The organism is Galbibacter kalidii (assembly GCF_026241135.1).
Taxonomy (GTDB): Bacteria; Bacteroidota; Bacteroidia; order Flavobacteriales; family Flavobacteriaceae; genus Galbibacter.
Map to the genome: position 1 here is coordinate 1 of NZ_JAPFGA010000004.1, position 57,671 is coordinate 57,671.

57 protein-coding genes, 1 tRNA gene and 3 pseudogenes are annotated in these 57,671 nt (G+C 39.5%); 30 read left to right on the plus strand and 31 right to left on the minus strand.

What is annotated here, in order from left to right; genetic code table 11:
• Window positions 1-94, plus strand: a pseudogene (locus OOZ15_RS05415) (IS1595 family transposase); the annotation flags it as partial.
• Here the strand turns inward: OOZ15_RS05415 and OOZ15_RS05420 are convergent.
• The 13 genes and pseudogenes from OOZ15_RS05420 to OOZ15_RS05475 form a co-directional block, all read right to left on the minus strand.
• Window positions 95-364 carry a hypothetical protein gene (locus OOZ15_RS05420; protein WP_265954933.1) on the minus strand — a complete coding sequence of 90 codons (270 nt, stop codon included), beginning with the start codon at window positions 362-364 and terminating at the stop codon, window positions 95-97.
• A 200-nt stretch (window positions 365-564) separates the two neighbouring features.
• Complete coding sequence (locus tag OOZ15_RS05425; protein WP_265954934.1) at window positions 565-1,140, minus strand: competence protein CoiA family protein; 576 nt, start codon at window positions 1,138-1,140, stop codon at window positions 565-567.
• An 87-nt stretch (window positions 1,141-1,227) separates the two neighbouring features.
• Window positions 1,228-1,362 (minus strand): annotated as a pseudogene (locus OOZ15_RS20425) (competence protein CoiA family protein); the annotation flags it as partial.
• A gap of 3 nt (window positions 1,363-1,365) precedes the next feature.
• On the minus strand, window positions 1,366-1,947 hold the full coding sequence (locus OOZ15_RS05430) for a hypothetical protein (RefSeq protein ID WP_265954935.1): 582 nt from the start codon (window positions 1,945-1,947) through the stop codon (window positions 1,366-1,368).
• Between the two features lie 237 nt (window positions 1,948-2,184).
• Window positions 2,185-3,054 carry a DUF5694 domain-containing protein gene (locus tag OOZ15_RS05435; protein ID WP_265954936.1) on the minus strand — a complete coding sequence of 290 codons (870 nt, stop codon included), beginning with the start codon at window positions 3,052-3,054 and terminating at the stop codon, window positions 2,185-2,187.
• A gap of 245 nt (window positions 3,055-3,299) precedes the next feature.
• On the minus strand, window positions 3,300-3,503 hold the full coding sequence (locus tag OOZ15_RS05440; protein WP_265954937.1) for a hypothetical protein: 204 nt from the start codon (window positions 3,501-3,503) through the stop codon (window positions 3,300-3,302).
• A gap of 221 nt (window positions 3,504-3,724) precedes the next feature.
• Window positions 3,725-4,087: a VOC family protein gene (locus OOZ15_RS05445; RefSeq protein ID WP_265954938.1), complete on the minus strand. Its 363-nt coding sequence runs from the start codon at window positions 4,085-4,087 to the stop codon at window positions 3,725-3,727.
• Between the two features lie 462 nt (window positions 4,088-4,549).
• Entirely contained in the window at window positions 4,550-5,104 is a 555-nt protein-coding gene (locus OOZ15_RS05450) for a type 1 periplasmic binding fold superfamily protein (protein WP_265954939.1), read from the minus strand.
• Between the two features lie 18 nt (window positions 5,105-5,122).
• Window positions 5,123-7,522, minus strand: a complete 2,400-nt coding sequence (locus tag OOZ15_RS05455) for a TonB-dependent receptor (protein ID WP_265954940.1) — start codon at window positions 7,520-7,522, stop codon at window positions 5,123-5,125.
• A 37-nt stretch (window positions 7,523-7,559) separates the two neighbouring features.
• Window positions 7,560-7,889: a hypothetical protein gene (locus OOZ15_RS05460; RefSeq protein WP_265954941.1), complete on the minus strand. Its 330-nt coding sequence runs from the start codon at window positions 7,887-7,889 to the stop codon at window positions 7,560-7,562.
• A gap of 433 nt (window positions 7,890-8,322) precedes the next feature.
• On the minus strand, window positions 8,323-8,895 hold the full coding sequence (locus OOZ15_RS05465; RefSeq protein ID WP_265955222.1) for an IS3 family transposase: 573 nt from the start codon (window positions 8,893-8,895) through the stop codon (window positions 8,323-8,325).
• 213 nt (window positions 8,896-9,108) lie between these two features.
• The gene (locus OOZ15_RS05470) at window positions 9,109-9,285 is read right to left on the minus strand and encodes a hypothetical protein (RefSeq protein ID WP_265954942.1); all 177 of its coding nucleotides are present in this window, start codon (window positions 9,283-9,285) and stop codon (window positions 9,109-9,111) included.
• A gap of 14 nt (window positions 9,286-9,299) precedes the next feature.
• On the minus strand, window positions 9,300-9,668 hold the full coding sequence (locus tag OOZ15_RS05475) for a hypothetical protein (RefSeq protein ID WP_265954943.1): 369 nt from the start codon (window positions 9,666-9,668) through the stop codon (window positions 9,300-9,302).
• 342 nt (window positions 9,669-10,010) lie between these two features.
• On the opposite strand from OOZ15_RS05475, the gene OOZ15_RS05480 reads away from it, so the two are divergent.
• From OOZ15_RS05480 to OOZ15_RS05555, 17 genes and pseudogenes are all read left to right on the plus strand, one after another.
• Window positions 10,011-11,432 (plus strand): serine hydrolase, encoded by a 1,422-nt coding sequence (locus OOZ15_RS05480; RefSeq protein WP_265954944.1) that lies wholly within the window; start codon window positions 10,011-10,013, stop codon window positions 11,430-11,432.
• Between the two features lie 62 nt (window positions 11,433-11,494).
• Complete coding sequence (locus OOZ15_RS05485; protein WP_265954945.1) at window positions 11,495-12,901, plus strand: serine hydrolase domain-containing protein; 1,407 nt, start codon at window positions 11,495-11,497, stop codon at window positions 12,899-12,901.
• Between the two features lie 83 nt (window positions 12,902-12,984).
• Window positions 12,985-13,095, plus strand: a pseudogene (locus tag OOZ15_RS20520) (DUF4138 domain-containing protein); the annotation flags it as partial.
• A 71-nt stretch (window positions 13,096-13,166) separates the two neighbouring features.
• Window positions 13,167-13,547, plus strand: coding sequence for a GNAT family N-acetyltransferase (locus tag OOZ15_RS05490; protein WP_265954946.1), 381 nt, complete (start codon window positions 13,167-13,169; stop codon window positions 13,545-13,547).
• Window positions 13,534-13,764, plus strand: coding sequence for a hypothetical protein (locus OOZ15_RS05495; protein WP_265954947.1), 231 nt, complete (start codon window positions 13,534-13,536; stop codon window positions 13,762-13,764). Before OOZ15_RS05490 ends, OOZ15_RS05495 begins: the two co-directional genes overlap by 14 nt.
• Before the next feature lie 870 nt (window positions 13,765-14,634).
• Window positions 14,635-15,318, plus strand: a complete 684-nt coding sequence (locus tag OOZ15_RS05500) for a response regulator transcription factor (protein ID WP_265954948.1) — start codon at window positions 14,635-14,637, stop codon at window positions 15,316-15,318.
• Complete coding sequence (locus tag OOZ15_RS05505) at window positions 15,315-16,613, plus strand: sensor histidine kinase (RefSeq protein ID WP_265954949.1); 1,299 nt, start codon at window positions 15,315-15,317, stop codon at window positions 16,611-16,613. The genes OOZ15_RS05500 and OOZ15_RS05505 overlap by 4 nt, the downstream gene beginning before the upstream one ends.
• A gap of 100 nt (window positions 16,614-16,713) precedes the next feature.
• Window positions 16,714-17,439, plus strand: a complete 726-nt coding sequence (locus OOZ15_RS05510; RefSeq protein WP_265954950.1) for a superoxide dismutase — start codon at window positions 16,714-16,716, stop codon at window positions 17,437-17,439.
• 61 nt (window positions 17,440-17,500) lie between these two features.
• Window positions 17,501-18,853 carry a chromate efflux transporter gene (gene chrA, locus OOZ15_RS05515; RefSeq protein ID WP_265954951.1) on the plus strand — a complete coding sequence of 451 codons (1,353 nt, stop codon included), beginning with the start codon at window positions 17,501-17,503 and terminating at the stop codon, window positions 18,851-18,853.
• A 75-nt stretch (window positions 18,854-18,928) separates the two neighbouring features.
• Entirely contained in the window at window positions 18,929-21,079 is a 2,151-nt protein-coding gene (locus OOZ15_RS05520) for a DUF5916 domain-containing protein (RefSeq protein ID WP_265954952.1), read from the plus strand.
• A 13-nt stretch (window positions 21,080-21,092) separates the two neighbouring features.
• Complete coding sequence (locus tag OOZ15_RS05525; protein ID WP_265954953.1) at window positions 21,093-22,088, plus strand: extracellular solute-binding protein; 996 nt, start codon at window positions 21,093-21,095, stop codon at window positions 22,086-22,088.
• Window positions 22,073-23,629, plus strand: coding sequence for an ABC transporter permease (locus OOZ15_RS05530; RefSeq protein ID WP_265954954.1), 1,557 nt, complete (start codon window positions 22,073-22,075; stop codon window positions 23,627-23,629). The genes OOZ15_RS05525 and OOZ15_RS05530 overlap by 16 nt, the downstream gene beginning before the upstream one ends.
• Window positions 23,622-24,353: an ABC transporter ATP-binding protein gene (locus tag OOZ15_RS05535; protein ID WP_265954955.1), complete on the plus strand. Its 732-nt coding sequence runs from the start codon at window positions 23,622-23,624 to the stop codon at window positions 24,351-24,353. The genes OOZ15_RS05530 and OOZ15_RS05535 overlap by 8 nt, the downstream gene beginning before the upstream one ends.
• Window positions 24,343-25,080, plus strand: coding sequence for a hypothetical protein (locus OOZ15_RS05540; RefSeq protein WP_265954956.1), 738 nt, complete (start codon window positions 24,343-24,345; stop codon window positions 25,078-25,080). The genes OOZ15_RS05535 and OOZ15_RS05540 overlap by 11 nt, the downstream gene beginning before the upstream one ends.
• Window positions 25,081-25,424: 344 nt before the next feature.
• A complete protein-coding gene (locus tag OOZ15_RS05545) occupies window positions 25,425-25,973 on the plus strand; it encodes a recombinase family protein (protein ID WP_265954957.1) in 549 nt (182 codons plus the stop codon).
• Between the two features lie 38 nt (window positions 25,974-26,011).
• Window positions 26,012-26,899 (plus strand): recombinase family protein, encoded by an 888-nt coding sequence (locus OOZ15_RS05550; RefSeq protein ID WP_265955224.1) that lies wholly within the window; start codon window positions 26,012-26,014, stop codon window positions 26,897-26,899.
• Window positions 26,896-27,060 (plus strand): PTS sugar transporter subunit IIBC, encoded by a 165-nt coding sequence (locus OOZ15_RS05555; RefSeq protein ID WP_265954958.1) that lies wholly within the window; start codon window positions 26,896-26,898, stop codon window positions 27,058-27,060. Before OOZ15_RS05550 ends, OOZ15_RS05555 begins: the two co-directional genes overlap by 4 nt.
• Before the next feature lie 190 nt (window positions 27,061-27,250).
• Here OOZ15_RS05555 and OOZ15_RS05560 read toward each other — a convergent pair.
• Window positions 27,251-27,323: transfer RNA gene (locus OOZ15_RS05560), tRNA-Met, on the minus strand.
• A 393-nt stretch (window positions 27,324-27,716) separates the two neighbouring features.
• On the opposite strand from OOZ15_RS05560, the gene OOZ15_RS05565 reads away from it, so the two are divergent.
• From OOZ15_RS05565 to OOZ15_RS05580, 4 genes are all read left to right on the plus strand, one after another.
• A complete protein-coding gene (locus tag OOZ15_RS05565) occupies window positions 27,717-29,126 on the plus strand; it encodes a Na+/H+ antiporter NhaC family protein (protein WP_265954959.1) in 1,410 nt (469 codons plus the stop codon).
• Window positions 29,127-29,194: 68 nt separating this feature from the next.
• Entirely contained in the window at window positions 29,195-30,082 is an 888-nt protein-coding gene (gene era, locus OOZ15_RS05570; RefSeq protein WP_265954960.1) for a GTPase Era, read from the plus strand.
• Window positions 30,083-30,261: 179 nt separating this feature from the next.
• The gene (gene der, locus OOZ15_RS05575; protein ID WP_265954961.1) at window positions 30,262-31,566 is read left to right on the plus strand and encodes a ribosome biogenesis GTPase Der; all 1,305 of its coding nucleotides are present in this window, start codon (window positions 30,262-30,264) and stop codon (window positions 31,564-31,566) included.
• Window positions 31,567-31,653: 87 nt separating this feature from the next.
• Window positions 31,654-34,434 carry an outer membrane beta-barrel protein gene (locus OOZ15_RS05580; protein WP_265954962.1) on the plus strand — a complete coding sequence of 927 codons (2,781 nt, stop codon included), beginning with the start codon at window positions 31,654-31,656 and terminating at the stop codon, window positions 34,432-34,434.
• Window positions 34,435-34,539: 105 nt separating this feature from the next.
• On the opposite strand, the gene OOZ15_RS05585 is transcribed toward OOZ15_RS05580, so the two are convergent.
• From OOZ15_RS05585 to OOZ15_RS05605, 5 genes are all read right to left on the minus strand, one after another.
• Window positions 34,540-35,343, minus strand: a complete 804-nt coding sequence (locus OOZ15_RS05585; RefSeq protein ID WP_265954963.1) for a TPM domain-containing protein — start codon at window positions 35,341-35,343, stop codon at window positions 34,540-34,542.
• Window position 35,344: 1 nt separating this feature from the next.
• On the minus strand, window positions 35,345-35,788 hold the full coding sequence (locus OOZ15_RS05590) for a TPM domain-containing protein (RefSeq protein ID WP_265954964.1): 444 nt from the start codon (window positions 35,786-35,788) through the stop codon (window positions 35,345-35,347).
• A 78-nt stretch (window positions 35,789-35,866) separates the two neighbouring features.
• Complete coding sequence (locus OOZ15_RS05595) at window positions 35,867-36,463, minus strand: LemA family protein (protein ID WP_265954965.1); 597 nt, start codon at window positions 36,461-36,463, stop codon at window positions 35,867-35,869.
• A gap of 82 nt (window positions 36,464-36,545) precedes the next feature.
• Window positions 36,546-36,875 carry a MerR family transcriptional regulator gene (locus OOZ15_RS05600; RefSeq protein ID WP_265954966.1) on the minus strand — a complete coding sequence of 110 codons (330 nt, stop codon included), beginning with the start codon at window positions 36,873-36,875 and terminating at the stop codon, window positions 36,546-36,548.
• Window positions 36,876-36,877: 2 nt separating this feature from the next.
• Window positions 36,878-37,855 (minus strand): M23 family metallopeptidase, encoded by a 978-nt coding sequence (locus OOZ15_RS05605; protein ID WP_265954967.1) that lies wholly within the window; start codon window positions 37,853-37,855, stop codon window positions 36,878-36,880.
• Window positions 37,856-37,974: 119 nt separating this feature from the next.
• Here OOZ15_RS05605 and alaS point away from each other — a divergent pair, with 119 nt between their 5' ends.
• The 4 genes from alaS to OOZ15_RS05625 all read left to right on the plus strand — a co-directional run bounded on the left by alaS (window position 37,975) and on the right by OOZ15_RS05625 (window position 42,764).
• Window positions 37,975-40,590, plus strand: a complete 2,616-nt coding sequence (alaS, locus tag OOZ15_RS05610) for an alanine--tRNA ligase (protein ID WP_265955226.1) — start codon at window positions 37,975-37,977, stop codon at window positions 40,588-40,590.
• Window positions 40,591-40,661: 71 nt separating this feature from the next.
• Complete coding sequence (locus OOZ15_RS05615) at window positions 40,662-41,039, plus strand: GxxExxY protein (protein ID WP_265954968.1); 378 nt, start codon at window positions 40,662-40,664, stop codon at window positions 41,037-41,039.
• Window positions 41,040-41,133: 94 nt separating this feature from the next.
• Entirely contained in the window at window positions 41,134-42,138 is a 1,005-nt protein-coding gene (locus tag OOZ15_RS05620; RefSeq protein WP_265954969.1) for a GSCFA domain-containing protein, read from the plus strand.
• A 5-nt stretch (window positions 42,139-42,143) separates the two neighbouring features.
• A complete protein-coding gene (locus OOZ15_RS05625) occupies window positions 42,144-42,764 on the plus strand; it encodes a DUF4230 domain-containing protein (protein WP_265954970.1) in 621 nt (206 codons plus the stop codon).
• A 14-nt stretch (window positions 42,765-42,778) separates the two neighbouring features.
• Here OOZ15_RS05625 and OOZ15_RS05630 read toward each other — a convergent pair whose 3' ends face one another.
• From OOZ15_RS05630 to OOZ15_RS05660, 7 genes are all read right to left on the minus strand, one after another.
• Window positions 42,779-43,063 (minus strand): type II toxin-antitoxin system RelE/ParE family toxin, encoded by a 285-nt coding sequence (locus OOZ15_RS05630; RefSeq protein ID WP_265954971.1) that lies wholly within the window; start codon window positions 43,061-43,063, stop codon window positions 42,779-42,781.
• A complete protein-coding gene (locus tag OOZ15_RS05635) occupies window positions 43,060-43,293 on the minus strand; it encodes a hypothetical protein (protein ID WP_265954972.1) in 234 nt (77 codons plus the stop codon). Before OOZ15_RS05635 ends, OOZ15_RS05630 begins: the two co-directional genes overlap by 4 nt.
• A 38-nt stretch (window positions 43,294-43,331) precedes the next feature.
• Entirely contained in the window at window positions 43,332-45,008 is a 1,677-nt protein-coding gene (locus tag OOZ15_RS05640; protein WP_265954973.1) for an XAC2610-related protein, read from the minus strand.
• 103 nt (window positions 45,009-45,111) lie between these two features.
• The gene (locus tag OOZ15_RS05645) at window positions 45,112-46,872 is read right to left on the minus strand and encodes an aromatic amino acid hydroxylase (RefSeq protein ID WP_265954974.1); all 1,761 of its coding nucleotides are present in this window, start codon (window positions 46,870-46,872) and stop codon (window positions 45,112-45,114) included.
• A gap of 235 nt (window positions 46,873-47,107) precedes the next feature.
• Window positions 47,108-47,662: a DUF4136 domain-containing protein gene (locus OOZ15_RS05650; protein WP_265954975.1), complete on the minus strand. Its 555-nt coding sequence runs from the start codon at window positions 47,660-47,662 to the stop codon at window positions 47,108-47,110.
• Between the two features lie 24 nt (window positions 47,663-47,686).
• Complete coding sequence (hutU, locus tag OOZ15_RS05655; RefSeq protein WP_265954976.1) at window positions 47,687-49,753, minus strand: urocanate hydratase; 2,067 nt, start codon at window positions 49,751-49,753, stop codon at window positions 47,687-47,689.
• Window positions 49,754-49,782: 29 nt separating this feature from the next.
• Complete coding sequence (locus OOZ15_RS05660; RefSeq protein ID WP_265955227.1) at window positions 49,783-49,935, minus strand: C1orf53 family protein; 153 nt, start codon at window positions 49,933-49,935, stop codon at window positions 49,783-49,785.
• 166 nt (window positions 49,936-50,101) lie between these two features.
• Here OOZ15_RS05660 and OOZ15_RS05665 point away from each other — a divergent pair, with 166 nt between their 5' ends.
• From OOZ15_RS05665 to hemL, 4 genes are all read left to right on the plus strand, one after another.
• Window positions 50,102-50,428 carry a hypothetical protein gene (locus tag OOZ15_RS05665; RefSeq protein WP_265954977.1) on the plus strand — a complete coding sequence of 109 codons (327 nt, stop codon included), beginning with the start codon at window positions 50,102-50,104 and terminating at the stop codon, window positions 50,426-50,428.
• A 66-nt stretch (window positions 50,429-50,494) separates the two neighbouring features.
• Window positions 50,495-51,391 carry a 1-aminocyclopropane-1-carboxylate deaminase/D-cysteine desulfhydrase gene (locus tag OOZ15_RS05670; RefSeq protein WP_265954978.1) on the plus strand — a complete coding sequence of 299 codons (897 nt, stop codon included), beginning with the start codon at window positions 50,495-50,497 and terminating at the stop codon, window positions 51,389-51,391.
• Window positions 51,391-52,197, plus strand: coding sequence for a glucosaminidase domain-containing protein (locus OOZ15_RS05675; RefSeq protein ID WP_416337311.1), 807 nt, complete (start codon window positions 51,391-51,393; stop codon window positions 52,195-52,197). Before OOZ15_RS05670 ends, OOZ15_RS05675 begins: the two co-directional genes overlap by 1 nt.
• 15 nt (window positions 52,198-52,212) lie before the next feature.
• On the plus strand, window positions 52,213-53,496 hold the full coding sequence (gene hemL, locus OOZ15_RS05680) for a glutamate-1-semialdehyde 2,1-aminomutase (RefSeq protein WP_265955229.1): 1,284 nt from the start codon (window positions 52,213-52,215) through the stop codon (window positions 53,494-53,496).
• A gap of 146 nt (window positions 53,497-53,642) precedes the next feature.
• Here hemL and OOZ15_RS05685 read toward each other — a convergent pair whose 3' ends face one another.
• The 5 genes from OOZ15_RS05685 to OOZ15_RS05705 all read right to left on the minus strand — a co-directional run bounded on the left by OOZ15_RS05685 (window position 53,643) and on the right by OOZ15_RS05705 (window position 57,380).
• A complete protein-coding gene (locus OOZ15_RS05685; protein ID WP_265954980.1) occupies window positions 53,643-54,308 on the minus strand; it encodes a PQLLE family protein in 666 nt (221 codons plus the stop codon).
• Between the two features lie 613 nt (window positions 54,309-54,921).
• Complete coding sequence (locus OOZ15_RS05690; RefSeq protein WP_265954981.1) at window positions 54,922-55,488, minus strand: hypothetical protein; 567 nt, start codon at window positions 55,486-55,488, stop codon at window positions 54,922-54,924.
• Between the two features lie 17 nt (window positions 55,489-55,505).
• Window positions 55,506-56,474 carry a hypothetical protein gene (locus OOZ15_RS05695; RefSeq protein WP_265954982.1) on the minus strand — a complete coding sequence of 323 codons (969 nt, stop codon included), beginning with the start codon at window positions 56,472-56,474 and terminating at the stop codon, window positions 55,506-55,508.
• Between the two features lie 365 nt (window positions 56,475-56,839).
• The gene (locus OOZ15_RS05700; protein ID WP_265954983.1) at window positions 56,840-57,139 is read right to left on the minus strand and encodes a type II toxin-antitoxin system RelE/ParE family toxin; all 300 of its coding nucleotides are present in this window, start codon (window positions 57,137-57,139) and stop codon (window positions 56,840-56,842) included.
• The gene (locus OOZ15_RS05705) at window positions 57,132-57,380 is read right to left on the minus strand and encodes a type II toxin-antitoxin system ParD family antitoxin (RefSeq protein ID WP_265954984.1); all 249 of its coding nucleotides are present in this window, start codon (window positions 57,378-57,380) and stop codon (window positions 57,132-57,134) included. Before OOZ15_RS05705 ends, OOZ15_RS05700 begins: the two co-directional genes overlap by 8 nt.
• Window positions 57,381-57,671: the final 291 nt, after the last annotated feature.

Sequence of the window (57,671 nt, forward strand, 5' to 3'; positions counted from 1 at the left end):
TAGGTCACAAAGCAAGGAAACAATATTTAATAACCTTATTACCAAAATGGTCAATAGTGATGTTGTATATCAATCGAAATTGATAAGTAACTAACTACTGACCTCTATAAACCAAAATTGTTCCGATGCCAGCCGAATTTTTAAAGATTTTGTAGCTGTCTGAAATTCCTGTAATTCCTGCGGAACTAAGTTTGCTTTCGTTGTTTTCTTTTACAGTTGAAAGCTGTCCTTTGTATTGAAAACCGATGACCAATCCTGAAGACGGAAAAACTTTGTACTCGCTTTCCAATTCATTCTCCGATACTACAAAATATTTTATGTAGGGTTTTAGTGTGTCAGTCGGAAAATGTTTGTCAAATTTCATTCCTGCCTGTCGTTGGTGAAGGTTCTGTAAAATTGCATACAACGGGTTGCGGCTATGAAAAGTAGCGTGCAAGTACACGCAAACCTTTCCGAGTAGCCTTATTGGTTTAAAAATACAAAAAACTTCGGGTTAAGCCTTTAGTAGCTATTTTTTATAGCCGCTGTTGGGCGTTCGGCTTTTTAGTACGATGTTTCTATTTTTCAAAAACGTCTTCTTTTCACCATTCGTTCTTTTTTAGGGTCATAATAATAAGTCGGCTCTCTTCTTCTCATTACTATTTGAGGTTGTCGTGATGGTGTTTTTTGTTTTTGTTGTGTTTTTTCTTTCTCTGGGAATAATTGTCCTCTAATATGTGTTGTCTGAACAAAATCTTTTTTTCTAAATCCAACAACAATTGCTTGTGTTGCGACCCTTTGAGGTAATAGACACCATAAAGTATTTTTGATATTGTCTGTCGTGTCTGCCGATAAGCCAAGAAAGTCAAAAATTACAGGAACAGAACTGTCAATCCAATTTTTCGGGAAGACTTCATCAGGAAAATCCACGAAAAAAAAGCCTTGTTGGTTTGTTCGTTTAAAATTCTGTATTCCTTTCCGAAAGCGGGGATAATCTCTTTTCAAGCGAGTCCCGTCAACAACCCAAAGCATATTTTTGTAAAACCTTTCACGGGATATTTGTTCTTCAGGTTTTATGGCTGAATGTTGAAACTCTATGACAAGATTATGAGTTGTCCGAACGTCTGCTATATGTTTTTCTCCTGTTCGTTCATCAAACAATGTTATTTCCTGCCATTCCGAGGGATAGTTGTTTTTCCAATTACGATGCCATTCAGTTTCCGGCTCCCACCAACTGTCACAGGATTTAGTGCTACGGTGTGCCCAATGCCAAACTTTTTTATCGCCACATTTGGCAATAACAGGTTGAGAGCAATTAGGGCAAAGTCCTTGTTGCTTTGGTTGTGCTTCTACTCGCTTATTGTCAATTAGTGCAAAACGCATATTTTATAGATCGTCTATTGCTTTCGCTTTAATTATTTTGCCGTTGATTTTGTCAAAATACCCTAATCGTACAAAACATCTAACGACACTTTCGTGGTCGATTGACAATTGAATTTCGCCTTTGTCTGTTTGCCAAACAGAGTAGTATTTACAGTTGTCAAATTTAACTCTGTACATTTTGGTTTCATCGTCTCTTGGTTCTGGATAACTGTCAAATTTTTCCACAACATTTTTCGGTTCTCCATATTTTTCTGTCAACAATTCTTTTAGCTCAAAATAATTGCCTGAAAGAGTTGACCAAGTCTCACGTTCTGGGAAAATTACAGCTATCTTATGAACTAAATCCTTTTGGGTTAATGTTGAAACGCCTACATAACAATCTTTATAGCCCGCGAAATCACCGTTCAAAATCGCAGTTTTGTCTTCTGTTCCTAAATGTTTAAAACCGCTCTGTTTTATTTTAGAAACATATTCGTTAAGTGTTCCATCAATCGGAACTCCTTTGAAGGTAAGATGCTCTGATGTTTGAGCAAAAGTTAACGTTGTCGATAACGCAAGAATCAATGTCAAAAATAATGTCTTCATATCGTTGGTTTTATTAGATTCATTGTCTGTGAGTGTTCGCATATGCTGACGCCCAACTCGTTATATCAGCACTAAAATAGTGATTTACCCTTAAAATTACAGGATGACCACACTTTTCCGTTTTGTTATCTATTAATATAAATATACCTATAAAACAAATAACGGTCATAAAAGGCAGCTATAGGAGCCAATATTTTACAAATTATAGACTTGTGCAACTACCGTTGTTAGCCATAGTTATTTTTCAGTAATAATTTCTTTCAATTCCTTAATTTTCCAATCTCTGTTTTCTTTAACAAATAGTTCTATCATAGCCGTATGACTAGAGCCAGCCAAAACCATTACTCGTTCATCTGAAATGAAAGTATTTTTTTGAATCAATGACCACATATACAAATTCCTCTTGTACCATTCTGAAGTCAAGTAGACACCGTTAAATTCATCTGTAGAACCCGCCACGGGAAACATATTGATGTGTATGTCATTGGAGGCATATCTCATCTCTTTTGTGTTCATAGCAAACGTGAGCTCTTTAAGAGTAGTTCCAGATTCAATCATATTATCAAAATCTGCTGTAAATTGAGCAATAGATTTTTCGATTCGCTCTTTGAGTTTAATTTGATTGTTTGATTTAATATCATTCATAACCTCTTGATAAGGGAATCCCGTTTCAAGGTAATCTATTCCATAAACTTTGTCCAAATTATTCTGTTTTGCAACCCTAAATGCTAATTGAAAGATTTCGTTTTTTAGATAAAAATCAGAAAGACTGTCATTGGTGAAATATTTATTTTCTTTATACAATTGATAAAGAGAATCTAATTCATTTTGTTCGTTGTATGGCCATTCCACGAATACTTTGGTAGGATTGTATTTTTTGATACTTGAAGAAATCTGTTCTAATTCAAGTTGTGACTTCTCACTTAAAATATCGAATGATTTAGTTTTTGCTACATCAGCACCCGGGTTGTTGTAGTGAAAAGTTCCTATAAGAAGAATTTCCTTTTTTTGGTCTAAAATAGTGGTTGTTGTATTTTCAGTCTTATATTTCTCTTTACAACCAATTAGAATACTTATTAATAAAATTGAAATTAATCTGATTTTCATTGTTTCTTAATTATGGCTAACTTGTTATATAAACACTAAAATACATTTTTACCCCTTAAACCTACCTATCGGCAGGCAAGATTTCGGGGATAACAAAGCTTTTTGTTCTCTTTTAATCTTTTATTTTGTCATAAATATAAAAGGAAATTACGCCTAGTCTATACGAATATCTTCCCCCTTCCCTCAAAGAAACAGAATTGCTAGTATCTTTCATTATGATTTCCCGTATGACAAAATAAAACCGTCTATATCAGCCCTTTCTTGGTTAAGACCACAAACAACTGTATAGTAGTTCTAACCTTATACTGCTTACGTAGTTTTGCCAGTAGTTTTTCAATACTGCTTAAAGAAACGGAAGAATACCCTTTTTTTATGAGCCATTCGCTAACCTCCCTTTGGGTATAACCCCTTGCAAGCATTGCTATTATTTTGTGTTCTTTTTTATTCATAATATATTCTCATTACTTAATTATCCTAATTACCTTGTTTTAACTCTTCTTGAAACACTGTATAGCCTCAAAAGATTGATTTTAACCCTTTTCTTAGAGTCCAATTATTAGTACGTAAAAAACAAAACCGTCTTATAAGACGGCTATGGAAGTCAATATTATATAATTTATGGGCTTGTGCAATCGGTTACTATTGTTGTGGCACGTTTTAATTCATTTTTTTATATGTCTTCCACAATGAATATTGCATTTTTGTTAAGGTCATAAAATCCAAATTCATTTGTATTCCAAGATGTATTTAACTTCAATTTTTCTTGCTTCACTGTTCCTCTATCTAAAAATTCTTCGAAAATCGGTTGCAGGTTCTTTACAAAAATCTTAATGACCGAACCACCAAGTAAAGGGTCATCTTCTGTGTCAGCGTGCCATTGTAGATGTATGCATAAATTTTTTCTTCTCATTACAGCATACATATTGTCTTTGTGCAATAGTTGAAAACCCAAGTATTTTTCATACCAGCTAACATCTCTCTCAATATCTTGACTTGGTAGTACAGGTGAGATTTCTATTAATTTAGTTTCCATAAAGTTCAGGTTTAATGCGCTACAACTCGTTATATCAATCTAAATATAATGATTTAACAGAGTTATTTTCCGAACATCAGTACTTTTTGTTCCTGATTATAATTTTATACGGGGCTTTTTCCCCTTCCCCCAAAGGAACCAAATTGCCCGCATATTTCATTACGGGTTACCTTATGGAGAAATTAACTCTCCAAATATTATGAATCCTTATCTTGGGTGGTGTGAGAGGCACGCTCCGTCATTTAATGGCAGAGCCATCCTCTCCAATTGTAAGCAGGCTTTTTTCGTACAGTTTGGTCTTCAGCATTGGCTTGATCGAATTGCTAATGTGTATGACTCTGGGCGTTGGCGATATTCTGCTAAATACTTTCTATGCACTTCTCTTAAATAAAATTAATGCCCTAAACAACAAAAGTCGTGTAGGGCATCATCTTGTAGAAAACAAAGTATATTTGGCTAACTCTATTCTACCATAACATTAAAGGTGGCTTCAATATCTGTTTCTCCACCTGCATCTCCAAGACCTGTATTTGGTTTAGTAGGTTCGTGACGCAATGTAAAGGTTAGTGTTCCAGAACTGACAGCACCTGCTGTGAGCGTAAATTCTGTGCCCAAGGGATTTTCTTCACTGTCAAAGTTGCTATAGGCCGTTGTTACGTCCAAACCGCCACCTGATGTATAGAAAAATTGGTGGTCTAAACTTTCTTCTTCTACTTCTTCGGTAATGTTTTCGGCAGGGCTTTCGGTTTCGTTAAGCAGAACGATGGTACCATTATATGTAACTCCAGCTGCCAAATTCCCTGAAACTGTAACAACAGGTGCGTCTGGACCATCACCGTCCAAATCACGGGTCTGTAAAGTAATGGCTGTCCCACCGCCATCAGGCGTAAGGGTTGCTGTCATCGTAGTAATCACCTCTTCTTCATTTACTGGCTCTGGCGTATCGTCGTCATTTGAGCAGGATGCAAATAATAGTGTTGCAAATAATACTGTACTTAAAAATTTTACTTTCTTCATTTGGTTTTGTTTTAGAAATTAATAATTGATTTTAACATTTAATAAAAAGTTTCTGCCCAAATCGTCTGCATAATAGCGCAAACGGTTTAGGTAATTTCGGTAGGAAGTGTTCAATAAGTTGGTAATTACAAATCCCACAGTTAGTGTTGATTTTTTTGTAACTTTAAAATCGATGTTTGAATTAAAATTCAGTAAATGGTAGTCGTTTGGTGGCGTACTAACGTCCACCGTTTCCATTGTTTCTGTTTCTGGAATGAATACTTCAAAATTATTATCGGGATATTCATTTTGTCGAAAGTTGTATTCGCTCTGTAATGACAAGCGGATATTATTGAATTCCGGATTTTGATATACGATTTCGTTCTTCGTATTTACAGGTGGCATACTTATTAATGGCTCATCTCTGGTGCGGTCGTAGCCCTTAACCAAAGAAAACTGATGGTTAAAGTGCAAGTTTTCAGCAAAATTATACGATGCGTCAACATCTATGCCCAACAATCTCGCGTTGGTCTGCCTATATTCCCAAACTTGAAAATTGCCTCTTACAGTTTGCTGAATCTCTGTAGGTTCAATAACGATAAAGTCTGAAATGGTATTGATATATGGATTTACGGAAAAACTGAAGATATCATTATCACGTTGAAATGTTAATGACATTTTATGACCAATTTCTGATTTGAAACGCAAATCGCCCAGCTCTATTCGGGAAGCTGAATGGTGTAAACCCTCACTAAAAAGTTCTGAAGGATTTGGCGCTCGTGAAGCAATTGAGTAGTTGAAAAACAGTTTATAATCATTACCAAAAGAGTAGGTAGCTCCTAACGTTGCTGAACTATTATAAAAATTTAATTGTGGATTTGTCAAAATCTGATTGTCCAGTTCTTCAACCACTATTTCTGGAAACAGTTCGTCATAATTACGTGATTCCCAAAAGGATGTTCGGTAAAACTTGAAAACGTCCATATAGGCGTAATCAAAACGGCCTCCTGCTTCAAGAAGCCATTGGTCATTCAATCGGTAATCTGCTATGGCGTATATTCCCAAGTCATATTTATCATAATCTGGTATCAATCTGCGAACTCCGGTATTTGGGTCTGCAAAGTTGTTTTGATATCTTGCCGTTACACCAGCTTTTAGACTTATTGCATCGGTCAAATGGGAATCTAAATCCAGCATAAGGGTATGAGTGTCCAGTTGCAAGTCTAATGAAGCGTTGTCTCTGTCTGCACCGCGCCTGATATCGAATTCCAAACGATTGTTCCTTTGAAAATCATATTGTAAACTCAATTTTCCAAAACTGTCAAATCTTTTGAAAGCTTTTATTCTTGCCAAATGATGGATTACATCTTGTTTGGGCGCATTGATTTGATATGTAAAGTCGTTGATGATTAATGGTCTGTCACTATTTATGGCTCGAATTTGGTCTTGTGCACCACCCAAATGAGAAGCCCTTAAAATACCGATTTCATTTTTAAAGAGTGAGTAATATGCCTCTAAACCATAGTTGAAACGGTTAAGACCCACGTGTAAAGAAGCATTACGTTCAAAAATGCCTGTGTTGCTCAGGACATAATCCGGTGCTTCAAAATCGCCAAAGCGTTTCAACGTGCCCTGTGCCGTTGCATACCATCCACTTTGATAACTTTTGGTCAATTGGGATGTGAGGGAAGAACCACGCCCATTTGTTGCTATTGTAAATAAAGTCTTGCCGTAGAGGCTATCTTTTACAGGAACTTTCGAAGCTTCGGCTACAATTACGCCACCCACGGCATCGCCACTATATTGCAACGCACCAGCGCCTTTTATTAACGTAAGGTTGCCGACCGAATTGATATCTACATTTGGGGCGTGTTCAGCTCCCCATTCTTGGTCCTCCATTCGAACCCCATTATTTATAATAACTACACGACTGCTATGAAGACCATTAATCAATGGTTTTATAACGGTATTACCCGTGTTTAAGGAAGAAACACCGCTCAAACTGTTTAGGGCATCACCGAGAGAACCGCTACTGAAACGTTCCAATTCTTCTTTAGAAATATTGTTTTCAAGTATTGTTTTGGATTTGTCGCTGTAGGCTTTTCCTTCAACCGAAATTTGGTTGAGCTCCTCTAAATGATGCTCCAGTTTAAAGTTTTTGGTGGTATTACCAGATAGTTTGACCGTAAACCCTTTCGTTAAGCAATATGGATGTGACACCTGTATGTGATAGGTATCATTACATAAGTTTTTAATGGTAAATTTTCCGTTAAAATCAGTCTCTACAGCTTGTTCAGTACCTGCAACAATAAGAGTTGTTCCAATAAGCAATGAGCCGTCGTGAAGGTCTGTGACAGTACCAGAAAGTGTGTTGTTACAATTTTGTGATATAGATGGAATACTGCACAATAGCAGTATCAATAGAGCGTACTTGCGCATATAATTTCTTAATTAACATTAGAAAACTATTTGTCGATTAAGAAAAAATAGGTGGTGCGCGAAGCTGGGTGTTGGTTATTTTAATGGAATGAAACTGTAAAGAAGCAAAGTCTACATTAATCTTTACAGGAATTTTTGGTAGTAATAAGTCAGGATATTTGGCTATATCGTAGTTGAAAGACACAAGATGAAAATCACATGTATCACATTTGGTAATGGATTTATGAATGTGTGAGGTCTTTTCAGAACAAGTGATATGTTCGTGACCTTCGAACATATGAAAAAACTGAATGGCAGTGGGTAACATTAAAGCTGCAAAGAGCAATAATGCTACTATATTTTTACCAATCTGTTTTTTATACTCCATTGTTCTTTTCTGATAACCAAAACGCAAAAATAAAGAAATATTGTGGAATTTACGTAATAACTGTGAGTTGAATTGCAATATCTTGATTTCAGTCTCATTTTGAAGTTGTGGGCGAGGGATTACTTTTAGCTCTTTTGTTTTTTTGGCTTTGACTTTTGCGTGGGGAAAAACAAATGTGCTAAAATGAGCGGTGGGCTTTTTCAGCTTGTGGTTAACTCGTTATATCATTCCAAATATAATAACTTAACGGCGGACATCAGTACTTTTTAGGTTTCTTTATAAATTCAAAAACTGATATAAATATAAACCAAAATCTCCCGATTATCTGAGGGGGGGCCTTTTTCAAAAGAAGTAAATTATGGAAACCCATAACCCCATAAAACAAAAATGCCAACCTCATTGGACTGGCAATATCATATAAGTGTAGCTTATTTCATTCAGAAATCACCAGCATCTTAAACTCTTTTTCTGCTTTTTCCATGATAAACCCCTGTTTTTTTGAGACATGTTTATGAGTTTTCTCAAATCCCAAAGAACTTGTGTGCAGATTGAATTCTGTCTTTATAATACCATTTATGCGTTCGGCTATGGCATTTTCATATGGATCACCGTTTTCTGTCATGCTTATGGCAATCTTGTTCTTGAGCAATAACCCGACGTATTGAGGGGAACAGTATTGAGAGCCCCTATCGGAGTGGTGTATCATCGACTCTTTATACATTCTATTGTTAAGGGCCATTTGCAAAGCATCTATACAGCCCTGTGCCGTTAGGTCCATTCTAAAACTATAACCCATTATTTTTCTTGAATAAGCATCTGTTATTAAACTTAAATAGCCCCATTGATCAGCTATCCTGATATAGGTAATGTCACTGACCCAAACTTGCTCTGGCCGAATTATAGAAATATTTTTGATTAAATTTCCATACTTTTTTATCCAATGCCTTGAATTGGTAGTTATAGCCTTACGTTTTCGTTGTCTTACCAATAAATTGTGATCCGACAGTAAATGGAACTATGGTTATACCATGAGACAAAAGCCTGTCTTGTAAAACATGGTGCAGTTTACAGGTGCCCAACCGGGCAGGTCCTTCCTAATATCAATAACTTCCTGAAGGATGATATCCTCTTTGACTAAATTGCGCTCTTTCCGCAGATGGCATCATAGTAGGCATGCCTTGTTTTGCCAAACGACCGGCACAACAGACCTATTCCTTGCTTAGGGAAGTCCTGTTTCATCTTTAAGACTGTTTGGCACCAGATTTTTTCTGATATCGATCTTGAGCTGTTCTTCGGTCACGTCAATCAGTGTGTTCAAGGCCTTGATCTTTAGTTCAGCCTCTTGTAAGGCTTTCTCCAAGGCCTCTTTGTCTGGTGATGGTTGTTGCTTTGCCATTGGAGGTTGTGTTTCTATAAAAGATTAACTTTTTCTTTCTTAAAACGCAACAGCCAAGTCCTAATGGTTTTTTCTGTCTTGATACCGTAAGCTATTTGAGCTTCTTTAATAGTCATTCGACCTTGCTCTATACCTGTAACAATGGTACGCTTTTGAAGATTGGTATAGCTTTTTCTTTTTAGGTTCTGGTGGTAATGTTCTGATCCGTATCGCTGCATCCAGCTAGCTAATGAACTCTTGCCTAGTCCATAAATCCGGTTGGCTTCCTTCCTTGGCAAACCCTCTTCAACTTCTTTGACAGTCTTTAAAATCAGTCGCTTATCATAACGCCCATTTTTGCTCGAACGATCAAAGTAGTTTTCTTGTTGACTTTTTGTTTGCATACACTTGTTTTGTATATAGCTATTTCAGGACAAGACACAGTTATAAAACCATAACCAAGCGTCCGGAATATAGTGTGTTGGATATGTAGGATGATTTTATTCCAAATGAGGGCGGCTTTGAATGATATATTTAATGGTATAATTGAAAATTACAACTAAAACCCCGCCAACGATAAAAGCGAAGCCTGTTGCCCCACCTTTCAGCTTTCCGTTAAACATACGGTCAAATAATAGGTAAATCACGACACATCTAAAAAGCCCGCTAGACGATTTGCAGTTAATTATAAAATGTAACATTCAAGAACTTTATTCGTCCTTAAAAGAAAGGAATATTAAAAAATCATGAATACAAAAATTAAATGTCTCTCTTTATTCATCTTTTCTATATTATTCACAAATTGTAGGACAGAACAAAAACAAGAGGTAAAAAACGTATACAAACATTACCAAACTATTGATTCACTTATATCAAATTGCCACAATATTGGAATTTTCAATGGCAATGCAATAGTTTCAATAAAAGACACAACTGTTTATAACAAATCCTTTGGCTATATAGATGGTTCGGGTTCCGAAAAAATAGATAGCTCTTCTATTTATAGCATTGGCTCAATTGCAAAAGAATTCAATGCGATTTCTATAATGATTTTAGCCGAAAAGCAGCTTCTTGACATTAACGATTCCATTGATAAATTTAATCTTGGATTACCTGAATGGTCTAAACAAATAAAAATTAAACACCTTTTGTCCTACTCGTCAGGATTGCCCGGAATCGATTATGAAAATTCACATAATAACAAGGATGTTTATAATAATTTAAAATCACTACAAAAACTAGACTTTGAGCCTGGAACGAGCTATAATTATAATAACAACAGTATTTTTCTGCAGCGACGAATAATAGAAAAAGTATCAGGTCAAAAATTTGAGGATTTCGTAACTGAAAATATTATAAAACCGCTAGAACTTAAAAGTGCTGTTTTTGACCCAGATTCAAGCAACAAACATCTGGTTAAGGCATTTAATAATGAAAATAAAAATGATAAAACAGAAAGAAGTCCAATTACCGGCTGGGTACACTTATCGAATAGCGATTTACATAACTATTTGATTTCCCTACATAGTGGTAAAATAATATCGAAAGAATCACTTCTTATTCTTGCCCATACTAATTTTCAAGGAAAGCAATCCTCATTGGGTCGTTGTGAATTAAATGACAATCAAATTATAACACATTACCATCAAGGGTCATCCTACAACTTTGAGGCGTTGCTATATGCTAATTCAACATTGGGGTTATCCATAACAATGACAACTAATAACAAAAACTTTAAACTCGGGGAAATTGCAGATGCCATTGAAAATATCATACAGGACAAACCATTTGAAATGCCTAAAAAGTCCGTTTATTTAACAATCCGTGAAAAATGTTATGACAATGTGGATGAAGGAATTAGCTATTATTACGAATTAAAAAATCAATTTCCTGACGACTATAATTTCTCAAACCCATCTGAATTAGCCAGAGTTGGATATAAGCTGATTGAAAAAGACCAGATTAAAGACGCTATTAAGATTTTTAAACTTCTAGTAAAAGAATTTCCAGATGAACCCTATGCCTATGATAGTTTAGGAGAAGCATATTTTATAGATAAACAATACGATTTGGCATTATCCAATTACAAAAAGGCCATAGCGCTAGGTGGCACCAACGGGAATGCGAAAAAAATGGTGGATGAAATAGAAAAAGTAAAGGGTAAATAACTGGCTACAGCATTCATCAATTCAATCTGTCATTAAAACAAAAATTAATCAAAGTTCATCAAATGAAAGCAACCATATTCCTTACAACTTTAATTGTCTTTTTAACCCAAATCAGCATTGCACAAAATTTTAACCACGCCAAATTAGACAATTATTTTGACGCCCTTGAAACTAATGACCTGTTTATGGGAAGTGTTGCCGTTTCCCAAAACGGAGAAATCATTTATACGAAATCCGTAGGGTTTTCGGATTTCGAAAATAAAGTTAAGGCCAATGAGAACTCTAAGTACAGAATTGGGTCAATTACCAAAACGTTTACCTCAGTCTTAACACTGAAAGCAGTTGAGGGGAAAAAACTTACCCTGGACCAAACCATTGAGAACTATTTCCCCACCATCAAAAATTCGAATAAAATCACCATAAAACATTTGCTTAGTCATCGGAGCGGAATACATAATTTCACTAGTAATGAAAATTATCGAACCTGGGATAGACAAAGCAAAACGGAAAGGGAAATGGTCGAAATCATTACTAAAGGAGGTAGTGATTTTGAGCCTGGAAGTAAAACAGTGTATAGTAATTCAAATTATGTTTTACTGACCTACATTTTGGAAAAAACATTTAAAAAGCCTTATTCAGCGCTTTTAAAAACTTACATCACAGAACCTGTTGGGTTAAAAAGCACCTTTTTTGGCAAAAAAATCAATACGGATAACAATGAATGTAAATCTTATAAGTTTGTCGATAATTGGAAGGCGGAATCGGAAACGGATATTTCCATTCCTCTGGGCGCGGGCGGAATCGTATCGACATCAAAGGATCTGGTAAAATTCAGTGATGCTTTGTTTAACGGAAAGCTCCTGAGTGCTAAAAGTCTGGAATTAATGAAAACTTATAGTTTAGGGCTTTTTCAGGGGAAACTCAATAATAAAACCAGTTTTGGGCACAATGGGGCGATTGATGCTTTTACTTCTTTATTCAGTTATTTTCCCGAAGAGAGCATTTCCTTTGCCTTGACATCAAACGGAAAAAACTATGATAATATCGATATACTGAAAACGGTATTAAATGCTATTTACAGTAAGTCTTATGAAGTACCTAAAAAATCCATTTACTTGGAAATAAGTGGGAAAGTTATCCAGGACGTATCGATAGGTATTGAATCTTACCTTTCATTGAAAAAAGAACACCCTGACGAATATGATTTTGACAACTCCAACGAACTGAACAGACTTGGTTATGTCTTGTTAGAATTAGACAAAAATCAATCCGCTATCGAAATTTTTAAATTAGCTACGACTGAATTTCTAGAAAATGCAAACTTATTTGACAGTCTGGGAGAAGCATATTTTATAGACAAACAATACGATTTGGCATTATCCAATTACAAAAAGGCCATAGTGCTAGGCGGCACCAACGGGAATGCGAAAAAAATGGTGGATAAAATTGAAAAAGTAAAGGGTAAATAACTGGCCTTTATTCATACTCCTTATATTTTAAGGTTACATAGCCTTCACGACAACTTTTAAGAAGACTATATTTTAATAACTAATCATATCGGTTTGTGTATCTTCTGTCTAATCTTGTGTTGGAGGATAAGGAAAAGTTACAGTTGGAATTGCAGGAGTTGGATGGGAGTAGGAAAATTACCTTAAAGCATTAATTCCTTTTCATTACATTTAATTTATATTCTGAGATTAAACTATATCTGCAATAGTCGTTAATATTCAATGTATGCTAAAATGTAATCTACATCCAAATAAAAAACATCTTGATTGTATAGAGCGATGGTTAATTGATGAAAAGGATACAACTAATCAAGGGTTTTATTGTAATTGGAATATAATCTTACAGGCATTTGCAGAAAAAAGAATGAGTGTAATTACAGATAATAATGCTATCGGATTTGTGGTTTATCAAATGTATGATTTTATGGCTGTGATTGATATTATCGAAATAAAACCATCTGAACGAGAAAAAGGCTTTGCTAAGAAGTTAATTAAAGAAACTTTGCGGTTTTTCAAGTCAAAAGGAGTATTAGTTGTACAATTATTTTGTTCGCCTGAAAATTCTGAACCATTTTGGAAAAAAAATTGGCTTTTTGAATTTTCCTGAAATTCCCCATCAATCAAGGATTAATATGTATAATCCTCTTATTGATACGGCGGCTCCTTCCCACAAAGAAAATACAGAATCAGTAATCAGGCTATGGAACTGTGAACCCTATCAAGCAAGAGGTGTTAAACCAAAATGGAGGTGGGAGTTAAGTTTCTTAGAGGATGAAAAAACATTGACTAAACCAATAATATTCCCAGTTTATAGGGATTGGTAAATTGAATTAACCCTACCTGATAGAAATAATATATTAGACAAAATCAAATATTGTGGAATAGATTTGGCTGACTATGGCGGTTTTATGGTAATCCGGCATATCAATATTTGAAAAAACTTCTGTTCCTCTTTAATACAAAAAACTTTACTGAAGCTTTAATTTTCCTCAAATATTTATCAATTTAAACCATTTTACTTTAAATAAAATGAAAAGGGGTAAATGTTTTACCTGAGCAGACTTTAGGGTATTAAAAAAGGGCTTCAATCTCTTGAAACCCTTGTCATTGCTAGTAGCGGGGACTGGACTCGAACCAGCGTCCGCCTTTGGGCGGATATGAGCCCTCCTTATATATTTTGTCACAAACCCTTTTAAAAACAAAAAAGAGTGACCATTTCTGATTACTCTTTCTTTAGTAGCCTTGACAGAACAATTTTCGAATCATTTTATTGATGATTTAAAAAAACTAACAAATGAAAATGATAGCTAAACATTGATTATTAACATATTACAAACAAAAAAGTAATAATTGATTAAAAATCAAATCAAGCCTAAAGCTTCGGTTCGAACTTTTTCAAAACCATACTTCTATTGTCTGTTGAAAATTTTAATATATCGTTAGACTCTTCAATAATCCATTGATCTTTATCAATTAATTCCTTTAGTATATTTTGTTACTCCTGTGTTAATAGAGAATCTATATTTCTATTTTCTGTTAAAAGTAAACCAAAAGAATATACTACTATACTACTCATCGAATGGGACAGGTATAGCCGAAAAGCTTCAGGTACTTATTTCAAAAGGAATGTAATAACCAATCACTAAAGTCTTACCAGTATTTCTACAAAATTAATTACGTACTTTGTTTCCATTATGAAACTGTTGATTGTAGAAGACGAACCGGAATTACTTCACAGCCTGGAAGAATTTGCGTCCAAGGAAGACTTTATGTACGATTCCGCTGCAGGATACCAGTCGGCTATGGAACGTATTTCGCTCTACGATTACGACTGTATTATCCTCGACATCAATCTTCCTGATGGGAATGGTTTCGATTTGCTGAAAATCCTTCACCACGAAGGTAAGACAGATGGTGTGATCATACTTTCTGCCCGCCATTCCTTGGATGATAAGTTAAAAGGATTGGAGCTCGGAGCCGACGATTACCTCACCAAGCCGTTCTATTTTTCGGAACTCAATGCCCGGATCAAGGCCATTATCCGAAGAAAACAGTTTAAAACCAGTAATGTTGTTCGTTTTGCCAACTTGGTGATCGACCCGGATCAATATCTGGCAGGTATCGATGACCTCAAAAAACCCATCTCCCTCACCAAAAAGGAATATGCCATTCTTGCCCACTTGGTCAGTAACCATAAACGGGTCATCACAAAAGTAGCCCTGGCCGAATATATCTGGGGGGACTATGTGGACGAAGCACAGAGTTTTGATTTTCTTTTTTCCCAGATCAGGAACTTAAAACGCAAATTAAAAAAAGCCGGTGCCCAAGTGGAAATCCATAATATCTACGGGGTAGGATACCAAATCAAATCGATATGAAGCTGCTTACCTATACTTCCCGTATTCAACTTGTTCTCTTCCTGATCCTCTTTGGAATCTTTTCGGTGCTGTTCTTCCTGGTATTGAGTTGGAATGTCCTCCAAAATGTAGATGAGGTATTGTTTAACCGGAAAATGAACCTTTTAGCGTACCTGGAGGAAAATCCCCGGGCGCCCTTTGCGGAAGACAACCCTCTGGACGATTTTACTTTTTATCCCATAGATCAGGAAACCTTTCAAAAAGGAAAGGAGGTATATACAGACACCCTCGTTTACGAACCGGTAGATGACGAACTGGACGAATACCGTAAACTCAGCACCTATGTAAAACTACATGGAAACTATTACAGGCTGGAGATTGTAAAACCCCATCTGGAAGTAACGGAAATAATAAGTACCATCGCCATTACCCTGGGAGGATTGCTCCTGGGAATGACTTTGTGTTACTATTTGTCGCAACGCTTTATATCCAAAAAGATATGGAACCCTTTCTATGAAATGCTGCAGAAATTGAGGCATTATCGGCTGGATAAACAGCAAATACCTGTCCTCTCCCCTTCCCGAATTGATGAATTTCAAACCCTTCGGGATGCAATCACAGAACTGATGCAAAAAAACAAAGAAGTATTTGACAGCCAAAAACAGTTTATCGAAAATGCTTCCCATGAAATGCAGACACCACTATCGGTTATCCAGTCCCAATTGGAAACATTGATCGGACAAGCCGGTCTTACCAAAAAGCAGGCTTCCATCATAGAAGGTATCATCGGCTCTACGCAACGATTAAAAAAACTAAACAAAACCCTCCTGCTTTTGTCCAAAATTGAGAACAGGCAATTTCTTTTGGGAGATAAGATCAATATCCGTGAAATTATTGATCGGTTACTTGAATTTTACGACGAACAAAAAGCAGCGCTGAAAATTGACGTTACGATTGAACCACACAATGATCCTATCGTGCAGGGAAATACCATACTTACTGAAATCTTGGTTCAGAACCTCCTTAAAAATGCGTTTCTGCATAATATCCAGGACGGAACGATAATCATTTCCTTAACACAGGATACCATGACCATTGCCAACACAGGTCCAACAGAGTCAAAATCGGACAAAATGCCAACAATGGAGAAAGAAAAACTTTTCAACCGTTTTTACAAGCAGTCCGGTAACCCTGACACTTGGGGACTCGGATTGGCCATTGTCCGGAAAATAGCACAGGTCAGTGACTGGAAGGTAAGCTATCATCAACAAAAAGAATTACATGTATTTACAGTATATTTTGAAAGTACTTCTTAGGAACCTAAAACCTTTAAATCTGAAAGCCTTTGGGTTTTTCTTCCCAACTTTCTACAGAATTGTACCATAGTTTTATGGTTGTTATTTAAAAAACTAAATCATGAACCGAAAAGAATTTCTGAAAAACAGTGCTATCATAGGCGGTGCGACCATCCTGCCCGGCAGCAGTGTTTTTTCACAGAACGTTACACAAAACGGTATTGACAAACTGGTAGATAGCGAAGGTAATTTTATACAGCAATCCCTTCCCTATAACAAAAACTTCCTGGAACCCCACATGGATGAGGAAACCCTGCACCTCCACTTTGAATTCCACCACGGAGGCGCTGTAAAGGGAGCCAATAAGGATTTGAAACAGATCAAACAACTTGTCCAAAAGGGTGATATGGACATGACAGACCTTTGGACGAGAAAACTGGCCTATCATTTTTCCAGTCATGTATTGCATACCATTTTCTGGACAAACCTGACCAATAAAAAAACAGAACCCAAGGCAGAATTGCTTTGGCAGATTGAAAAAGATTTCGGCTCGTTTGACCACCTTCAGGCATATATGGCTAAAGTATCAAAATCCGTTGAAGGCAGCGGTTGGGGGATATTGGGCTATCAGCCGTATTCCCGGTCACTCACTTTATTACAATGTGAAAACCATCAGAAACTAACACAATGGGGCGTAGTCCCGCTTTTGGTGATCGACGTTTGGGAGCATGCTTATTACCTGAAATACAAAAACAAAAGAAGTGATTTTGTAGACACTTTAATGGAGATCATTAACTGGGACAATGTAGCGGAACGGTTTTTAATTGCCAAAAAGCTGCATGGATAGTTTTTGATAGATTCCCATTAAAACCCATAATCCTTATCCTATTTTTTTGTCTAAGTAATATATGATTGAAGAAAAAGTTCCCTTTAAAGAAGCCCTGAAAGTATGGATTCGGGTAGCCATTAACAGCTTTGGCGGCCCGGCAGGGCAAATTGCCGTAATCCATAAAATTCTGGTCGAGGAAAAAAAGTGGATCAGCGAAAACCGTTTCCTCCACGCCCTTAATTATTGTATGCTGCTACCGGGACCGGAAGCGCAACAGCTCGCCACCTATATCGGCTGGTTGCTTCATAGAAAAAAGGGAGGATTAGTCGCAGGGATCCTGTTTATCCTACCCGGTTTTATTTCCATATTGATTCTAAGTGTCCTCTATGCCGTTTACCGCGATATGGGAATCGTAGAGGCTCTTTTCTTTGGAATCAAGCCTGCTGTCTTGGCTATCGTTATCGGGGCAGTTATTAAAATAGGAAAACGGGCACTTAAAAATGAAATTATGGTGATGATGGCCGTACTGGCCTTTATCGCTATTTTTTTCTTTCAGGTTGATTTCCCCTATATCGTTGTTGCTGCCGGTATGATCGGCTTTATCGGAGGAAAGCTTTGGGAAGAAAAATTTCATGTCATCAAAGGGCATGAGGAAAAAAATGAAGAAGAAAGCGCCTATGTCATAGACAGCTACATCCAACCGATAAAACCATCCTTGGTAAAAACACTTAAAACCGTACTGCTTTTTTTAGTTTTATGGGCACTGCCGTTGGTAATGATTGTCTTGTGGATAGGTGTGGAAAACATCTTCTTTTCAGAAGGCTTGTTTTTCAGTAAAACGGCTGTGGTCACCTTTGGTGGCGCCTATGCAGTGCTGGCCTATATAGCCCAAAAAGCCGTGGAAGATTATGGTTGGCTGCAAAGCGGGGAAATGCTGGACGGACTGGGCATGGCTGAAACTACTCCGGGTCCGCTAATCCAAGTCGTGCAATTTGTCGGTTTTATGGGAGCCTACCGTTTTTCCGGCACCATGGATCCCCTTACTGCCGGGATCTTGGCTTCCGTGTTGGTGACCTGGACAACCTTTATCCCCTGTTTTTTGTTTATCTTCAGTGGCGCCCCCTACATAGAATACCTCCGGGGAAATAAAAACCTCACCACCGCACTGTCCGGAATTACGGCTGCAGTAGTGGGGGTTGTATTGAATCTAGGGGTATGGTTCACCATACATACGCTTTTTGGCCAAGTGAGCGAAAGGCATACTGCCGGAATAAGATTAATGATTCCGGAATGGAATACCCTCGATATAGCCTCCCTGCTCATAGCATTGATTGCTTCTTTTGTATATTTTATTTTAAAATGGGATATGCTAAAGACCATATTTATCAGTGTTTTATGTGGCATCATATATTATTTTGTTTTTAATATATAGGGGGATTTGTGCCCTCAGTAATTCATTTTCCCATATTTCTACAGAATTTGCCTGTAACTTTATGTAAAAATCATTATGAAATGGCTACTGATGGTCATAAGCACTTTTTCGGTTTTCAGTGTCTCTGCCCAGACCAATATGCCCAACACCATTCATGCCCATTATACACAAGAGCCTATTCAACTGGACGGAAAGTTGGACGAACCACCCTGGCAGCAAGCCATACGTATTAGCAATTTCACGCAGCGGGAACTGAATGTCGGGGAGCCGGCCACCGAAAGAACAGAAGTGGCCATTGTCTATACTGCCAAAACCCTTTATGTTGGATTTTGGGGTTATGACAGCGAGCCGGGCAAATTGGTTGCCAAGGAAATGAAAAGGGATTTTAGCTGGGGAAATGAAGATAACTTTGAAGTGATTATTGACACCTACAATGACGACCGCAACGGTTTTCTTTTTGTCATCAACCCTAATGCCGCACGGGCAGATGCTCAGGTGCTTAACAATGGGGATGCGTTCAACAAATCCTGGGACGGAGTGTGGAACGCCAAGACCACCATCACCCCAGAAGGTTGGTTTGCTGAAATAGAAATTCCCTTTTCCACCTTCAAATTCCGAACCGATATAGACAAACAGGTTTGGGGCATCAATTTTGAACGCAACATCCGCCGGAAACGGGAACAATTGCTCTGGCAGGGTTGGTCGCGCGATTCGGAACTGGAACTGCTGAACCGGGCAGGAACACTTACAGGGCTGGACAACATTGTCAGTAAAGATTTTATCGAAGTAAAACCCTATGCCATAGGCGGTGGTGAGTTTACCCCGGATCGCAAAGAAGGGCAACTGAATGCCGGAGGGGATATCAACTACCTCATTACGCCCACTTTACGGGTGAACCTGACCTTTAACACCGACTTTGCCCAGGTGGAAGACGACCAGCAGCAGATCAACCTGACCCGTTTCCCCTTGTTTTTCCCCGAACGCAGGGAGTTTTTTCTGGAGGGACAGGATTTTTTTGACATGGGCATGGGCAATAAGATTATTCCCTTTTACAGCCGGAGGATCGGACTGGCAGAAGACCGCTCCACCGTACCTATTATTGCCGGGGCGAGGCTCTTGGGCAAGGTCAAGAATTCAACCTTGGGGGTAATGTCCATCCAAACCGCAAACCGCGACAGCATCCCCTCCACCAACTATTCCGTACTGAGTTGGAGACAGGATGTATTGGAACAATCTTCCGTAGGCATCCTTTCGGCCAACAAATATGAGAATGGCAGACTACACAGTACTACCGGGGCTTATGGACTATACAGCACCTCCATGCTCTTTGGCAACAAAAACCTGAATATAGGAGCTGCTTATACCCAGAATTACAATTCGGATGATTTTAACAGTAAGGCCAATGCGAACCGTATTTACCTGAGCTATCCCAATGATAAGGTAGAGTTTGATATGTCCTGGCAGCGAAGTGCCACCGCTTTCAACCCGGAAGTAGGATTCCTGCGCAGGGACAACTTTCAGGAATTTTATACCGAACTGGAGTGGAAGCCCCGGCCTAAAAACTTTCTGAAATGGATTCGCCAGTTTAGCTTTAAAGGGCTTGACATGAATTATTTTATCTTTGATGATACCGGAAGCTTACAGAGTTTTTTTTATGAAATCAGGCCTTTGGGGTTTGAAACCCGTAGCGGGGAATTTTTTGAATTTAACCTGCAAAGAAGGGCAGAAAACTTTCGGGAACCCTTTGAAATCACAGAAGGAATCACCATCCCCGAAGGCGAATACTGGTACAACAGGATGGAAATACAAGCAGCAACTTTTCAAGGGCGTACCGTGTCGGCCTATACCAAGATTAACTGGGGTGATTTTCTGGATGGGAATAGCACAGAAAGCCAATACGAACTCTCGTGGAGGGCCAGCCGTTATTTTAAAATAGGGGCTAACTATGAAAGGAACTGGATAAGCCTTCCGCAGGGCAATTTCAACACCAGCTTGGTGGGAAGCCGTGTCGAGTATGCCGTAAATCCCAACCTGTTCGGGTCACTGTTTTCACAGTGGAACAGCGAGGATGAAGAAGCAATCCTCAATTTCCGCCTGCAATGGATACCCATTATCGGTGCCGATTTCTTTTTTATCGTCAACCAAGCCTATGACACTAAAGGAGGGGCATGGACATTGGAACGCACCACTATTTTAGGTAAATTGATATGGAGATTTGTAATTTGAAAAATTTAAACATATGAAATACATATTTGTCAGTTTGATATTGGTATTCCCTGCATGTAACCCTTCGGCAGAGGAGGTCACGGTATATACATCCGTGGACCAGATATTTTCAGAACCTGTGCTGAAAGATTTTGAAAGAGAGACCGGCATTAAAGTAAAAGCGGTGTATGATACCGAAGAAACCAAATCCACCGGAGTGATGAACCGGCTGATCGCCGAAAAGGATAATCCGCAATGCGATGTCTTTTGGAGCGGCGACCCGATACGAAATGGGGTTTTACAGTCCAAAGGGATTACCGAACCCTATCAGTCGGAACAAACTAAACAGATCCCGGAATACTTTAAAGAACCGGATAACCAGTGGATCGGCTTTTCGGCCCGTGCACGGGTATTGATCTATAACAAAAACCTGATCGCCCCCGATTCTTTACCGGAATCTATCTTTGACTTTACACGACCACGTTTCAAGGGAAAATTTGCTGTTGCCAACCCCTTGTTTGGCACGACGACCTTTCATATGGCGGCGATATTTACTGCCTTGGGTGATGAAAAAGCCAAAGCATGGATGAACGCCCTCAAGGAAAACGGTGTGGTTATCGCTGCCAGTAACGGGGATGTTAAAAAACGGGTGATGAACGGGGAACTGGCCTTTGGGCTCACCGATACCGATGATGCCTTCGAAGCCAAAAAGGAAAGCGATGAAGTAGATTATATTTTCCTCGATCAACAAGAAAGAGGTATTGGCACCCTGATTATGCCCAATGCGGTTAGCCTTATCAAAAATGCTCCGCATGACGAAAACGGAAAGAAACTCATCAATTATCTATTAAGCCGGGAAACTGAAGCCAAACTGGCCGTATCCTGTGCACAAATGCCACTGATCAAAGGAACGGAAATACCGGGGGTGCCTTCACTGGATAATATCAAAGCGATGAAAATCGATTACAAACAAACCTCCGAAAAACTGGAAGGAATACAACCTTGGCTGAAAGCATGGATCGAAGAGTAAGCGCTTATATCATAAGGTTTGTTCCCCTACTGCTACTGTTTATACTGCTGGCATTACCGCTTTTGCTGCTACTTTTGCAATGGCTTACCGGTACGGATAGCACAGTGCTGTTCTCTTTTATCGATCGGGGAACCTTGTGGTTGATTGGCAGGAGTTTATGGTTGTCCTTTATAGTGGCGTTACTCGCTACTTGTATCGGAACCGCTTGCGGGTTTTTGCTCTATAAATTTAATTTTCCTTTCAATAAATTTTACCGGTTGGCATTGCTGTTGCCTTTGCTTATTTCTCCCTATATTTTTGCTGTGGCCTGGAAAGACGGCCTATTTTGGTTTTTTGGGAATACAGCGGCTGTGTATTCTGAAGCCGGAGTGGTCATGGTGCATGCTTTTGTCTATTTCCCCCTGGCCATGCTTATTACCGGGAGTGCTTTATCACAGATCCATTCCGGTTATGAAGAAGCGGGCCTCATGGTTGTTTCCTTCCGGAAAATGTTCGTAAAAATCATTTTCCCCCTGATCCGTCCTGCTTTGACCACTTCTTTTGTGCTTATCCTGATATTCAGTCTGAGTGATTTTTCCGTTCCTGCTTTTTTTGGCGTACGCACCTTTACTACGGAAATATTCACACAGTTTTCCGCTTTGTATGACCTTCCAATGGCTATCGGACAATCCGTATTACTGCTGCTGGTCTGCCTTTTGCTGATGTTGACAGAACACCGTTATTTATCGGATGCCCCTTTCTTTTCTGTATCGACAAAGGGAAGCATCTCAAAAAAATACGATGTAGAAAAACGACAAATCCTATGGCATGGCATCTTCTGGTTATTACTTATTGTAGCATTACTGATTCCCGTGTCTATACTGATAATCCAGTCATTGGGCGGAAAAACGTTGTTCTTTTCCCAGGCCTGGGAACTGGTTTGGCCTGCTGCTGTTCAGTCCATTAAACTGGCCACAATAGGTGCGCTGCTGATTACCGCCCTAGGGTTATGGACAGCCTATGAAAAAGAACGCAGGTCACACCGGTTACCCAATGCGTTGCTTTTACTGACCTTTATTGTTCCTTCCACCGTATTGGGTATTGCACTGATTCGGTATTATAACTTTCCTGTATTGAATTTTATTTATGGTACCGCTGTGATCCTGCTTATCGCTTATACAGCTAAGTTTGGTTTTATAGCCTCCAGGATTACGGGGAACAGCATAAAACAGATACCTGTTTCATTGGGAGAGGCTGCTTCTGTAATGGGCATTTCTTCTCAAAAGATCTTTTTGAAAATACACCTGCCTTTAATGTTGCCATCCCTGTTCACCACCTTTGTCCTTTCCTTCATCCTCTGTCTGGGGGAATTAGGGGCTACTGTGATGGTATATCCGCCGGGCATGGAACTCATGCCTGTCAAAACCTTTACCATTAGTGCCAATGCCCCACAGGCACTCACCAGCAGTATGACCCTGATCAATTTGGGAGTAACAACAGTATTGCTCCTGTTGTTTTTTATTATTGGAAAATACGTATTCAAAAAATACCGATATGCCTGAAATCACTTTGGAACATATAACGCACCATTACGGGGACAAGGAAGTCTTAAAGGATTTTTCTTTTGCTTTCAAACCGGGAAAAACAAGCTGTCTTCTCGGCTCGTCGGGCTGTGGTAAAACCACAGTGTTGCGGTTGATTGCGGGGCTGGAAAGCCCTAAAGATGGAATCGTGAAAATAGATGGGGCAACGGTAAGCAAAAACGGTGAGATCACTGTCCCACCCCATAAGCGTAATATTGGTTTTGTCTTTCAGGACCTGGCTCTTTGGCCACACTTTACGGTGTATGACAATGTCGCTTTCGGTTTAAAGGAAAAGAGAGAACGAAACATTAAAAAGAAAGTGTCAGATATACTGGACTTGTTCGGTATAAGCGATAAAATCCGGAAATATCCCCACCAGCTTTCCGGCGGACAGAAACAAATGGTGGCCATCGCCCGTTCGCTGGTATTGCAACCTGAAATACTCCTTATGGATGAGCCATTGGCCAATATAGACACCCATTTAAAAGAAAATATCTTGGCACACCTAAAAACGGTTCAACGCCAACAACGGTTCACCATGCTTTATGTGACACATGATCACGAAGAAGCATTTCACACCGGGGATCACATCCTTGTTATGAATGCAGGGAAAATAGAAGCAGCAGGAACTAAAGAAGAAATCTGCAATTCAACATCCAAATATGTAAAATCATTTCTAAAACTTTATACAGATGAAAACTAAAACACATATTTTAATATTGGTTATGACATCGATTTTCACCGTTATAGCCTGTAAGGATTCAAAAGTGAAGCACACCAGTACTCAAATAGAAGAAATACATGCCCGGGCACAATTTCCGGATACCGTGGACCCGGCTGAAAAAACCAGGTTTGATTTTGAAAATTATACCGCCGGTGAATTGCCGGGCGAATGGTCTGAACACCATACCGGTTCGGGGGACACCGAATGGAAAGTCACAGAGGATAACGGGAACAAGGTACTGGCACAGTTGTACGGTAACAACCCGAACAATCATTTCAACGTCGTAGTGAACAATAACATCATGGCAAAAGATATGGTACTTACAGCCCGTTTTAAAGGGATAACCGGCAATCACGACCAGGGCGGTGGTTTTGTATGGCGGTTTACGGACAAGAACAACTACTACGTGGTTCGTGCCAATCCGCTCGAAGATAATATGGTACTGTATAAGGTGGAAAACGGCAAACGTACCGACCTGCCGTTGGTGGGCAAAGGAAGAACTTATGGGGTGGATGTATCCCCGCTGGGCAATCGCTGGCATACGCTAAAATTGGTAGTGAAGGGAGATCTATTTACTGTTTATCTCGATGACGAAAAACTTTTTACCGTACAGGACACCACTTTTGGCAGTGCCGGTAAAGTTGGTTTCTGGACAAAAGCGGATGCCGTAACCTACTTTGATGATTTTGAAATCGAAAAGTATTAGAAAATATTTAGTTGATTATTAATCGGTAAACTCGATAGACTCGAAAAGTAAGGAGGGCTTATAGTCCAGAGTGGTTTAGTGTTTACTTGTTCTAAAATCTCAGCCCTTCTTTTTTTGATAGTTTCAACCACTCATTCATTTTACTTCGTCTTGTAACTTTGAGATTTTATTTCTTATCCAAATAGGAGGATTTAAAATTTCTTGTCTTAACGTTTCTGACGGAACCTTACCCTAATACCATCTTTGTTTTTTCCCTTACTGAATCATCAATATTATCCTTTTTCAAGTATTTGAAAGCCGACAAGAAATATCGATCTTGAAAGTCAAACAAATAAATCATCCATATGAAAACAGCTTACTTATATGTACGTGTCAGTACAGACGAACAAAAAAGAAAAGGTTACTCATTACCGGAACAGGAGGATAGGTTATTGAAGTACTGTAGGCAGAACAATATAGAAATCAAGGGCATTTATCGTGAAGATTTCTCGGCCAAGAATTTCAACCGACCCGAATGGAAGAAGTTATTTTCGGTTGTCAAAAGTAAACCAAAAGAAGAGAAGAATATACTATTCATCAAATGGGACAGGTTTAGCCGGAATATTGAATATGCCTATGAGATGATCGGTATGCTCCGAAAGTACGGAACGACGGCAATGGCCATTGACCAGCCCATAGACTTTTCCGTGCCGGAAAGTACCGTCATGCTTGCCGTTTACCTATCGGTACCAGAAGCGGAAAACACCAGAAGGGCAATGAACACCGCAAATGGTATCCGTAGGGCAAAACAGATGGGCAGGTATCCCAGCAAAGCCCCTTTGGGCTTCATCAACCTGACTACAGTGGATGGCAAAAAATCATTGCACCCAAGCAACCCGAGGCCGGTATTGTAAGATGGGCCTTCCTCCAGCTTGCAAAGAACATCCATACGATTGAGCAAGTCCGGAAAATGGCAGATAGCAGGGGATTGAAATGTTCCCGTTCATATTTTTTCCGGCTTATACGCAATCCGGCCTATTGCGGTCTTATCACCATAAAATCTGAATCTGGGGAAAAATACATGGTAAAGGGCATCCACGAGCCATTGATTTCCGAAGCACTGTTTTATGAGGTTCAGCGCATTATTACCACAAAGAGGAAGGTTAATGCTAAAAAAGACGATCTGAAAGCAACCTTTTTCCTAAGGGGGTTTTTGGTGTGCCCCCTTTGCGGCCGAAAGCTCAGCGGAAGCTTTTCCCGAGGCTCAACCAAAAGGTACCCATACTATCATTGCCGGGGAAGGTGCAAGACACGGGTCAATGCACTCTTTCTGAATGAATGCTATCAGCGTAAACTTCAGCAATTGGTGCTTTCAAACGGAGCAATTGATTTGTTCAAGAGTATTTTGGAAGACTGGAATACAGGGATACTAAAAGCAGAATATTTACAGAACCGAAATCTGGTGAAGAGAAAGCTAATTGAACAGCAGTCGATTCTTTCCAAAGCCAGAAAGTTATTTGTGGTAGATGTATTAAAACCTGATGACTATAACGAATTAAAAAGGGAATATCTCGTCAATTCCAAATGCTTGAAAAGGGAGTTGAACGACATCAATGTTAAATTAAGGGATATTGACAAACAAAACCAATTGGGAAGCCGGTCTTTTGTAAATATTCTTCAGGTATTCTCAAGCTTGGACACAGCAGACAGGAAGCATCTTGTCAGCCTTATCCCACCGCTTAAGGTTGATTTCCAAACAGGGGATATTTCTCTGGATCTTCACAGTGGGCTATCAAAAATATTATTAACAAAACGACAAGCAAAAAAGCAATGGATATGAATTTTACCGATAAAAAGGTTTCAGTTAAGCGGGCAATTATGATATTAGCAAAAAATAACATTGAGGTGAACGATGAGGAAGCAACTGTAATATTGGACTTCCTTTACCTAATGGCGAAAAATCATAAAAAATACAGGGAAGTAAAGGCATCTAAACCTTAAGGAGAAATCGAACTAAAGAAAAGAACAGCATAGAGATGTCTTGGAGCCGTTTTTCAGACAATCTCTTGCTTTAATCTAAAAGTTTTAGCCTCAAAGATCGAACGATAAATGACCAAACCCTAACAGTTTGGGTCACAGGTTTTTATTTGTATAAAAAAAGGAGACAACTACTGGGTAGTGTCTCCTTAAGTAGCGGGGACTGGACTCGAACCAGCGACCTTCGGGTTATGAGCCCGACGAGCTACCTACTGCTCTACCCCGCGATATATGTTTAAACTAAAATTTCAACCTTTTGCTTAACAGATTTACAAATATCTCCATTAATGCGGATGCAAATATACAACATTTTTATGCTTTTGCAAGTCGTAAAAAGGAATTATTTGAAATTATCTCCTTTTCCATTTTTTCTTTCCTAAAATCAATGAATTAAAGATTATTTCTTTTTCTTTGAGCATAACGGGATATTGATTTTTAAATAAAATTCCCCTACTTTGTGAGCATTATTGTTCACTCATTAATCGCAAATAATTATTTAATTGTAAAAAAATACTGTTGTTTTAAGATGACAGTAAAAAGATAACTACATGGAAGATTATGGTTTTCTCTCAGTTCTACCCCCTATAATTGCTATAATCTTAGCGCTAAGAACCAAACAGGTGTATATAGCTTTATTGTTTGGAATCTGGTTCTCCTGGATGATCATTAGTGATTGGAATGTGCTCGATGGAACCTTGGCAGCCATAGAGAGCTTGGTCAATGTGTTTAAATCTCCCGGAAATACGCGAACCATTATGTTTAGTGCTTTGGTAGGCGCTTTACTTTTGTTTATCCAGTATTCAAAAGGAGTAGAAGGTTTTATAAATGAATTGAATAAACTCATTGTTTTCTTTGAAAAGAAACAGAAAGGGTACAGTAGGGTCATTATTCAATTATTAGCGATGCTAACCGGACTTTTGTTGTTTGTGGAAACAAGTATCAGTTCCTTGACGGTTGGAACCCTTTATCGACCTGTTTTCGATAAGCTTAAAATCCCAAGGGAAAAGTTAGCTTATATCGCAGACTCTACTTCAGCTCCGTCTTCTATTTTAATTCCGTTTAATGCTTGGGGAGCCTTTATTATGGGACTTTTGTTAACACAAGGAATCGATAGTCCTTTTTCATTGATGATTTCGTCCATTAGATATAATTTTTATCCCATTCTTGCAGTGATCATTGTTTTTATTGTTATTGTTTCTAAAAAGGACATTGGTGTAATGGCTAAAGCTGAAAAAAGAACCCGGGAAACGGGAGCGTTGATGAATGAGAATTCAAAGCCCATGCTTTCAGATACCATTACTTCATATGAATCTAAACCCGGAATAAAAGCGAGGGCATACAACATGATTGTTCCCCTGGCAACAATGGTTGTGATGATGCCGATAAATTTGGCATTTACGGGGTGGAATGAGGTAACGGATTATACTTCTTTTTCCGATCATCTTTTTCAGGCTATCGGAAAAGGTTCCGGCTCTGCTTCGGTTTTGTATGCGGTAACCACAGCAATTTTAGTGGCCATGATCCTCTATAGGTCACAAGGGATTATGAAAATCAGGGAAATGGTCGATCTGGTACTAAAAGGGATTAGCGAGCTAATGCCACTTGCTTTGCTGATGTTGTTAGCTTTTGCCATAGGCGATGCATGTAACCAACTGGGAACGGGGAATTATGTGGCAGAACTTTCCAAAGAGTGGTTGTCACCTCAACTTCTACCAGCCATAATTTTTGTCATCAGTTCTTTTATTGCATTTTCAACAGGAACTTCATGGGGGACCTTTGCCATTATGATGGCGATATCCATACCGATGGCAACCGCAAACGAATTGGATTTGCCTTTGGTCGTTGCTGCTACTTTGGGAGGGGGAATATTCGGAGATCATTGCTCGCCTATATCAGACACTTCCATTATTTCATCCATGGCTTCCGCAAGTGATCACATAGATCACGTAAATACACAGCTCCCTTATGCGCTTATTGGCGGGTGTATTACAGTGATCATGTATTTGATCCTCGGATTCGTTTTTGTTTAATGCCATCCTTATATCCGGTATAAAAAGCTACCTTTGCATAAGTTTTTAAACGAGTTCAATAATAAGCAATGGGGAAGCATAAAGCAGGTTTTGTAAATATTATCGGAAATCCGAATGTAGGGAAATCCACCTTGATGAATGCCTTTATAGGCGAAAAATTATCCATTATTACTTCTAAAGCACAAACGACCCGTCATAGAATTTTTGGGATTGTGAATGGAGATGATTTTCAGGTAGTGTTTTCTGATACGCCGGGAATCATCAAACCTGCATATGAACTTCAACAATCGATGATGGATTTTGTAAAATCGGCCTTTGAAGATGCCGATGTACTGATCTACATGGTCGAAATAGGTGAAAAGGAATTGAAAGATGAAAACTTTTTTAAGAAAATAGCCAATTCCAAAATTCCTGTATTGCTGTTATTGAACAAAATAGATATTTCTTCGCAAGAGGTTTTGGAAGAACAGGTGCAGTTGTGGAAAGGGAAAGTTCCCAATGCGGAGATCTATCCTATTTCAGCTTTGCAGAACTTCAATATAGATACGGTCTTCAATAGGATATTGGAATTGTTGCCCGATTCCCCGCCGTTCTATCCCAAAGATCAGATAACCGATAAACCGGAGCGCTTTTTTGTCAATGAGATCGTTCGCGAGAAAATACTCTTGAACTACAAAAAGGAAATTCCGTATGCGGTCGAGGTCGAAACTGAAGAATTCCTTGAAGATGAAGAAATAATTAGGATTCGTTCTGTGATCATGGTAGAACGCGATTCACAAAAAGGTATTATTATTGGACATAAAGGTGCTGCCTTAAAAAGAGTGGGAATGCAAGCTCGAGCAGATATGGAAAAGTTCTTCGGAAAGCAGGTGCATATCGAGATCTATGTAAAAGTGAACAAAAACTGGCGTTCCAACCAGAACCAATTAAAGCGTTTTGGGTATAATAAGAAATAATCTTCATGTATATTTAGCACGCTGATGAGCTGAAAAGTTTAAGGTGTCCAGAGACTTCATTTAGTTCCCATAATAAAAGGAGAACAGATAGATATTTGATAAAATAGAATTACCTTTGCGCCAGAAAATTAACCCCACATCGTTGGGGAAATGATTAGTTGTCAATTAATAGTTGTTATATGAGTGCTATTGTCGCTATTGTAGGAAGACCGAATGTTGGGAAATCAACACTTTTTAATCGTTTGATCAAGAGGAGGGAAGCCATTGTGGATGAAACGAGTGGAGTTACCAGAGATCGCCACTATGGAAAATCTGATTGGAACGGACGGGAATTTTCAGTAATCGACACAGGTGGCTATGTAGTTGGAAGTGATGATATTTTTGAACAGGAAATAGACAAACAGGTGGAGTTGGCTATTGAAGAAGCCGATGTCATTATTTTTGTGGTGGATGTAGCAGTAGGAGTTACCGGAATGGACGAAGAAGTAGCACAATTATTACGACAGGTAAATAAGCCGATTCTCGTGGCAGTAAACAAAGTGGATAGCGCCATGCGTGAAGCCGATGCTGTTGAATTCTATTCTTTGGGACTTGGCGATTATTACACCATTTCGAGTATCAATGGAAGTGGGACCGGAGAATTGCTAGATGCACTAGTAGAGCATTTGCCTGAAGATTCAGGAGCAATAGAAGACGAATTACCGCGTTTTGCTGTGGTGGGAAGGCCCAATGCCGGAAAATCATCTTTTATCAATGCCTTGATAGGGGAAGAACGTTATATTGTGACCGATATCGCCGGAACAACCCGCGATAGTATAGATACCAAATACAACCGCTTTGGGTTTGAATTTAACTTGGTCGACACGGCAGGGATACGAAGAAAGGCCAAAGTAAAAGAAGATGTTGAGTTTTATACCGTAATGCGTTCGGTGAGAGCTATAGAACACTGTGATGTATGTTTGTTGGTGCTTGATGCAACCCGCGGATTTGAAGGTCAAGACCTTAATATATTTTGGCTGGCGGAAAGAAACAAAAAAGGGATAGTGATTTTGGTTAACAAATGGGATTTGGTGGAAAAGGACACCCATAGTGTTAAGAAATTTGAAGCCTATATCAGAGAGCAAATAGAGCCGTTTATCGATGTCCCTATTGTTTTTATTTCCGTTTTGAACAAACAACGTATTTTTAAAGCGATAGAAACAGCCGTTGAGGTGTATAAGAACAAGACAAAACGTGTCAGTACATCCAAATTAAACGATGTGATGTTGCCTACCATTGAACATACACCGCCACCGTCTCACAAAGGGAAATATGTGAAAATTAAATTCTGCACACAATTACCGACGCCAACTCCGCAATTTGCTTTTTTTGCAAACCTGCCACAATATGTAAAGGCTCCCTACAAACGGTTTATCGAGAACAAGCTTCGGGAAAATTTCAATTTTCACGGTGTGCCTGTGCAAGTGTATTTTAGGAAAAAGTAGCAATTCCTGTTAAAATAATATTAAAAGTGACAAGTACTATTATCTGTTAGAATGTTTTATCATATTTTCGAGGAAACTCATAAATTGATGAAGCACTTACTACCTCTACTGTTTTTTTCCCTCATTATTCAACAAGCAATTAGCGCTCAGGACTATCAAATTATAGGAAAAGTCACCGATGCCGATACCGGTGAACCTATGGAAGCATCGACTGTTTATGTTGAAACCATTCAGGACAGCACCATGGTGTCCTATACAATCTCAGACAAAAGCGGAGCATTTGATCTGGAATTCAAAACCAATCTAAAAAAACTCAACCTTTTTGTGTCCTACAACGGGTATCAGCCTGTACAAAAAGAGATCACTTTAGATCAAAGCGTTATACAACTGGGTAATGTGGCACTGGGCATACAAGCGGAAGAACTGGAAGGGGTAAGTGTAGTGGCCGAACGTGTTCCGATTACGGTTAAAAAAGATACCTTAGAGTTTAATTCCGATTCGTTTAAAACCCGTCCGGATGCCAATGTTGAAGATGTGCTGAAAAAATTACCGGGGGTTGAAATCGATAGCGACGGGAAGATTACCGTAAACGGAAAAGAGGTCAATAAAGTTTTGGTAAACGGACAAGTGTTTTTTAGCGATGACCCCAAAGTGGCTACGAAAACCCTTCCAAAAGAGATTATCAATAAAATACAGATAACAGATACAAAGACCAAAGAACAGGAATTTTCCGGTGAAGCCGGCGATGGCGAAACCAAAACCATCAACCTGACCATCAAAGAGGATAAAAATAAAGGCTATATGGGACGGCTTACGGCCGGCTACGGAACCGATGACCGTTATCAGCTCAGTGGATTACTGAATTATTTTAATGATACCGAACGTATAAGCGTCATGGCAGGAAGGAATAATATCAATAATGCAGGTTTCTCTTTTGATGAGATCTATGATATGGTAGGAAATACCGGACGTAGGGGATTTTCATTCAGTTCCGGCGGAGGTTTTTCTGTTGGCGGATTGTCTTTTGGTTTCGGTCAGGGGATTGTTACCTCTTCAAACCTGGGGGTGAGCTATGCCAATGCTAAAAAAGATGCTTACGAAATAGGCGCCAATTACTTCTTCTCTTATAGTGATTCTTATAACAATGAGAAAAATTCAAGGGAAAATTTATTGCCCGACAATCACTTTTTTACCGATAGTGAAAGTAGTTTTGAAGGATCGACCAGCTCTAACCGGGGTGCGGCAAACTTGGAATTTGATGTTGATGAAACCCTTCGCATCTCCATCGAACCAGAACTGACTGTAAACAGGACCAACTCCATGGATGTGGGGAGTACAGTGACCACAGATGAGTTTGGAGAGCTAATAAACAGTAATGAGACAACCACCTTTTCAGACGGGATGCAGCGTAATTTCCGAAACGAAATGGATATAATGAAAAAACTGGATACATTGGGAAGAATGATTCGATTTGAGTTTTCAAACAATAATAGTGTCAACGAAAGTGTATCCAATTTCAACTCCATCAGAAATGTATATGGGGACAATGCAAGCGAGGAAATATTAGATCAGTTAACAGAATCGGATAATAAAACCGACTCCTATGAATTAGGGGCTTCTTACACGCATCCAATAACCAAGCAGATGAAGGTCGAATTGGAATATGAATTCAGCGATAGTAAAACCCAAAATGTAAAATCGGTTTACGATTTTGAGGCTGAAACAGGCGATTACACTGGATTCAATTCTATATTGAGTTCTGATTTTGTTTTTGAAAACAAACAGCACACACCTTCTGTCTCGCTGAGAAAAGACGGAGAGAAGTTTAATTTCAGGTTAGGGGCTCGTTATATACTAACAGACTTGGATAACGAAGACTTTCTACAGAGCAGTGCGTTTTCAAACAATTATGAAAATTTGTTGTTTAATGGTAGGGTTAGTTATAAACTAGGAAAGAACAAACGCCTTGGTGTTAATTATTGGGCGAGCCTAAATATCCCTTCAGTGAGGCAATTACAACCTATCCCGGATGTTAGTAATCCTTTGAATGTAGTAATCGGAAATCCAGATTTGGCACCAACAGTAAACCAGCGGATCAATTTGAATTATAATGACTATAATTGGAAGGAACGAACAGGCTTTTTCTTATACACTGGCTTTTATGAAGAGAAAGATAAAGTGGTAAGTGTGACCACAACCGATGAAGATTTCTTAAGGACTACAGAATACACCAATGTTAATGGTAATCACAATGCCTATCTGGGGATGAGTTATTCCAAACAAGTTAAAAAGGACAGTACATACACCTTAAAAGCGTCTCTGTCTCCTCGTTTTGAGTATCGAAACCAAGTGAGTTTTAATAATGGTTTAAAACTTGAAGCTAAAACCTATACAATAACGCCAAGAGCAAGTATAACTTTTAATTACAGGGAACTGCTCGAAATTGAACCCGAATATAGTATAACATTTAACAACACAAAATACAATTTAGATGCTTTTGATAACATCAACTATGTAACACACAGAGGGGCATTAAGGACAACAACCTATTGGCCAAACAACCTCATTTGGGGAAATGATATTGTGTATAATTACAACGGAAATGTGGGAGAAAGTTTTGATAAGGATGCGATCTTCTGGAACATGAGCTTAGGGGTGGAATTCCTCAAGAAAAAACTCAATTTTAAGGTAATAGCATACGATCTACTCGATCAAAACATCAACACCCGAAGGACTACCGGTCAGGATTTTATACAGGATTATCAAGGCACGGTTTTACAACGGTATTTTATGGCAAGCCTCACTTTTAAGTTCGATCAATTTGGAGGTTCTGGCGCTCCCGGAAGAGGAGGGTCTCGTTTTAGGTGATTGTAGTTTTGTTAAAGAAAAAAATTATTTTAAATCCTGTTGGGTTCCTACCTGACAGGATTTTGTTTTTTAATAGAAATTGAATTTAAAAACATGGTAAGGTTCTTACCAGCTTCCTCCGGCACCACCACCACTAAAGCCTCCACCGCCAAAGCCACCTCCGAAACCGCCACCAAAGCCACCACCGGATGATCCTCCAAAACCACCACCACCGCCAACGCTGCCACGACCGAGATTGCTTAAAATGATCATGTCCCATATATCGATGCCTCTATTTCTACGGCCTCCTGAGCCGCCACCACGATTGTTTCGGCTTCTGGAAAGGATAATGAGAATAATAAAAAAGAGGATAATGAAAAAGATCATATTACCGCCAATACCTTGTGAGGTTCCTGATGATTTTCGGGTGCCTTTGTATGTGCCGTTAAGCAGTTGGATAATAGCCGTAGTCCCTTTGTCGAGTCCGCTGTAATAATCTCCTTTTTTAAACTCCGGGATGATAATATTCCGGATGATCTCCCCATTAATGCCTGCCGTCAGTTTTTGTTCAACTCCGTATCCGGGAGCGATCCATATTTTGCGTTCTTGTTCTGCGAGCAATATAAAAACCCCGTTATCTTCTTTGGCTTGCCCAATTTTCCAATCGTGTGCCCATCTCGGGGCTAAAAGTCCGATGTTTTCCCCTTTGATGGTCGGAACAATTGCTACAACAATTTGCGTACTGGTGGTATCGGAATAATTGATGAGCTTTCTCTCCAAAGCTGACATTTCCGAAGCGGATAAGATCTTCGCATAATCATAGACACTGGTTTGCTCACTCGGAACAGCAGGGATGTCAAACTGGGCAAAGAGCGTTTGTGAAAAAACACATCCGAGGAATAATAATAAGACCAAGTTTTTTTTCAACATGTTAGCTTTTAGAAATTTCATCAGGGAGTTCGTTGATATCGTTGTGTTGCCATGGAAAGTGTTCTTTTAGTTCTTTTCCGGCCATTAAAATACCTTCGACAAGTCCGTCCTTAAAATGTTTGTTCTGAAAATGTTTTTGAATGATGTCTTTGGTGCTGTTCCAAAAACCGTTGGGCACTACCTTATCGATTCCTTTGTCACCATAAATGGCAAAAGTCCTATCGTTGGTAGCCACATAGATCAATACCCCGTTCTCGTCTTTGGTATTGTCCATTTTCAGCAGGTGAAAAACCTCGAAAGCACGATCAAGCGGGTCTTTTTTACTTGAAGCTTCAATATGAACTCGGATTTCCCCTGAAGTTTCCTTTTCAGCTTTCCTAATGGCCTCTATGATTTCTTCTTCCTCTTTAGCGGAAAGAAATTGTTCTACTTTTGATGCTTTCACACTGATGGATTTATAAGGTTACAGCATAAAGAGCATAACATTGGAAATGTCTTTATGCTCTTCTCTATGTTCTTTTTCTTAAAAATCAAACTCAACGTCTACAGGTTCTTCAGCTCCCGCTTCAGCATCGAAATAAGGTTTGCCTTCAAACTCGAACCAACCGGCCAGTATAACGTTTGGGAATGTTTTTACATGATTGTTATAGGGTCTTATCGCTTCATTAAAACGAGTCCTGGCTGTTTGTATGGTGTTTTCCGTACTGGTCAGTTCGTCTTGTAGCTTGAGAAAATTCTGATTGGCTTTCAGCTCGGGATAACGCTCTACTGTAACCAACAATCGGGACAAAGCACTACTTAACCCGCCTTGAACCTCGTTAAACTGTTGTAATTGTTCCGGGGTGACGTTGGTAGGGTCGATGGTTGTTTGTGTTGCTTTTGCACGGGCTTCAATAACCTCGGTTAAAGTACTTCTCTCGAAGTCGGCAGCACCTTTTACAGTATTTACAAGATTTCCGATAAGGTCGTTTCTGCGTTGGTAAGCAGTTTGTACATTACCCCAGGATTCAGAGACACTTTCGTTTAAATTAATGGCCGTGTTATTGAATCCAACTGCCCATCGGTAAAACCCGAAACCGATAACGACCAATACGATTAATGCGATAATCCACTTTTTCATTTTGCTGTGTGTTTTAAGTTGTATAAAATTAGTGAAATGACTGTGAATGAAGGTCACATGTCAAAGATTTTGATACTAAATACTATAGTTGATCTTTGATCTTTGTGAGCTCAGCTTTCACTCCTTCCAATTTACGAATTATCTCAAAATTTGAAAGGGTTTTTTGCTTTTGTTCTTTTAAGTGAAGTTTAGCACCGTCCAATGTGAATCCACGCTCTTTGACCAAATGGTAGATAAGATTCAGGTTTTTGATGTCTTCTTTTGTAAATTTCCGGTTGCCTTTGGCATTTTTCTTTGGCTTTAAGATGTCAAACTCTTTATCCCAAAAACGGATTAGGGAAGTGTTCACATCAAAAGCCTTGGCAACTTCGCCAATGCTGTAATACAATTTTTCCGGGAGGTCGATATGCATTATTAATCCAGTGATTGGTTTTCCTGTGATGCTACGTGTAACAATGCTTCATATTCTTCAGAAGATAAACTTCCGTAGTAAAAATTGATAGGGTTGATCTTTTGACCGTCTTTCCATACCTCATAGTGTAAATGAGGTGCTTGAGACCTTCCTGTGCTTCCTACAAAACCAATAAGGTCACCACGCTTTACTTTTTGTCCTCTTCGTACTTTGTATTTGCTTAAATGGGCATATAGGCTCATATAACCAAATCCATGATCTATCCTGATATGTTCTCCATATCCGGTTGCTCCGTTGTCGGCACGCTTAACAACACCATCACCGGTGGCATAAATGGGAGTGCCTTTGGGTGAGGTAAAATCCATACCCCAATGCATTTTACGTGCTTTAGTAAACGGGTCTGATCGCCATCCGTATCCTGATGCCATTCGGGTCAAATCCTCATTGCTCACAGGCTGAATGGCTGGAATAGCAGATAGGAATTTCTCTTTTTCTTTGGCAAGTTCAGTAATTTCATCCAGTGATTTGGACTGAACGACTAACCTTTTCTGAATCTGTTCCAGTTTTTTAGTCGTATTGATGATTAAATCGGAATTGTTGAAGCCTTCCATGTTTTTGTATCGGTTGATACCACCAAAACCAGCCATTCTTTGTTCTTCCGGAATAGGACTGGCTTCAAAATACAATCGGTATATGTTGTTATCTCTGTCTTCAATATTGGCCAGTACGTCTTCCATCTGAGACATTTTCTTGTTGAGTAACTCAAATTGGAATTCATAATTCTTTAACTCCCGGGCTTGTGAAAGTTCTTTTGGGGTGTTCACAAGATTAGTGTTTAAAAGAATAAGCAAGCAAATACTGCCAAAAAGGAAGGCAGCCAATAGAAAAAAACTAATGTTAACAGCTTTTTTACCCTTTTTGGGTTCAATACGTCTGTAGGACAATGTATCAGAGTCGTAATAATATTTTACCTTCGCCATTCGTTTAAAAGTTCTATTTTTGCGACATTATATGGTCGTTCGGGTGTTTTTGTGTAACGAACAAATATATAAATTGTTTTTCAGTTAGTGCAATTTTTAGAAAAAGTTAAGATTTTATGATGAAATCGAGAGAGATAAGAAAGCAGTTTTTGCAATTCTTTAAGGAAAAAGGACACGAAATCGTGCCCTCTGCGCCTATGGTAATCAAAGATGATCCTACACTAATGTTTACCAATGCCGGGATGAACCAATTCAAAGAGTATTTCCTTGGCAATAAAAAGCCGAAAAACAAACGCGTTACCGATACCCAAAAATGCCTGCGTGTAAGCGGAAAGCACAACGACCTCGAGGAGGTAGGGAGAGATACCTACCACCATACCATGTTTGAAATGTTGGGGAACTGGAGTTTTGGTGATTATTTTAAAAAGGAAGCTATCACCTGGGCGTGGGAATTGCTTACTGAAGTTTATAAGATCGATAAGGAAATTCTCTACGTAACAGTTTTTGAAGGTGCTGAAGGTGAAGGACTCCCGATGGATCAGGAAGCCTACGATTTTTGGAAGGAAATTGTGCCGGAAGACCGTATCCTGCTCGGAAATAAAAAAGATAATTTCTGGGAGATGGGGGATCAAGGTCCCTGTGGACCGGCATCCGAGATACATGTTGATATCCGTTCCGAAGAAGAAAAGGAAAAGGTTTCCGGAGCCGAATTGGTCAACCAAGACCATCCGCAAGTCGTGGAAATATGGAATTTGGTGTTTATCGATTTCAACAGAAAAGCTGATGGCTCTCTGGAACGTTTGCCCGAAAAACATATAGACACCGGAATGGGCTTTGAGCGCCTTTGTATGGTGTTGCAGGACAAGAAAAGTAACTACGACACGGATGTTTTTACACCTCTTATTCGTGAAATTGAAACGATAACCAATTCCAAATACGACAAAAAGGAAGAGATCGATATTGCCATTCGCGTAATTGCCGATCACGTTCGGGCGGTTTCGTTTGCTATTGCCGACGGGCAATTACCAAGCAATACGGGAGCCGGATATGTGATCAGACGTATTTTGCGCCGTGCTATCCGCTACGGATTTACGTTTTTGGGACAGAAAGAACCGTTTATCTATAAATTGGTCGATACTTTGATCAAACAGCTACACGAATTTTTCCCGGAGCTTCAAAAGGAAAAAAATATTATGGTCAACGTCATCAAGGAAGAGGAACATTCGTTCTTGAGAACATTGGACCAAGGTTTGGTCTTGTTGGATAATATCATCAGCACAAACAAGGGAAAAACCATTCCCGGAAGTAAAGCTTTTGAATTGTATGACACCTATGGATTTCCTATTGATCTAACGGCATTGATCCTCCATGAAAAAGGATATGAACTGGACGAAAAAGGTTTTGAAGAAGAACTGGAAAAACAAAAGAACAGATCCAGGGCAGCTACAAAAGTAGCAACTGGTGATTGGGAAGTCCTGGAGAATGATCCTGTGGAAGAATTTGTGGGCTATGATAGTCTGGAAACCCAGGTGCGTATTACAAGATACCGAAAGGTGGAAAGCAAAAAGGAAGGGGAGATGTATCAGTTGGTTTTCAATATCACGCCTTTTTATGCTGAAGGTGGCGGACAAGTAGGTGACAAAGGTTATTTGGAGTCCCCCAACGGCGATGTGGTTTATATTGTTGACACCAAAAAAGAAAACAACTTAATCATTCACTTCACCAAAAATTTACCGGCGAACTTGAATGATACTTTCAAGGTGGTTGTGGATGAAAAGCAACGAAACAGAACAGCCGCAAACCATACAGCGACACACTTGTTACATCAGGCATTGCGAAGTGTTTTAGGAACACATGTGGAACAAAAAGGAAGCATGGTGCACAGTGGTTATCTGCGATTTGACTTTTCACATTTCAGTAAAGTCACTGCGGAAGAATTGACAGCGATAGAAGATTTTGTAAATGCGAGGATTCGTGAGCAACTTCCGTTACAGGAAAACAGGGCGATTCCATATCAAGAGGCCATCGATCAAGGAGCCATGGCACTATTCGGAGAAAAATATGGTGATTTGGTGCGTACCATCAAGTTTGGGGAGAGTATGGAGCTGTGTGGTGGAACTCATGTAAAAAATACAGGAGATATTTGGCATTTTGTCATAACCGGAGAGAGTGCGGTAGCAGCCGGCGTTAGAAGAATTGAAGCCATTACTTTTGATGCGGCCAAAGCCTATTTTGCTGATCAAGCCGCAGCCTATAAAGAAGTGAAAGCAGCGCTAAAAGGCAATGCAGCCGATCCGTTGAAGGCGATTACCGCTTTACAGGAAGAAAATGCAACATTGAAGAAACAGATCGAACAATTGCTGAAAGATAAAGCCAAAGGACTAAAAACTGAACTGAAAGCACAGTTGGAAGAGGTTAATGGAGTTCGCTTTTTAGCAACAGAAGTCGATTTGGATCAAGGTGGGATAAAAGACCTTGCGTTTGAGTTGGGTAACGAGTTTGATAATTTGTACTTGTTGTTTGGGACAACTCAGAAAGGAAAAGCGATGTTGACGTGTTACATTTCCAAAGGACTGGTGAGTGAAAAGGACTTAAATGCCGGACAGATCGTTCGCGAACTCGGGAAATTGATCCAAGGCGGCGGCGGCGGACAGCCATTTTTTGCTACTGCCGGAGGAAGAAATCCGGAAGGGATTACCGAAGCCTTGAAAAAGGCGAAAGATTATATACAATAAATCAAACTATTCCCTTTCCCCTTTGGGGAGAGGGGAAGACGCTAAGGCGCAGAAAAATAAAAAAAACTGGAATGACAGAAAATGAGATTTCAAAAATAGCGGTTGACTTATGTTATAAAATACATGTAAAGTTAGGTCCGGGGCTTTTGGAATCAGTTTATGAATCTGTTTTGTATTATGAGTTGAACGGGAAAGGGTTGAAAGTTGAAAGACAAAAACCTTTACCTGTTGTATGGGATGATTTAAAAATGGACGTGGGTTTCAGAACTGATTTGATTATTGAGAATAAAGTGATTCTTGAACTTAAATCTGTTGAAACCATAGCGCCGGTTCACCCAAAACAACTGCTTACATACCTAAGATTGACCGATTTAAAATTAGGCTTGTTAATCAATTTTAATGAACCTCTAATCAAAAATGGGATTACGAGAATTGTAAATAATTTATAGAGACCTCAGTGTCTTTTCGAGAAAACAAAAACAGAATGCTTTAGCGTTTTTAGGTTAAAAAATAGCGCTCTCTGCGCCTTAGCGTCTTTGCGAGATGAAACTACAAACCAACATACCACTACACCCGGCAGATAATCAGATAGATTACGGGAGTAGGGTGTGGTTGATGGGTTCCTGTTTTGTTGAAAATATCGGGAACAAATTTCAGTTTTATAAATTTCAAACAACGCTCAATCCGTTTGGGATTATTTTTCATCCCCTGGCGATTCAAAATCTATTGCAACGACTTGCTGATAAAAGGCTTTTCACAGAAGAAGATATTTTTTTTCTGAATGGTCGCTGGCACAGTTTTGAGGTGCATTCGTCTTTGAGTGATGCCTCAAAGGAAAATTTGCTATCGAATTTGAATACGATTGTTCGTGAAACTACCTTTTCCCTTCAAAAAGCTTCTCATGTGGTACTGACCTTAGGTACCGCTTGGGGTTATCGCTACAAAAGAACTGATCAATGGGTGGCCAATTGCCATAAAGTGCCACAAAAGGAGTTTGATAAAGCACTTTTATCGGTAGGTGAAGTGACTGAAACCTTGAAAAGCTGTGTGGCATTGCTTCAAAAGATTAACCCGAAGGCTGAACTTATTTTTACGGTTTCACCGGTTCGGCATATAAAAGACGGTTTTGTGGAAAACACCTTGAGCAAGGCGCATTTAATTTCGGCTGTGCACAATGTGTTACAAAAAAATCCCCCTTCCCTTAGGGGAGGGGTTAGGGGTGGGGCTTACTTCCCCCCTTCGGGGGGATTGAAGGGGGATTATTTCCCCTCCTACGAAATCATGATGGACGAGCTTCGGGATTACCGGTTCTATAATCAGGATATGTTGCATCCCAACGCCACTGCGATCGATTATATCTGGGAGCGTTTCTGTGAAGTATGGGTGTCGCCTTCAGCAGGAAAGACAATGAAGGAAGTTGAGAGTGTTCAAAACGGCTTGTCGCACAAACCTTTCAATCCGGATAGTGAAGAACACCGGCGTTTTTTGGAGAAACTTCAGCAAAAAATTGCGTATCTTTCTAAGCAATATCCTCATATTGAATTCTAACCGTTATGCGAAAAATACTTTTCGGGGTTGTCATCACACTATTGCTTCTATTGGTTTTTCAGTGGTATAAACGCTATGAAGAACGAAATGCCTATTTGGAGGAAAGCACCCAGCTTATTCGTCAGCAGGTAAATAATGTCGGTAAGTTAGTGGTTACCGAAGGACATTTCTCAGAAGTGTACAACTATAAACAATCCGAAAAAATACTGGCTAATTTATGGACTACAGAAAAGCGTGCGTTGGTGGTTGTCAATGCTGATGTGAGTATTGCATACGACCTGAGCAAGCTTGAGTTTGAGATCGACGAAGAAAACAAAACACTATACATCACCACTATTCCCGAACCGGAATTAAAAATTGCACCCGACCTTAAATATTATGACATTTCCAGTGATTATTTGAACCCTTTCAACGCCGATGATTTTAACAAGATCAAAAGTAATGTGATGAAATCGGTTAGGGGTAAAATTGACCGTTCCGGATTGAAAGAAAATGCTGGAAACAGATTGATAAGTGAGCTGTCAAAATTTTATATCCTTACCAACTCTTTGGGATGGAAGTTGGTTTATAATCAACAGGAAATAAATTCCTCAGGGAGTTTTGAGACGTTAAAGTGGAAGGATTGATTTTGTTGGCATGTTTATCTTATTGATTTACTTCGATTATCAAAGAAAAAGAGTAGTTCTATAGTTTCTGAAGTTTTATCTACACGATAAAAAAGGCTAACATTTTTATGGATAAATCCCTTTCGAATATCGTTTTTGTTAGAAGATTTGAATTGAAATGGGTTGTTTTTGATTTGTTCTAAGGTGTCGCTAGTTAATTGGTAGAAATCTTGTATCTGTTTTTCTCCCCAATTAATTTCCAAGAAATCAAGAATTTTGGAAAAACTCTTTACGGCATTTTCAGACCATATTATTTTCACAGTCCGACACGCTTTTTTATGTCTGACATTACCTCTTCGTGACTGCGTACTCTCCCTTCCTCAATATCCTTGAGGCCTTGCTGAATCCCTTCTTTTTCCTCTTTGGAAAGCTCGTCCCACCAATCTTTTGAAGTAGAGTCTCTCAAATATTTTAATAGATTGATGGTTGATATGTCATTTAAAGAAGCGATCCATTCAATCAATCTGTTCTTTTCTGCTTGTACATCCATAATAAACAAATTTAGGAAAATTAATGATAGATGTCTATTTATTTCCCAATTCTCTCCTTAACCCAAGTCAGGAATTCATTCTTAAAATCCCTGTTATTCCACTTGACATCCTTGGCGATATCGTCTTGTTTTTCAACTACAGCTTTGTTTTGGATCTTTTGGTAATGAATGATGGGCTTTTCACCGGAATGGGAGCTCCAATAGATGTCTTTAAACAATATTTGTCCATTATTACCCAGATGCAAAATACTGGCACTATAATCGTTTTGTCCGATTTGTGAGGTGTAGATAGCCGTTTTACTGTCTTTGTCAAGTAGAATACGGGCTGCCATAGACGGACCTGAAAAATCAGGGTTCTTCTCAAAGGTCTTTTGACCCGGATTATATAAATAAACCACAAAAGTAGTATTGCGGTTGAGGTCATAACCATCAGGGAAACTCAGGTCTGTATGTCCATCGAAATTGATGTCGAAGTCCGCCGGTTTAAAATCTTGTTGAGAGAGCGACGATATTTCAACAGATTTTTTGATGGGGGATAAAGGCGCTTCAAATATAAATCGATGACCGTTAGCTGTAACAAGTTCTCTTTTGGAAATGGAAACGTTGATGGTCTTCGGATCGGCATTGGTTTTTCGGGTGTATCGAACTGAATATTGCCATGCAGCATCCATTCCGTTGATGTCGAATGACTTGCTGTGTACTTTAAACGTACTGTCAACAAGGCTTTTGTTGTACAAGGCGCGGGTTTCTTTTGAAGTGAGTGTATCGGTAGAAATCAAAGAGAACTTGAATTCTTTGTTGTAGCTATAGGTTGTCATAATAGAGTCCGTGATATATTCCACTACATGTTTGGAGTCTTTGGACAGGGTTTCTACTACTTTGGTTTGTTTAAAAAGAGAATCGTTTATGAATTCGCTATAATGCTCAGTTCTTGATTTGGCATTTTCTTCAATACCACTAAGGGTAATATTAGTATAAACCCGTGTGGTATCTTTGATGATCAGTTTATGAAGGAGGCTACTGTCAGAAACAAAATAAAAAGTATTCAGGGCCGTAGCGTTTTTAATGTTCAGCAAGCCGTCGGAAGCATATATTCTTTGTCCGTTGGAAAGCGTGTCCAATAGGACATCACCGATAATCTGTTTATCTTTTCTGATATTGAAGAATCTTTTTTGGTTTTCAATATTGTGAACAAACTTCTTTTTGCTGAGCAGATTGAAATAAAAATTTGCCGTCTGTTCCGATTCTTCAAAAGAAACCGGTTGAACATTAAAATTGATATTGTAGGCTTTGAAAGCGGCGTTTTCGGAATCGTTGCAATAGACTTTATAGCGGTTGTTGCTCAATTTGTCGATTCTGAAAACAGTTCCCCTGATTTTCGAAATAACGGTTTTATTGTCTTTTATTACCGCCGTTTCTTTGAATTCCTGTAGACTGTTATTGCGTTTGGTCTTTCCGTATAAACCCATGGCAATAAATGCAGAATCGGCAGGCCGTACTATTTTCGCCTTGTAAAAAACAGAATCGTTACCCGAAAGTCTGTTGTTGTGTCTCCGTAGTGAATTTTTGATGAGTTCTTCATCTGATATTTGCACCTCTTTCTCTTTCAGCTTTAAAGAGTCGGCTGTAGAAGTACCTGAATCACTGTTCTTGTTATCGTTCTTACACGATATGAGAGCGATCAAGAAACCTATGATAAGAAAGTATTTTTTCAACGTATTCAGAATTGGGTTGGGTTAAAAATATGAAATCTTTTATTACTAACGTGTGCTAAAAACATAAAGTGTAGTGAGTGTTAAACTTTTTAGTTTCACATTATCACGCTTTTACAATTTCACCATTTACAAGGTCAATCCCGTTGTCAATAAGGTGTCCGGCTTTGGGGTTGTTCTGCTTTACGCTTTCCAGATGAGCTGTAATTTCATCAGCAAAATCATCATCGCCGTTGCTTTTGGCGAGTTCATACAACTCTACCGACAGTAACCAATCCTCTGGATAATATTCCATGAGTTGCTCAAAGACTTTATGTCGTGAAATGGTCCTGTTTTTTCCTTCCCTAAAATCCCTGACTTGTTTGTACAGGGCTTCCAGTTTTTTGGTATGCGGATTTTTCTTCGGTTTGATGGTTGTTTCTGAAGGCGTATGCGTTACCATATCATAACTATTCACATCCGCAGGGCCACTGTATGCGGAAACAACGCCTTTCCCTACGGCCAGGTTGTAAACACCCCATTCCGGTTGGAAGAGAACGGTATCATTGTGGGTCACCGTACAGTTTTTTATGCTGATAAGGATAATTTTCCCCATTAAATTCCGTGTACCGGTAATAATGGTTCCTGAAACTGTGATGTTACCTTCAAATTCCAATGTGACTTTGTGTTCTTCGTAGATGTTGTAGGCTTTTAGGTCACGCGGGCTCATATCTTCAATAGCGAGATTGATGCCTTTGAGTTTACCAACAGGGCTTCCGAATCCGTCCGGATGTTGTTCTATTCCGTGGCCTACCAATTCCTTTCCTCGGTATGAAAGCGCTGTAGCATCTTTGGTTTGAAAATAAACCACTTTTCCATCATCGGCAATCACATCAGAAAAGACACCTGAAACTTGTATGCCGGTACTCAATTCAATAGTACCCAAGGCGTTGGAAGCAATGAGTTTTTCTATGCCTTCGAGCCCTCCTTTCCGCAGGGCCATACCGTTGGCAAATTCTTCAAGGATAAGACTGAGGTGTGCAAAATCGGGGGTTACATACAGTTGAGGTTGTGGTTTGGTGATGTCAAAATCCTGATAAGTTGCATCGATAGCGTATGGTATTTTTTTTACCTGATCGGTCATGCACCATTTGCTTTCCCCGATGGAAGACAACAATCCGGCTCCATAGATCTTCGGGTCTTCAATATCGCCTATCAGTCCGTATTCCACGGTCCACCAATGCAGGTTTCGAATCAGAGCCATTTCACTGGGTTCCCCCATATTTTGTTGAAGTTCGTCTACCTTTTTTTCGGCTTTTTCAATTTCTTCTTCGGAAGTGCCTTCAGCCTCTTTTATGATGGAAAGATGGCGAATGGCTTCATACATTTCATAATCTTTGGCGCTGGAGATGGACTTACAGCCTATTTCCCCAAAGCGTCTCAAGTACTCGGCATATTCCGGATTGGCAATAATAGGGGCGTGTCCTGCACCTTCGTGGATAATGTCCGGTGCCGGGGTGTATTCTATATTTTCAAGTTGACGGATATCAGAAGCAATCACTAAAACATTGTATGCCTGAAACTCCATAAACGCATTGGGTGGAATAAAGCCATCAACAGCAACGGCTGCCCATCCGATGTCTTTCAATATTCGGTTCATTCCGTACATATCGGGAATATGATTGATGGAAATCCCCGTTTTTTTCAAGCCTTCAACATAAGAATGGTGTGCTACCTTACTGAGATAAGCTACGTTTTTACGCATCACATAGCGCCAAACAGCTTGGTTTATCGGAGTGTATTCGTTGTAGTTTTGTGGTTTGATAAACTGTTTTAGATGTTTGGGCAAACGATCTAATAGTGGATTACTTTCGTATGTATTTTGCATAAAAAAGGTTTTTTGCATCAATAAAGATACAAAAAACCTATGGTTCTATTATGCGAAATGAGTTATAAAGAAGTAGGTGTTTTTCTTGAAAATTTCAAGTACCAAATCTCATTTGTTGTACCCATATCGAGTTGCTCTCCTCCTTTGGAGGGATTGGGGGAGGGTAATTCAATTTTATATCACCCTCCGACTCTCCCAAAGGGGGGAGGGAAAGATCCTGATTTCGGACTTCCAACTATCTTACAGCTACACTAGTAGCCATAGGAGGGAACTTAGCAAGAATTTCCTTTACAAACTCATGGATACGTTCTTCTTTTTTGGTAATGTCTCCATTGGTGATCAAATGTCCGGTTCCTTTACCTTGCCATACCAATTCTTTGGCTCCGGCATCAATTAGGTCAATGTATAGCGAACCTTCGGTTTGTGTGGATACGTTGTTATAGCCATAACCGCCCCAAAACGGAGATCTGTACCAGCCCCATCCCCATCCCATGTTATTGTACACGGAAACACGGTCTACTTCGGTAGTAAAGATGCTTACCAAAATATCAGGATTTTCAGAAAGTTGATAACCTCTCGCCGTTAATTCATATTGAATGGAACGCAGGATTCTCTTTTTATCCAAATCGGAAATGTCGGCCTTATCGATACCGGGCTTGTAGAAAGCAAAGGTCTTGTACTTTCCGAAGTCTACTTTTCTGTCGTAATCTGTAGCCACTCGCACTGATGTACATGCACCCATCATTAATGCGATGACCAAGATGCCGGTAAGTTGTTTAATAATTTTCATCTGTATGATTTTTTGAGTTATTCCTTATATATTATTCAGCAAACTATCGTCCACATCGTTTGGCAAAGTGACTTTAAGTTCCGGTGTGGCCTTCATGGCGCGTTTAATGGCAAAAACAGCTTCTTCATTTCTTGCCCAGCTTCTTCTGGCGATACCGTTGTTAACATCCCAAAACAACATCGATTGTAAACGTTGACTTGCTTCTTTAGTACCATCAAGAATCATGCCGAATCCACCGTTTATCACCTCTCCCCATCCAACACCACCACCGTTGTGGATGCTTACCCAGCTGGCGCCTCTAAAACTATCACCAATAACGTTATGGATGGCCATATCTGCTGTAAAACGAGAACCGTCATAGATGTTGGAAGTTTCCCGATATGGGGAATCTGTTCCACTCACATCGTGATGATCTCTACCTAAAATTACGAAACCTATTTCATTTTCGGAAATAGCTTTATTAAAAGCTTCAGCAATCTTCATTCTTCCTTCAGCATCGGCATAGAGGATTCGGGCTTGAGAGCCTACCACCAGCTTATTTTGCTGTGCTGCTTTGATCCACTGAATATTGTCTTCCAGCTGTTTTTGAATTTCACCAGGGGCTGTTTCTTTGATTTTTTCAAGTATCTGACAAGCAATTTCATCGGTTTTTTGGAGGTCTTCAGGATTTCCACTGGCACAAACCCAACGGAAAGGGCCAAAGCCGTAGTCAAAACACATAGGGCCCATGATGTCTTGTACGTAGCTTGGATAAGCCCATCCCCCAACCCCTTCCCCAGAGGAAGGGGAGCTTATAAAATTACCATCTTTGTCTTTGTAGATTTTAGCTCCGGCACGGGAGGCTTCGAGTAGGAAAGCATTTCCATAGTCAAAGAAATACGTTCCTTTTTCAGTATGTTTATTGATGGCTGAAGCATGTTGCCGTAAACTTTCCTGAACCTTTTCCTTAAATTTTTCAGGATTATCCGCCATCATTTGTTGGGCTTCTTCAAAAGAAAGTCCTGCAGGATAGTACCCGCCTGCCCACGGATTGTGTAGTGAAGTTTGATCGGATCCAAGGTCGATATGGATATTCTCTTTGTCAAAAGCTTCCCAGACATCTACCACATTTCCGGCATAGGCAATAGATACGGTTTCTTTGTTCTTTTGTGCAGTTCTGACGCGTTGTGCCAATTCGCTGAGGTCGGATATCACTTCATCGACCCAGCCTTGTGAATGTCGGGTTTCGATAGCTTTTGGGTTGACTTCCGCACAGACGGTAATACATCCGGCGATATTTCCGGCCTTGGGTTGCGCCCCACTCATTCCACCCAGTCCGGAAGTGACAAAAAGAGCCCCGCCCCCTAGCCCCCTCCCCGAAGGGTTGGGGGAACTTTTACTAGTTTTGCGTAAGGCATTCAAAACGGTTATAGTCGTTCCATGTACGATACCTTGCGGACCGATATACATATAACTTCCGGCAGTCATTTGCCCGTATTGTGTCACGCCGAGGGCATTGAACTTTTCCCAATCATCCTGTTTGGAATAGTTGGGGATCATCATTCCGTTGGTAACCACGACCCTGGGGGCATTTTTATTGGATGGAAATAGCCCAAGCGGATGTCCGCTATACATCACCAGTGTTTGTTCGTCACTCATTTCAGCTAAATATTTCATTGTAAGCCTGTATTGTGCCCAGTTTTGAAAAACAGCCCCGTTTCCGCCGTAAGTGATCAATTCATATGGGTGTTGTGCTACCTTGGGGTCCAGATTGTTCATGATCATGAGCATGATCGCCGCTGCATGTTTCGATCTTGCAGGATAGTCATCAATCGGCCTGGCATACATTTCATAATTCGGACGATAACGATACATATAGATACGTCCGTAGGTGTCGAGTTCTTCTTTAAATTCAGGAATCAATTCCTGATGCAAGCTTTTGTCAAAATACCGAAGCGCATTTCGCAGCGCCAATTTTTTCTCCTCATCAGTTAGAATATCTTTCCTTTTGGGTGCGTGATTCACCGTTTTGTCATAAGGTTTTGCCTTCGGAAGTTCGTTGGGAATACCTTCAAGGAGTTGTGATGTAAATATATTTTGTGTGTCGATCATATCTTGATTTGTATTGAATGTCTTGTGGCTTAGTTTCGTTTTCTGTCAAATCCGTAGGGACAGTGTTTGCATCCGCTTTCACAGCAGTATCCTCTCTTCAGGTGGTACTGTGCCGTAAAGACGCGATATCCCTCGGGGGAAAGATAAAAATCGCCCTCTTCAGGGGGAATTATTTTCTTCATCATTTTTTTATATGTTAAATATCCCGCTATCTTTACAAAAATACGTGAAATTATTTCACTCATGTATTTCCCTGAGGTGAAACTGGAATTTGTATTTTTTGTTACGGATTTTAGTTTCTACTGAAGAAAGGTAAAATAAAACAACGCCCCAACGATTAAGACAGCTATGATTCTGATTTTTAAATACATTTTGCCCAAACGCTATGTGGGGTTAACGCTCTGGCCCTTAATTATTTTGAGGGATGATGAGCTGAAGGACGATACTATTTTGATCAACCATGAAAAAATCCATTTAAGACAGCAAATGGAACTATTGGTGCTGCCATTTTTTCTCATTTATTTTATGGAATGGCTGATAGGGATTTTCAGGTATTGGAATCTGAATATGGCCTATCGGAATATCAGTTTTGAGCGGGAAGCCTATCAAAACGAATGGAACCCGGACTACCTGAATGAACGTTCCTCATGGAGTTCTTTTAAGTATATGTTTTAAATCAGAATGCAATGAGGCAGCCTGCAATCACTTAAATTTTGAATATTAAACCTTGAATTTTAAGCTTTGCACAATCAAGAGATTTTTCTGAAGGCAATCGCCCATACTTCAATCCGACTTTTTATCAAGCGGGAGGACTTGATCCATCCTTTTATCTCCGGAAATAAATACCGAAAACTGAAATACAATTTGATTGAAGCCCAAAAGCAGGAGCACGACAAAATGCTGACTTTTGGCGGGGCTTTTTCAAATCACATTGCAGCTACCGCCTATGCCGGTTTTGAGGCCGGATTGCAAACCATAGGTGTTATCCGTGGGGAAGAACTGGAAGGTGAGATCGACAACAATCCAACCCTGTCCTTTGCTAAAAAACACGGAATGCAATTCAAATTTGTTTCCAGAAGTAACTATCGCAATAAAAATTCCGAGGAATTTTTGAAAAGTTTGAAAGCCGAATGGGGTGATTTCTACCTTGTTCCCGAAGGAGGAACAAACGCCTTGGCGGTCAAGGGATGTGAAGAAATTCTAGGTGAAGAGGATACCGATTTTGATTATGTATGCACGAGTGTTGGGACGGGTGGCACCATCTCCGGACTTGTTAATTGTTCACAACTCCGTCAACAAGTTTTGGGGTTTCCCGCCCTGAAAGGGGATTTTTTACAAGATGAAATACGTAAATTTGTGCGCAAAGATAACTGGGAACTGGTTTCCGATTATCATTTCGGGGGCTATGCCAAGATCAATAAGGAGTTGATAGATTTTATCAACGGTTTTAAAAAGGAAACGGGCATTCCATTAGACCCTGTTTATACCGGAAAAATGATGTTCGGCATAATAGAAATGATAAAAAACGGTTATTTTAAGGAAGAAACCAGGATTTTGGCCATCCATACAGGGGGACTGCAAGGAATTTTGGGGATGAACCAACGTTTAAAACAAAAGAATTTACCATTAATACAATGATGTTAAAGCGTATAATTGTAGCATTTCTTGTCTTGTTTTTAGTGAGTTGTGGGGCAAAAAAAAGAGCAGCTTCAACTAAAAAAGACCGACGAAGTGAAACTGTAGAAAACACACGAACACCTTCAGGGAACGACCGAAAACGATCCACAGAAACTTTAGAATCCACATCCAGAGCAACAGTCTACACTGAAACCGTCGAAGAATACATCGCAGTGTACAGTCCGATAGCGGAAAGGCAGATGAAAAACTACGGAATTCCGGCCAGTATCATTTTGGCACAGGGTATTCTGGAAAGTGGTTCCGGAAAAGGGGAGTTGGTGCGGAAAGCGAATAACCACTTCGGAATAAAATGCCATAGTGGATGGACAGGAGCTAAAGCCTATCACGACGACGACCGTCGCGGGGAGTGTTTCAGAAAATACAGACATCCTGAGCTTTCCTATCATGATCATTCTGAGTTTTTAAGTACGCGAGGCCGTTATAGCTTTTTGTTCGATCTCAGAAAAGACGATTACAAAGGATGGGCACGCGGACTGCGATCTGCCGGATATGCGACAGACAGGCGTTATCCCCAAAAGCTGATTACGTTAATCGAACGCTATCAACTGTATAAATATGATGACAAGGTGTTGGGGAATAGGCGATCGCGAGTCAGGGAAGCGAGACAAAATACTTATGTAGTTTCAAAAGGAGATACGCTTTATTCCATTTCCAGACGACACAATGTTTCGGTAGAATCGATCAAGCGCCGAAACGGATTAAAAGACAACAATATAAAAATAGGACAGGTGTTATACCTTAACTAAAAGTAATACATGATGATGCAATATAAACGAAGCAGTGCACTTTTTGCAGAAGCGTCCAAATACATTCCCGGCGGAGTAAATTCTCCGGTGAGGGCTTTTAAAGCTGTGGGAGGAACGCCCATATTTGTAAAAGAAGCAAAGGGAGCGTATTTGTATGATGAAGACGGAAATAAACTGATAGACTACATCGCTTCGTGGGGACCGATGATTCTGGGGCATGCATTTCAACCTGTGGTGGATGCCGTTGTGGAAAAAACAAAACAAGGGACCTCTTTCGGGACACCTACGGAAATAGAAACGGAGATTGCAAAGCTGGCCGTTTCCATGGTGCCCAATATCGATAAGATCCGTTTTGTGAACAGTGGGACTGAGGCCTGTATGAGTGCCGTGCGTTTGGCACGTGGATTCACGGGCAAAGAGAAAATTATCAAATTTTCGGGTTGTTACCACGGGCATTCTGATTCTTTTTTGATACAAGCGGGAAGCGGAGCCGTTACTTTCGGGAGTCCGAATAGTCCCGGGGTGACTCAGGGAACTGCAAAAGACACCTTGTTGGCTGACTATAATAACCTGGAAAGTGTAAAAGCGCTGATTGAAGCTAATAAAGGTGAGATCGCGACTATTATTTTGGAGCCGGTTCCCGGGAATATGGGTTGTATTATCCCTAAAAAAGGTTTTTTGGAAGGCTTGAGAGCACTTTGTGATGAAAATGGCATCCTACTTATTTTTGATGAGGTGATGACCGGTTTCCGTTTGGCAAAAGGCGGGGCACAGGAATTCTTGAATATAAAAGCCGATATCGTGACCTTTGGAAAAGTAATTGGCGGCGGATTGCCCGTAGGGGCTTTTGCGGCGCGTGATGAGATCATGAACCATTTGGCGCCACTCGGACCGGTGTATCAAGCCGGAACCCTGAGCGGGAATCCTCTAGCGATGGCTGCCGGACTCACCATGCTGAAATATCTGGATCAAAATGAAATAGTGTTTAAAAGTCTGGAAGATAAAACCTCCTATTTGCACGACGGGCTTGAGCGAGTGCTGAGCGAAACAGACCTTACCTATACCATCAACCGATTGGGCTCTATGATCTCGGTACACTTTACCGATGAGGTCTATGATTTCAAAACTTCGGCAAAAGGAAACAACGAAACCTTTAAAAAGTTCTTCCACGGCATGCTGAACGAAGGGGTGTATCTCCCACCAAGTGCTTTTGAAACTTGGTTTTTAAACGATGCACTGACTTATGAAGATTTGGATGATACCATAGCCGCAGTAGAGAAAGTGGTGGGGGAGTTGTAGGTTTGGGCTAACGGTTTTATATAATTATTGTGGCATCTGAGCCCATTCAAAAAAACATCCCCCTCCTCGCACTGGCTGGCTCCATCGCTAAAAAGGTACACTGTACCTTTTTTTAACGCTCGACCCTCCCTTCAAAGGGATAATTTTCAACTCCTCCTAAAAAGTCCAACAGCTTCGAGGAGTTGTGGGTGGGACTGTAGGGCGATGGAGGCCATGGAGTAGAAATCGCGCATCCAGTCTTCGAGGGTACCAAGGGCGGTGTCTTTTTGTTTGGTGGCGTCCTGGCTTTCTCCTTCTTCACGGGCGTATTCGGCGCGGGCGGACTTGGTTTGCTGGATGAGCTGTTGTGCTTGGGTGAGTTCTTCTGCGGTCATATTGTAGGTGAGCAGTTGGTTTTTGATGTCTTGGTTGACGGCTTCGTTGAGGGTGGCGTAAAACTGTTCGATCTGTTGGATAAGGTTATGGTAGGCTGTGGGTTTTGCGCTTACTACCTGAAGTTTTGCCAGTATGACGGGTTGGTCGCGGAACTTCGCCTTGGCTTTATTGCGGTGTTCGCCGTAAAGGTCCTGTAATTCTTCGTAGTGTTTACTGAAAACCTGATAGGCATCCCGGGTTTCGCGGTCTTCTTGTTTGTTGTGCTGCCATATTTGTATGGCCTGGTCGTAGAGCGCTTGTCCTTCGGACAGCTTTTCGGCATCATAGCCGTATTTGGCGATTTGGGTTTTGATTTCCGGTTGTGCCTGTGCGTTGGTCAGGGCGGTTTGCCATTGTTCCAGCATGGCGGTTTCTGATTTTTTTGATGTTAAACTCATATTTATACATTTTTAATTAAGTTCGGTTGGGTCAATTCCTGTTCCGGGAGGATTGAATCGTGTTCCGACTGGTTCAAGTTCTATTCCGACAGGATCGAATTGCATTCCGATAGATTAAAGTTCTGTTCCGGCACGTTCAAATCGTGTTCCGATAGGCTTAAGTTGCGTTCCGACACGTTCAAGTTCTATTCCGATACGTTCGAATTGCATTCCGACAGGTTAAATTCCTATTCCGATTACTAATTTCAGTGTTTATTTCCTCTAAACTATACTTTTGAGCATTAAAAACAGAATTTTTGTTGTGAAATGTGAATCTTGTGGTGAAAATAAGTTTTATCGATGTATTTAGGTTACAAGCTGTTATTTTGATTAAGTTTTTTTGCTCGCCCGCCGGCTGGCCCATTCACTAAATTAGTCCACCGGACTAATTCTTAACGCTCTGTCCTGGTGCGAAAATTTATTTTTTGTGAAGTGTATGTAGGTTATGTGGGGGGTGTTTGGAATGGGCTTGGGATGTGCTTTTTATGAAGTGATAGGCTTTATTGCTTTGTTTAACCGCAAAGTCGGGAGACTTTGCGGAGCGGGTTTTATTTTCGTTTTGTATAAAATTGTATTAATGTCTATTTAATATTGGGTGTCCATATTCAATGCGCCAGTTCATTTCTAGCATATTAGCATAACTCTCATAATAACTTTTATTGTTCTTTGGTTCTGGTAACTGTTTCAATATATTTTCATTTTTGTTGAAATCAAAATATGAAATTGCCCAATTATCAATGTTAAAGTTATTTCTATTCCTTAGATTTAATGTACCTGTTCTTGGGTCATTGGAAAAAAATTCTTGATTTATACGTCCTCGAAGGTCGTAAGAGCTCTTTTCTTTTACAGTTTTTCCTGAATAACCACCAATACCATTATAGACTACTCGAAAATCATTAACCCTTATATTACAAATGTAATTCAGCTCTTCACGTTCTCTAATAAGCTTTTCTATAGGAACTTCCGCTTTGTGGTTGGGATTGTTTTTTGTCTTTTTTAACTCGCCAAAGGTTAAGTTTGTCCAAATCCAATATATACCTCGCCCTTTTCCCAACTTTGGATTGTTCCTAAATTCTTTTACACTCCAATAATTTTGCAATTGTATTTTGTTTATATCTTCTAACACTTTTTTTATACCCATAACAAGTTTTTGAAACCTTAATTATGTGAAATGCGGACTTTACCTAAAGTTTTATCTTCATTAAATTCAAATCTGTAATCCTGTTCTCCTTTTCTGAACTCAATATAATTACCAATCTTTTGTGTTTTAATTTTTGATAGTTGCTTTTCCACATCTTTTATTGTACTTTGGTTGATAACTAAATCAAAAGGAAGTCCGCTAACAGTTTTACCATTTTTCCCCTCAATTATTAACCAGCCTGTCAACCAACCTATATTGGTTTCTTGAGCATTCATTGCAGTTAAAACCACCCCATTTGTTAGTGTCCAATGAAATGATTTATAGCCAAAGTAATCATCTTCTTCTATAACAGGCTCAACTTTTAATGCTTTTTGAATTTTAGTTATAGTCATTGGGAATTTTATACTATCATCAGAAAAAAACAATTCTTCAATTCCTTGTACATTCCATTTCATTGTATCAAGTGATGGATTGTCACTTAATGGTTGAGGGTTATATATTTCGTTGGGATATTCAGTGATTTCATTAGCCTTTACAGGTCTTTGATTAGCTTTAACTTCGTTATTGTTTGTTCTGTTCTGTTGCGTTACGATTTGTGTGTTATTGATTTCTTTATCAATAAGATAATCCGTTAGTTTTTTTGCATTAACAGCAGACATCCCGATGCTTTGAAATTGTTGAAACACAAAACCTCTCCCACCACCAACACGAAGTACGTTTTGAAAAAATTCATCTTGTAGTTTTTTATTTTTGCATATATTCTCTATCGCTATTTCAATGTCAACAATTGAATTTAATCCAATATTTCGAGCAGATGTTATCATCCAAGCTTTGAAAGCATCATTTCCATATTTGTAGTTAAAATACGCATTTACACAGAAATCCTCTCTAACTTCTTGCGATAGTTGTTTCGTTTGTCCATAAACAGACTGTATTGTTAAAATAATGATTGAAAACATAACAGTCATAAAAGTTTGCTTTTTCATTTTGTATTTACTTTATGGAATTTGAAGCTGTTTCACGGAACATTACCGACTAACTTGTTTATACGTAATATAATTAAGCATATCCACTTAAAAAGTCGGGATATGCGTAAGTTTTATATCTCCCCGAAAATAATTAAATTTAATCTAAGTGTATTACGGAAATCCACAAAACGGGTGTATTTATTGTTTTTAGGGTGGGTGTTTGTTATCTGGGGTTTGGGATTTCTTTCCCGCCCGCCGGCTGGCTCGTTCGCTAAAATAACCCACTGGGTTATTTTTTAACGCTCCGCCCTCCTCAAAGTCGGGAGACTTTTCGGAGCGGCTCGCAAGCCATAGCTTATAGGTGTTGTTGTGGTGTAGTTTTTTTATTCAGTCATCCTATTTTTCAAGTCCATTCGTTCGTGTAAAATTCTGATGACCTCAATTTTACCTTCTGAAAGTGGTTGGTAAAATATGATATGCTTGCCAGATTTTAATCCGAGTAAGTTTTTGCTTATTCCGTCATATTCTTTTCCAACATTAGGATTTTCTCCAATTCCGTTACAAGCAAGTTTTATTGTCGCATAATATTTGTCCGCTTGCTTTTCTGACCATTTTTCAAAAGTATAGTCCCAAATGTCGTTCAAGTCGTCAATGGCTTCCTGTCTCAATATAACTTTAGCCATTTTCTCGTTTTTCGGCTTTTAATCTTTTTAGATTTTCGTCAAAGTCAAAGTCTTCAACCAAAGGACTGTTTAAACCCTCTTGTATTGCATTTCGCAACGCAATTACTTTGTTTTCCTCGTTTTCTAAAAGTCGAAGTCCAGCACGAATTACTTCGCTGACGTTTTTGTATCGTCCAGCAGAAACTTGGCTATTTACAAATTGGTCAAAATAATTTCCGAGTGATATGGATGTGTTTTTCATTTTTAATTAACTTTACTCAAATTTACCTAAAATTGGTAATTTTTCCAAATCACCCCAGCGTGCTTGTGTAAGGATAGTTGTGTGTGCTAGCAGCTAACTTACTAAAAATGGAACATTTTCCTCTGGTTGGATATTCCGTTAATGTTGACCCCCAAAGTCGGGAGACTTTGCGGAGCGGGTGTTTTTTTAACGCTCGGCCCTGTTGTGAAAAGAGAGGAAGTCGGGAGTCGGGAGTTTTTGGGTTGGTGTTTTTTAGTTGTGGTTTGGGATTTCAAAACCCTCCGTCTTCAG

Bases quoted from the DNA above. Each gene is read 5' to 3' on its own strand.
- OOZ15_RS05545 (WP_265954957.1), top strand. From the start codon at position 25,425: ATGAAAACAGCTTACTTATATGTACGTGTCAGTACAGACGAACAAAAA.
- OOZ15_RS05520 (WP_265954952.1), top strand. From the start codon at position 18,929: ATGAAATGGCTACTGATGGTCATAAGCACTTTTTCGGTTTTCAGTGTC.
- OOZ15_RS05420 (WP_265954933.1), bottom strand. From the start codon at position 364: ATGAAATTTGACAAACATTTTCCGACTGACACACTAAAACCCTACATA.
- OOZ15_RS05475 (WP_265954943.1), bottom strand. From the start codon at position 9,668: ATGCAAACAAAAAGTCAACAAGAAAACTACTTTGATCGTTCGAGCAAA.
- OOZ15_RS05485 (WP_265954945.1), top strand. From the start codon at position 11,495: ATGAAAGCAACCATATTCCTTACAACTTTAATTGTCTTTTTAACCCAA.
- OOZ15_RS05605 (WP_265954967.1), bottom strand. From the start codon at position 37,855: ATGGCGAAGGTAAAATATTATTACGACTCTGATACATTGTCCTACAGA.
- OOZ15_RS05595 (WP_265954965.1), bottom strand. From the start codon at position 36,463: ATGAAAAAGTGGATTATCGCATTAATCGTATTGGTCGTTATCGGTTTC.
- OOZ15_RS05685 (WP_265954980.1), bottom strand. From the start codon at position 54,308: ATGAGTTTAACATCAAAAAAATCAGAAACCGCCATGCTGGAACAATGG.
- OOZ15_RS05540 (WP_265954956.1), top strand. From the start codon at position 24,343: ATGAAAACTAAAACACATATTTTAATATTGGTTATGACATCGATTTTC.
- OOZ15_RS05505 (WP_265954949.1), top strand. From the start codon at position 15,315: ATGAAGCTGCTTACCTATACTTCCCGTATTCAACTTGTTCTCTTCCTG.
- chrA (WP_265954951.1), top strand. From the start codon at position 17,501: ATGATTGAAGAAAAAGTTCCCTTTAAAGAAGCCCTGAAAGTATGGATT.
- era (WP_265954960.1), top strand. From the start codon at position 29,195: ATGGGGAAGCATAAAGCAGGTTTTGTAAATATTATCGGAAATCCGAAT.
- OOZ15_RS05690 (WP_265954981.1), bottom strand. From the start codon at position 55,488: ATGGGTATAAAAAAAGTGTTAGAAGATATAAACAAAATACAATTGCAA.
- hutU (WP_265954976.1), bottom strand. From the start codon at position 49,753: ATGATCGACACACAAAATATATTTACATCACAACTCCTTGAAGGTATT.
- OOZ15_RS05470 (WP_265954942.1), bottom strand. From the start codon at position 9,285: ATGGCAAAGCAACAACCATCACCAGACAAAGAGGCCTTGGAGAAAGCC.
- OOZ15_RS05510 (WP_265954950.1), top strand. From the start codon at position 16,714: ATGAACCGAAAAGAATTTCTGAAAAACAGTGCTATCATAGGCGGTGCG.
- OOZ15_RS05620 (WP_265954969.1), top strand. From the start codon at position 41,134: ATGAAACTACAAACCAACATACCACTACACCCGGCAGATAATCAGATA.
- hemL (WP_265955229.1), top strand. From the start codon at position 52,213: ATGCAATATAAACGAAGCAGTGCACTTTTTGCAGAAGCGTCCAAATAC.
- OOZ15_RS05535 (WP_265954955.1), top strand. From the start codon at position 23,622: ATGCCTGAAATCACTTTGGAACATATAACGCACCATTACGGGGACAAG.
- OOZ15_RS05585 (WP_265954963.1), bottom strand. From the start codon at position 35,343: ATGTTGAAAAAAAACTTGGTCTTATTATTATTCCTCGGATGTGTTTTT.
- OOZ15_RS05635 (WP_265954972.1), bottom strand. From the start codon at position 43,293: ATGGATGTACAAGCAGAAAAGAACAGATTGATTGAATGGATCGCTTCT.
- OOZ15_RS05615 (WP_265954968.1), top strand. From the start codon at position 40,662: ATGACAGAAAATGAGATTTCAAAAATAGCGGTTGACTTATGTTATAAA.
- OOZ15_RS05625 (WP_265954970.1), top strand. From the start codon at position 42,144: ATGCGAAAAATACTTTTCGGGGTTGTCATCACACTATTGCTTCTATTG.
- OOZ15_RS05430 (WP_265954935.1), bottom strand. From the start codon at position 1,947: ATGAAGACATTATTTTTGACATTGATTCTTGCGTTATCGACAACGTTA.
- OOZ15_RS05455 (WP_265954940.1), bottom strand. From the start codon at position 7,522: ATGCGCAAGTACGCTCTATTGATACTGCTATTGTGCAGTATTCCATCT.
- OOZ15_RS05525 (WP_265954953.1), top strand. From the start codon at position 21,093: ATGAAATACATATTTGTCAGTTTGATATTGGTATTCCCTGCATGTAAC.
- OOZ15_RS05440 (WP_265954937.1), bottom strand. From the start codon at position 3,503: ATGAATAAAAAAGAACACAAAATAATAGCAATGCTTGCAAGGGGTTAT.
- OOZ15_RS05705 (WP_265954984.1), bottom strand. From the start codon at position 57,380: ATGAAAAACACATCCATATCACTCGGAAATTATTTTGACCAATTTGTA.
- OOZ15_RS05650 (WP_265954975.1), bottom strand. From the start codon at position 47,662: ATGAAAATTATTAAACAACTTACCGGCATCTTGGTCATCGCATTAATG.
- OOZ15_RS05460 (WP_265954941.1), bottom strand. From the start codon at position 7,889: ATGGAGTATAAAAAACAGATTGGTAAAAATATAGTAGCATTATTGCTC.
- OOZ15_RS05555 (WP_265954958.1), top strand. From the start codon at position 26,896: ATGAATTTTACCGATAAAAAGGTTTCAGTTAAGCGGGCAATTATGATA.
- OOZ15_RS05530 (WP_265954954.1), top strand. From the start codon at position 22,073: ATGGATCGAAGAGTAAGCGCTTATATCATAAGGTTTGTTCCCCTACTG.
- OOZ15_RS05580 (WP_265954962.1), top strand. From the start codon at position 31,654: ATGAAGCACTTACTACCTCTACTGTTTTTTTCCCTCATTATTCAACAA.
- OOZ15_RS05665 (WP_265954977.1), top strand. From the start codon at position 50,102: ATGATTCTGATTTTTAAATACATTTTGCCCAAACGCTATGTGGGGTTA.
- OOZ15_RS05445 (WP_265954938.1), bottom strand. From the start codon at position 4,087: ATGGAAACTAAATTAATAGAAATCTCACCTGTACTACCAAGTCAAGAT.
- OOZ15_RS05695 (WP_265954982.1), bottom strand. From the start codon at position 56,474: ATGAAAAAGCAAACTTTTATGACTGTTATGTTTTCAATCATTATTTTA.
- OOZ15_RS05500 (WP_265954948.1), top strand. From the start codon at position 14,635: ATGAAACTGTTGATTGTAGAAGACGAACCGGAATTACTTCACAGCCTG.
- OOZ15_RS05675 (WP_416337311.1), top strand. From the start codon at position 51,391: ATGTTAAAGCGTATAATTGTAGCATTTCTTGTCTTGTTTTTAGTGAGT.
- OOZ15_RS05450 (WP_265954939.1), bottom strand. From the start codon at position 5,104: ATGAAGAAAGTAAAATTTTTAAGTACAGTATTATTTGCAACACTATTA.
- OOZ15_RS05600 (WP_265954966.1), bottom strand. From the start codon at position 36,875: ATGCATATCGACCTCCCGGAAAAATTGTATTACAGCATTGGCGAAGTT.
- der (WP_265954961.1), top strand. From the start codon at position 30,262: ATGAGTGCTATTGTCGCTATTGTAGGAAGACCGAATGTTGGGAAATCA.
- OOZ15_RS05435 (WP_265954936.1), bottom strand. From the start codon at position 3,054: ATGAAAATCAGATTAATTTCAATTTTATTAATAAGTATTCTAATTGGT.
- OOZ15_RS05660 (WP_265955227.1), bottom strand. From the start codon at position 49,935: ATGAAGAAAATAATTCCCCCTGAAGAGGGCGATTTTTATCTTTCCCCC.
- alaS (WP_265955226.1), top strand. From the start codon at position 37,975: ATGAAATCGAGAGAGATAAGAAAGCAGTTTTTGCAATTCTTTAAGGAA.
- OOZ15_RS05480 (WP_265954944.1), top strand. From the start codon at position 10,011: ATGAATACAAAAATTAAATGTCTCTCTTTATTCATCTTTTCTATATTA.
- OOZ15_RS05490 (WP_265954946.1), top strand. From the start codon at position 13,167: ATGCTAAAATGTAATCTACATCCAAATAAAAAACATCTTGATTGTATA.
- OOZ15_RS05700 (WP_265954983.1), bottom strand. From the start codon at position 57,139: ATGGCTAAAGTTATATTGAGACAGGAAGCCATTGACGACTTGAACGAC.
- OOZ15_RS05645 (WP_265954974.1), bottom strand. From the start codon at position 46,872: ATGCAAAATACATACGAAAGTAATCCACTATTAGATCGTTTGCCCAAA.